The organism is Pseudomonas sp. B1(2018) (assembly GCF_003097365.1).
GTDB lineage: Bacteria > Pseudomonadota > Gammaproteobacteria > Pseudomonadales > Pseudomonadaceae > Aquipseudomonas > Aquipseudomonas laurylsulfatiphila.
Genome location: NZ_PYUK01000020.1, coordinates 56,627 through 111,969 on the forward strand (window position 1 = coordinate 56,627; position 55,343 = coordinate 111,969).

61 protein-coding genes (2 of these 61 running past the window's edge) are annotated in these 55,343 nt (G+C 60.7%); 22 read left to right on the plus strand and 39 right to left on the minus strand.

Annotation, left to right across the window (positions count from 1 at the left end; translation table 11 throughout):
• Positions 1-950 carry the 3' portion of an ABC transporter ATP-binding protein gene (locus C9422_RS25725; RefSeq protein ID WP_104448743.1) on the plus strand. 205 nt of this gene lie to the left of the window's left edge, so only the last 950 of its 1,155 coding nucleotides appear in the window; its start codon lies off the left edge, out of view; it ends in the stop codon at positions 948-950.
• 264 nt (positions 951-1,214) lie between these two features.
• Positions 1,215-2,930 (plus strand): amidase, encoded by a 1,716-nt coding sequence (locus C9422_RS25730; protein ID WP_116582603.1) that lies wholly within the window; start codon positions 1,215-1,217, stop codon positions 2,928-2,930.
• Between the two features lie 379 nt (positions 2,931-3,309).
• Here C9422_RS25730 and C9422_RS25735 read toward each other — a convergent pair whose 3' ends face one another.
• Positions 3,310-4,308 (minus strand): bile acid:sodium symporter family protein, encoded by a 999-nt coding sequence (locus C9422_RS25735; RefSeq protein WP_116582604.1) that lies wholly within the window; start codon positions 4,306-4,308, stop codon positions 3,310-3,312.
• Between the two features lie 84 nt (positions 4,309-4,392).
• Here C9422_RS25735 and C9422_RS25740 point away from each other — a divergent pair, with 84 nt between their 5' ends.
• A complete protein-coding gene (locus C9422_RS25740; RefSeq protein WP_116582605.1) occupies positions 4,393-5,181 on the plus strand; it encodes a helix-turn-helix domain-containing protein in 789 nt (262 codons plus the stop codon).
• A 205-nt stretch (positions 5,182-5,386) separates the two neighbouring features.
• Here C9422_RS25740 and C9422_RS25750 read toward each other — a convergent pair whose 3' ends face one another.
• The gene (locus C9422_RS25750) at positions 5,387-6,487 is read right to left on the minus strand and encodes a polyamine ABC transporter substrate-binding protein (protein WP_116582606.1); all 1,101 of its coding nucleotides are present in this window, start codon (positions 6,485-6,487) and stop codon (positions 5,387-5,389) included.
• 15 nt (positions 6,488-6,502) lie between these two features.
• Between C9422_RS25750 and C9422_RS25755 the strand changes: the two genes are divergently transcribed.
• Positions 6,503-6,709 carry a hypothetical protein gene (locus C9422_RS25755; RefSeq protein WP_116582607.1) on the plus strand — a complete coding sequence of 69 codons (207 nt, stop codon included), beginning with the start codon at positions 6,503-6,505 and terminating at the stop codon, positions 6,707-6,709.
• A 129-nt stretch (positions 6,710-6,838) separates the two neighbouring features.
• Here the strand turns inward: C9422_RS25755 and C9422_RS25760 are convergent, their stop codons facing one another.
• Both C9422_RS25760 and C9422_RS25765 read right to left on the minus strand, forming a co-directional pair.
• Positions 6,839-8,164 (minus strand): OprD family porin, encoded by a 1,326-nt coding sequence (locus C9422_RS25760; RefSeq protein WP_116582608.1) that lies wholly within the window; start codon positions 8,162-8,164, stop codon positions 6,839-6,841.
• A 369-nt stretch (positions 8,165-8,533) separates the two neighbouring features.
• Entirely contained in the window at positions 8,534-11,029 is a 2,496-nt protein-coding gene (locus C9422_RS25765) for a bifunctional diguanylate cyclase/phosphodiesterase (RefSeq protein WP_116582609.1), read from the minus strand.
• Between the two features lie 563 nt (positions 11,030-11,592).
• Between C9422_RS25765 and C9422_RS25770 the strand changes: the two genes are divergently transcribed.
• Positions 11,593-12,213, plus strand: coding sequence for a glutathione S-transferase family protein (locus C9422_RS25770; protein ID WP_116582653.1), 621 nt, complete (start codon positions 11,593-11,595; stop codon positions 12,211-12,213).
• 205 nt (positions 12,214-12,418) lie between these two features.
• On the opposite strand, the gene C9422_RS25775 is transcribed toward C9422_RS25770, so the two are convergent.
• Positions 12,419-13,825 (minus strand): cytosine permease, encoded by a 1,407-nt coding sequence (locus C9422_RS25775; RefSeq protein WP_116582610.1) that lies wholly within the window; start codon positions 13,823-13,825, stop codon positions 12,419-12,421.
• Positions 13,826-14,148: 323 nt separating this feature from the next.
• Here C9422_RS25775 and C9422_RS25780 point away from each other — a divergent pair, with 323 nt between their 5' ends.
• The 5 genes from C9422_RS25780 (at position 14,149) to C9422_RS25800 (ending at position 18,335) form a co-directional block, all read left to right on the plus strand.
• Positions 14,149-14,634, plus strand: coding sequence for a flavin reductase family protein (locus C9422_RS25780; protein ID WP_007976207.1), 486 nt, complete (start codon positions 14,149-14,151; stop codon positions 14,632-14,634).
• Between the two features lie 167 nt (positions 14,635-14,801).
• Positions 14,802-15,845, plus strand: a complete 1,044-nt coding sequence (locus C9422_RS25785; RefSeq protein ID WP_116582611.1) for an LLM class flavin-dependent oxidoreductase — start codon at positions 14,802-14,804, stop codon at positions 15,843-15,845.
• A 211-nt stretch (positions 15,846-16,056) separates the two neighbouring features.
• Entirely contained in the window at positions 16,057-16,209 is a 153-nt protein-coding gene (locus tag C9422_RS32305) for a hypothetical protein (protein ID WP_165824815.1), read from the plus strand.
• Between the two features lie 90 nt (positions 16,210-16,299).
• The gene (locus C9422_RS25795) at positions 16,300-16,977 is read left to right on the plus strand and encodes an isochorismatase family cysteine hydrolase (RefSeq protein ID WP_116582612.1); all 678 of its coding nucleotides are present in this window, start codon (positions 16,300-16,302) and stop codon (positions 16,975-16,977) included.
• Between the two features lie 5 nt (positions 16,978-16,982).
• Complete coding sequence (locus C9422_RS25800) at positions 16,983-18,335, plus strand: cytosine permease (protein ID WP_116582613.1); 1,353 nt, start codon at positions 16,983-16,985, stop codon at positions 18,333-18,335.
• A 300-nt stretch (positions 18,336-18,635) separates the two neighbouring features.
• Here the strand turns inward: C9422_RS25800 and C9422_RS25805 are convergent, their stop codons facing one another.
• From C9422_RS25805 to C9422_RS25820, 4 genes are all read right to left on the minus strand, one after another.
• A complete protein-coding gene (locus tag C9422_RS25805) occupies positions 18,636-19,982 on the minus strand; it encodes a glutamine synthetase family protein (RefSeq protein WP_007976195.1) in 1,347 nt (448 codons plus the stop codon).
• Positions 19,983-20,002: 20 nt separating this feature from the next.
• Positions 20,003-20,557 (minus strand): helix-turn-helix domain-containing protein, encoded by a 555-nt coding sequence (locus C9422_RS25810; protein WP_007976194.1) that lies wholly within the window; start codon positions 20,555-20,557, stop codon positions 20,003-20,005.
• Positions 20,558-20,582: 25 nt separating this feature from the next.
• Positions 20,583-21,872, minus strand: a complete 1,290-nt coding sequence (locus tag C9422_RS25815) for an FAD-binding oxidoreductase (protein WP_116582614.1) — start codon at positions 21,870-21,872, stop codon at positions 20,583-20,585.
• Positions 21,873-22,010: 138 nt separating this feature from the next.
• The gene (locus tag C9422_RS25820) at positions 22,011-23,213 is read right to left on the minus strand and encodes an NAD(P)/FAD-dependent oxidoreductase (RefSeq protein WP_116582615.1); all 1,203 of its coding nucleotides are present in this window, start codon (positions 23,211-23,213) and stop codon (positions 22,011-22,013) included.
• A 309-nt stretch (positions 23,214-23,522) separates the two neighbouring features.
• Between C9422_RS25820 and C9422_RS25825 the strand changes: the two genes are divergently transcribed.
• Complete coding sequence (locus C9422_RS25825) at positions 23,523-24,083, plus strand: Rrf2 family transcriptional regulator (protein ID WP_116582616.1); 561 nt, start codon at positions 23,523-23,525, stop codon at positions 24,081-24,083.
• Positions 24,084-24,217: 134 nt separating this feature from the next.
• Here the strand turns inward: C9422_RS25825 and C9422_RS25830 are convergent, their stop codons facing one another.
• Positions 24,218-24,553, minus strand: coding sequence for a hypothetical protein (locus tag C9422_RS25830; protein WP_116582617.1), 336 nt, complete (start codon positions 24,551-24,553; stop codon positions 24,218-24,220).
• Between the two features lie 279 nt (positions 24,554-24,832).
• On the opposite strand from C9422_RS25830, the gene C9422_RS25835 reads away from it, so the two are divergent.
• Together C9422_RS25835 and osmE are read left to right on the plus strand one after the other, a co-directional pair.
• A complete protein-coding gene (locus C9422_RS25835) occupies positions 24,833-25,072 on the plus strand; it encodes a hypothetical protein (RefSeq protein WP_116582618.1) in 240 nt (79 codons plus the stop codon).
• A gap of 13 nt (positions 25,073-25,085) precedes the next feature.
• Positions 25,086-25,436 carry an osmotically-inducible lipoprotein OsmE gene (osmE, locus tag C9422_RS25840; protein ID WP_116582619.1) on the plus strand — a complete coding sequence of 117 codons (351 nt, stop codon included), beginning with the start codon at positions 25,086-25,088 and terminating at the stop codon, positions 25,434-25,436.
• A gap of 48 nt (positions 25,437-25,484) precedes the next feature.
• On the opposite strand, the gene C9422_RS25845 is transcribed toward osmE, so the two are convergent.
• Positions 25,485-25,685 (minus strand): SPOR domain-containing protein, encoded by a 201-nt coding sequence (locus C9422_RS25845; protein ID WP_116582620.1) that lies wholly within the window; start codon positions 25,683-25,685, stop codon positions 25,485-25,487.
• Between the two features lie 218 nt (positions 25,686-25,903).
• Between C9422_RS25845 and C9422_RS25850 the strand changes: the two genes are divergently transcribed.
• A complete protein-coding gene (locus C9422_RS25850; RefSeq protein WP_116582621.1) occupies positions 25,904-26,266 on the plus strand; it encodes an NUDIX hydrolase in 363 nt (120 codons plus the stop codon).
• A gap of 3 nt (positions 26,267-26,269) precedes the next feature.
• Here C9422_RS25850 and C9422_RS25855 read toward each other — a convergent pair whose 3' ends face one another.
• From C9422_RS25855 to C9422_RS25895, 9 genes are all read right to left on the minus strand, one after another.
• Complete coding sequence (locus C9422_RS25855) at positions 26,270-26,968, minus strand: alpha/beta hydrolase (RefSeq protein ID WP_116582622.1); 699 nt, start codon at positions 26,966-26,968, stop codon at positions 26,270-26,272.
• A 42-nt stretch (positions 26,969-27,010) separates the two neighbouring features.
• Positions 27,011-27,784, minus strand: coding sequence for a 1,6-dihydroxycyclohexa-2,4-diene-1-carboxylate dehydrogenase (locus C9422_RS25860; protein ID WP_116582654.1), 774 nt, complete (start codon positions 27,782-27,784; stop codon positions 27,011-27,013).
• A gap of 138 nt (positions 27,785-27,922) precedes the next feature.
• Positions 27,923-28,936 carry a benzoate 1,2-dioxygenase electron transfer component BenC gene (gene benC, locus C9422_RS25865; RefSeq protein WP_007976173.1) on the minus strand — a complete coding sequence of 338 codons (1,014 nt, stop codon included), beginning with the start codon at positions 28,934-28,936 and terminating at the stop codon, positions 27,923-27,925.
• A gap of 10 nt (positions 28,937-28,946) precedes the next feature.
• Positions 28,947-29,435, minus strand: coding sequence for a benzoate 1,2-dioxygenase small subunit (gene benB / locus C9422_RS25870; protein WP_095967691.1), 489 nt, complete (start codon positions 29,433-29,435; stop codon positions 28,947-28,949).
• Positions 29,432-30,796 (minus strand): benzoate 1,2-dioxygenase large subunit, encoded by a 1,365-nt coding sequence (benA, locus tag C9422_RS25875; protein ID WP_007976169.1) that lies wholly within the window; start codon positions 30,794-30,796, stop codon positions 29,432-29,434. The genes benB and benA overlap by 4 nt, the downstream gene beginning before the upstream one ends.
• A 198-nt stretch (positions 30,797-30,994) precedes the next feature.
• Positions 30,995-31,954 carry an AraC family transcriptional regulator gene (locus tag C9422_RS25880; protein ID WP_116582623.1) on the minus strand — a complete coding sequence of 320 codons (960 nt, stop codon included), beginning with the start codon at positions 31,952-31,954 and terminating at the stop codon, positions 30,995-30,997.
• Between the two features lie 195 nt (positions 31,955-32,149).
• Complete coding sequence (catA, locus tag C9422_RS25885) at positions 32,150-33,079, minus strand: catechol 1,2-dioxygenase (protein ID WP_116582624.1); 930 nt, start codon at positions 33,077-33,079, stop codon at positions 32,150-32,152.
• A 53-nt stretch (positions 33,080-33,132) separates the two neighbouring features.
• Entirely contained in the window at positions 33,133-33,423 is a 291-nt protein-coding gene (gene catC / locus C9422_RS25890; RefSeq protein ID WP_007978984.1) for a muconolactone Delta-isomerase, read from the minus strand.
• A gap of 10 nt (positions 33,424-33,433) precedes the next feature.
• Positions 33,434-34,573: a muconate cycloisomerase family protein gene (locus C9422_RS25895; protein WP_165824816.1), complete on the minus strand. Its 1,140-nt coding sequence runs from the start codon at positions 34,571-34,573 to the stop codon at positions 33,434-33,436.
• A gap of 124 nt (positions 34,574-34,697) precedes the next feature.
• On the opposite strand from C9422_RS25895, the gene C9422_RS25900 reads away from it, so the two are divergent.
• On the plus strand, positions 34,698-35,585 hold the full coding sequence (locus tag C9422_RS25900; protein WP_116582625.1) for a LysR family transcriptional regulator: 888 nt from the start codon (positions 34,698-34,700) through the stop codon (positions 35,583-35,585).
• Between the two features lie 163 nt (positions 35,586-35,748).
• Here the strand turns inward: C9422_RS25900 and C9422_RS25905 are convergent, their stop codons facing one another.
• Entirely contained in the window at positions 35,749-35,988 is a 240-nt protein-coding gene (locus C9422_RS25905; protein ID WP_007978990.1) for a DUF1652 domain-containing protein, read from the minus strand.
• 119 nt (positions 35,989-36,107) lie between these two features.
• The gene (locus C9422_RS25910) at positions 36,108-37,007 is read right to left on the minus strand and encodes a polysaccharide deacetylase family protein (protein ID WP_116582626.1); all 900 of its coding nucleotides are present in this window, start codon (positions 37,005-37,007) and stop codon (positions 36,108-36,110) included.
• Between the two features lie 172 nt (positions 37,008-37,179).
• On the opposite strand from C9422_RS25910, the gene C9422_RS25915 reads away from it, so the two are divergent.
• A complete protein-coding gene (locus C9422_RS25915; RefSeq protein WP_116582627.1) occupies positions 37,180-37,860 on the plus strand; it encodes an SOS response-associated peptidase family protein in 681 nt (226 codons plus the stop codon).
• Between the two features lie 260 nt (positions 37,861-38,120).
• The gene (locus C9422_RS25920; protein WP_116582655.1) at positions 38,121-38,396 is read left to right on the plus strand and encodes a hypothetical protein; all 276 of its coding nucleotides are present in this window, start codon (positions 38,121-38,123) and stop codon (positions 38,394-38,396) included.
• A 49-nt stretch (positions 38,397-38,445) separates the two neighbouring features.
• On the opposite strand, the gene C9422_RS32310 is transcribed toward C9422_RS25920, so the two are convergent.
• The 3 genes from C9422_RS32310 to C9422_RS25930 form a co-directional block, all read right to left on the minus strand.
• On the minus strand, positions 38,446-38,592 hold the full coding sequence (locus C9422_RS32310) for a hypothetical protein (protein WP_007978995.1): 147 nt from the start codon (positions 38,590-38,592) through the stop codon (positions 38,446-38,448).
• 62 nt (positions 38,593-38,654) lie between these two features.
• Positions 38,655-38,966 (minus strand): AzlD domain-containing protein, encoded by a 312-nt coding sequence (locus C9422_RS25925; protein WP_165824817.1) that lies wholly within the window; start codon positions 38,964-38,966, stop codon positions 38,655-38,657.
• Complete coding sequence (locus C9422_RS25930; protein ID WP_007978998.1) at positions 38,966-39,664, minus strand: AzlC family ABC transporter permease; 699 nt, start codon at positions 39,662-39,664, stop codon at positions 38,966-38,968. Before C9422_RS25930 ends, C9422_RS25925 begins: the two co-directional genes overlap by 1 nt.
• Before the next feature lie 169 nt (positions 39,665-39,833).
• On the opposite strand from C9422_RS25930, the gene C9422_RS25935 reads away from it, so the two are divergent.
• The 3 genes from C9422_RS25935 (at position 39,834) to C9422_RS25945 (ending at position 42,366) form a co-directional block, all read left to right on the plus strand.
• Complete coding sequence (locus C9422_RS25935) at positions 39,834-40,769, plus strand: sensor domain-containing diguanylate cyclase (RefSeq protein ID WP_007979000.1); 936 nt, start codon at positions 39,834-39,836, stop codon at positions 40,767-40,769.
• Between the two features lie 286 nt (positions 40,770-41,055).
• Complete coding sequence (dapA, locus tag C9422_RS25940) at positions 41,056-41,931, plus strand: 4-hydroxy-tetrahydrodipicolinate synthase (protein ID WP_116582628.1); 876 nt, start codon at positions 41,056-41,058, stop codon at positions 41,929-41,931.
• A gap of 60 nt (positions 41,932-41,991) precedes the next feature.
• Complete coding sequence (locus tag C9422_RS25945) at positions 41,992-42,366, plus strand: DUF2784 domain-containing protein (RefSeq protein WP_116582629.1); 375 nt, start codon at positions 41,992-41,994, stop codon at positions 42,364-42,366.
• A gap of 183 nt (positions 42,367-42,549) precedes the next feature.
• On the opposite strand, the gene C9422_RS25950 is transcribed toward C9422_RS25945, so the two are convergent.
• Positions 42,550-44,094, minus strand: a complete 1,545-nt coding sequence (locus tag C9422_RS25950) for a sensor domain-containing diguanylate cyclase (protein WP_116582630.1) — start codon at positions 44,092-44,094, stop codon at positions 42,550-42,552.
• Positions 44,095-44,177: 83 nt separating this feature from the next.
• Positions 44,178-44,705: a DUF3087 domain-containing protein gene (locus C9422_RS25955; RefSeq protein WP_178082437.1), complete on the minus strand. Its 528-nt coding sequence runs from the start codon at positions 44,703-44,705 to the stop codon at positions 44,178-44,180.
• A gap of 234 nt (positions 44,706-44,939) precedes the next feature.
• Between C9422_RS25955 and ppnN the strand changes: the two genes are divergently transcribed.
• Complete coding sequence (gene ppnN / locus C9422_RS25960; protein WP_116582632.1) at positions 44,940-46,313, plus strand: nucleotide 5'-monophosphate nucleosidase PpnN; 1,374 nt, start codon at positions 44,940-44,942, stop codon at positions 46,311-46,313.
• Positions 46,314-46,401: 88 nt separating this feature from the next.
• Entirely contained in the window at positions 46,402-46,842 is a 441-nt protein-coding gene (locus tag C9422_RS25965; RefSeq protein ID WP_116582633.1) for an NUDIX hydrolase, read from the plus strand.
• A gap of 185 nt (positions 46,843-47,027) precedes the next feature.
• Here the strand turns inward: C9422_RS25965 and C9422_RS25970 are convergent, their stop codons facing one another.
• The 12 genes from C9422_RS25970 to C9422_RS26035 all read right to left on the minus strand — a co-directional run.
• Complete coding sequence (locus C9422_RS25970; protein ID WP_116582634.1) at positions 47,028-47,351, minus strand: DUF6124 family protein; 324 nt, start codon at positions 47,349-47,351, stop codon at positions 47,028-47,030.
• 1,281 nt (positions 47,352-48,632) lie between these two features.
• Positions 48,633-49,484: a CsgG/HfaB family protein gene (locus C9422_RS25985; RefSeq protein WP_116582636.1), complete on the minus strand. Its 852-nt coding sequence runs from the start codon at positions 49,482-49,484 to the stop codon at positions 48,633-48,635.
• Positions 49,485-49,515: 31 nt separating this feature from the next.
• On the minus strand, positions 49,516-49,956 hold the full coding sequence (locus tag C9422_RS25990; RefSeq protein ID WP_116582637.1) for a curli assembly protein CsgF: 441 nt from the start codon (positions 49,954-49,956) through the stop codon (positions 49,516-49,518).
• On the minus strand, positions 49,953-50,342 hold the full coding sequence (gene csgE, locus C9422_RS25995; RefSeq protein WP_116582638.1) for a curli production assembly/transport protein CsgE: 390 nt from the start codon (positions 50,340-50,342) through the stop codon (positions 49,953-49,955). Before csgE ends, C9422_RS25990 begins: the two co-directional genes overlap by 4 nt.
• On the minus strand, positions 50,339-50,878 hold the full coding sequence (locus C9422_RS26000) for a type II secretion system protein (RefSeq protein ID WP_116582639.1): 540 nt from the start codon (positions 50,876-50,878) through the stop codon (positions 50,339-50,341). The genes csgE and C9422_RS26000 overlap by 4 nt, the downstream gene beginning before the upstream one ends.
• On the minus strand, positions 50,853-51,227 hold the full coding sequence (locus C9422_RS26005) for a type II secretion system protein (protein ID WP_007977246.1): 375 nt from the start codon (positions 51,225-51,227) through the stop codon (positions 50,853-50,855). Before C9422_RS26005 ends, C9422_RS26000 begins: the two co-directional genes overlap by 26 nt.
• Before the next feature lie 4 nt (positions 51,228-51,231).
• Entirely contained in the window at positions 51,232-51,705 is a 474-nt protein-coding gene (locus C9422_RS26010; protein WP_007977244.1) for a type II secretion system protein, read from the minus strand.
• A 2-nt stretch (positions 51,706-51,707) separates the two neighbouring features.
• Complete coding sequence (locus tag C9422_RS26015) at positions 51,708-53,534, minus strand: secretin N-terminal domain-containing protein (protein ID WP_116582640.1); 1,827 nt, start codon at positions 53,532-53,534, stop codon at positions 51,708-51,710.
• A complete protein-coding gene (locus C9422_RS26020) occupies positions 53,531-54,049 on the minus strand; it encodes a hypothetical protein (RefSeq protein WP_116582641.1) in 519 nt (172 codons plus the stop codon). The genes C9422_RS26015 and C9422_RS26020 overlap by 4 nt, the downstream gene beginning before the upstream one ends.
• Complete coding sequence (locus C9422_RS26025; RefSeq protein ID WP_116582642.1) at positions 54,049-54,597, minus strand: pilus assembly protein PilO; 549 nt, start codon at positions 54,595-54,597, stop codon at positions 54,049-54,051. Before C9422_RS26025 ends, C9422_RS26020 begins: the two co-directional genes overlap by 1 nt.
• Complete coding sequence (locus C9422_RS26030; RefSeq protein WP_116582643.1) at positions 54,584-55,129, minus strand: PilN domain-containing protein; 546 nt, start codon at positions 55,127-55,129, stop codon at positions 54,584-54,586. Before C9422_RS26030 ends, C9422_RS26025 begins: the two co-directional genes overlap by 14 nt.
• Before the next feature lies 1 nt (position 55,130).
• A protein-coding gene (locus tag C9422_RS26035; protein WP_116582644.1) for a hypothetical protein crosses the window boundary here: on the minus strand, positions 55,131-55,343 show its 3' portion. 591 nt of this gene lie beyond the right edge of the window; only the last 213 of its 804 coding nucleotides appear in the window; the start codon falls outside the window, past its right edge — the gene reads right to left on this strand; its stop codon occupies positions 55,131-55,133.

Sequence of the window (55,343 nt, forward strand, 5' to 3'; positions counted from 1 at the left end):
GCAGCGGCGAGATCCTGGTCAACGGCCAGTCGCTGGTCAACGTGCCGCCGCACAAGCGCGACATCGGCATGGTGTTCCAGCGCTACTCGCTGTTCCCGCACCTGTCGGTGCGCGACAACATCGCCTTCCCGCTGGCGATCCGCAAACTGGCCACGGCCGAACGCGAGCGCCGGGTCGATGCGATGCTCAAGCTGGTACAGCTTGAGCAATTCGCCCATCGCCGCCCTTCGCAACTGTCTGGTGGCCAGCAGCAACGGGTCGCCATCGCCCGCGCACTGGTTTACGAGCCACGCATCCTGTTGATGGACGAACCCCTCGGCGCGCTGGACAAGAAACTGCGCGAAGACTTGCAGGATGAACTGCGCCAGCTGCATCGGCGCCTGGGCATCACCATCGTCTACGTGACCCATGATCAGGAAGAAGCCATGCGCCTGTCCCAGCGCATCGCGATCTTCAGCCACGGCAAGATCGTTGGCCTGGGCAGCGGTTATGACCTTTACCAGAATCCGCCGAACGCCTTTGTCGCCTCGTTCCTCGGCAACTCCAACTTCCTCAAGCTCAAGGCCCAGGGCAATGCGGTGGCGACTTTCGAGGGGCAACCGCTGTCGATCCGACTCACCGCCAGCCTGCAAACCGACCAGGACGTGCTGCTGATGGTACGCCCGGAAAAAGCCCTGGCCCTGAGCAATGAACAAGCCCTCGCCGAACCGCTGGCCGCCGGCTGGAACGAAGTCTCGGCCAAGGTCGTGGAAGTGTTGTTCCTCGGCGAAAGCCAGACCTGCAGCGTGATCACTGCCGGCGGCACCTCGATGACGGTCAAGGCACTGTCCGCCGCCGGCATGCCGCTCAAGGCCGGCGACCCGGTGCGGGTGCGCTGGGCCACTGCGGATGCCTGCGTCTACACCGAATGGGCCGAAAGCGACCTGAACAAGGCTGCCGGCGCTCACTGATCCATTGGCCTGCGCGCGCGGGCCACTATAATGCGTCACCCTCGGGCCACCACAACGTCGGGTTGTGGTGGCCTTTTTTCTGTCGCCTGTAAGATAAATTGGACAACGGATTCCTAAAATCCCGGTTTAATGCTAAATAGTGCTCAGTATTTTTAACACCCGACCCTGTCGTGCCACACAGTGCAACGAGAATAACGATATGAAAGTCCATTTCGAGAAAAGTGAAGTGTTTGGGACCCTCCACCTGCAAGCGGCGGTGGCAGCATGATCGAAGTTACCGAAGTTTCCATTGCCGAGCTGCGCGCCGCGCTCGAATCCGGCCAGACCACCTCGGTTGAACTGGTCCAGGCCTATCTCGCGCGGATCGACGCCTATGACGGCCCCGAGACGCCCACGGCACTGAACGCGGTGGTGGTGCGCAACCCCGAGGCCCTCGCCGAAGCGCAGGCCGCCGACGCCCGTCGCGCCAAGGGCCAGGTGCTGGGTCCGCTGGACGGCATCCCTTACACCGCCAAGGACAGTTATCTGGTCAAGGGCCTCACCGCCGCTTCCGGCAGCCCGGCCTTCAAGGACCTGATCGCCTATCGCGATGCGTTCACCATCGAACGCCTGCGCGCCGCCGGGGCGATCTGCCTGGGCAAGACCAACATGCCGCCGATGGCCAACGGCGGCATGCAGCGCGGCGTCTACGGCCGTGCCGAGAGCCCGTACAACGCTGATTACCTCACCGCCCCTTTCGCCTCTGGTTCGTCGAACGGTGCCGGCACGGCGACTGCGGCCAGTTTCGCCGCTTTCGGTCTGGCGGAAGAAACCTGGTCGAGTGGTCGCGGCCCGGCCTCGAACAACGGTTTGTGCGCCTACACCCCTTCGCGCGGCGTGATCTCGGTACGCGGCAACTGGCCGCTGACCCCGACCATGGACGTGGTCGTGCCGTTTGCCCGGACCATGGCCGACCTGCTCGAAGTGCTCGACGTGGTGGTGGCCGATGACGCGGATACCCGCGGTGACCTGTGGCGCTTGCAACCTTGGGTGCCCATTCCGAAATCGTCCGAGGTACGCCCGCAATCCTATGCCGCGCTGGCGGCGAACAGCGAAGCGCTCAAGGGCAAGAAGTTCGGCATTCCGCGCATGTACATCAACGCCGACCCTGAAGCCGGCACCTCTGAAGCACCGGGCATCGGTGGCCCGACCGGCCAGCGCATCATTACCCGTCCGTCGGTGATCGGTCTGTGGGAACAGGCGCGCAAGGCCCTCGAAGACGCCGGTGCGCAAGTGATCGACGTGGACTTCCCGCTGGTCTCCAATTGCGAAGGCGATCGTCCTGGCGCGCCGACCGTGTTCAATCGCGGCATCGTTTCCAAGGAATTCCTGCACCATGAGCTGTGGGACCTGACCGCCTGGGCGTTCGATGACTTCCTGCAGGCCAATGGCGATCCGAAATTGAATCGCCTGGCCGATGTCGACGGCCCGCTGATCTTCCCTCACGACCCGGGCACCCTGCCCAACCGCGAGGGCGACCTGGTCGCCGGCATGGACGAATACGTGCGCATGGCCGAGCGCGGTATCACGCCGTGGGACCAGATCAGCACAGTGCCCGACGGCCTGCGCGGACTGGAGAAGACCCGCAAGATCGATCTGGAAGACTGGATGGATCGCCTGGGCCTCGACGCGGTGCTGTTCCCGACGGTCGCCGATGTAGCGCCGGCGAATGCCGATGTCGATCCGCAGTCGGCGGATATCGCCTGGAGCAACGGTATTTGGGTCGCCAACGGCAACCTCGCCATTCGTCACCTCGGCGTGCCAACGGTCACCGTGCCAATGGGCGTGATGCCGGACATCGGCATGCCGGTCGGCCTGACGTTTGCCGGGCGCGCCTATGACGACTCGTCGCTGCTGCACCTGGCATCGGCGTTCGAGTCGACCGGCAGCAAACGCATGATCCCGCCGCGCACCCCGCCATTGGCGGCTGACAAGCGCTAATGCAGGCGCTGGCTTAGCAAGCTCGCTCCTACAGACGCGGTCTCCTGTAGGAGCGAGCTTGCTCGCGATGGTCGTCAACGATAACGCGTGTGAACTGGAAAAACGCGGTCCTTTGTAGGAGCTGGCCTGCCAGCGATGGTCGTTAACGATTACGCGGGTGAACTGGATGAACGCGGTTCTTTGTAGGAGCTGGCCTGCCAGCGATGGTCGTTAACGATAACGCGGGTTAGCTGGATGTACGCGGCGCACTGGAGTCCATCGCCAGCAGGCTGGCTCCTACAGTCCATCGCCAGCAGGCTGGCTCCTACAGTCCATCGCCAGCAGGCTGGCTCCTACAGTCAATCGCCAGCAAGCTGGCTCCTACAGGTTCCCGGGATTTTCAGGGATCGACCTGGGCCATCAGTTCCGGAATCGATTCCGGCCGATTGGCAAAACGCTGCGCCAGCACCGCACAGACCATCAGTTGAATCTGGTGGAACAGCATCAACGGCAGGATCAACACGCCAATGGTGCTACCGGCAAACAACACCTGCGCCATCGGCACACCCGTCGCCAGGCTTTTCTTCGAGCCGCAGAAAAGAATGGTGATGCGGTCTTCCTGATTGAAGCCGAACGCCTTGCCCAGTACGGCCGAGGCCACCAACACCAGCGCCAGGACCACGCAGCACGCCACCACCAGCCCGACCAGGTCCAGCAACGGAATCTGGTGCCAGAGGCCTTCGATCACCGCCTCGCTGAACGCGCCGTAGACCACCAGCAAAATCGAACCCTGATCGACGAACTTCAGCCAACTCTTGTTGCGCCCCACCCAGTTGCCGATCCAGCGCCGCGCGATCTGCCCGGCAATGAACGGCAGCAGCAACTGCACGCTGATCTTGAGGATGGCGTCGAGGGTCGAGCTGCCTTCGCCATGCACATTCAGCAGCAGGGTCACCAGCAAGGGCGTGAGGAAAATCCCGAACAGGCTCGACGCCGCCGCGCTGCAGATCGCCGCCGGGATGTTGCCCCGCGCCAGCGAAGTGAAGGCAATCGCCGACTGCACGGTGGCGGGCAGCGCACACAGGTAGAGCATGCCCATGTACAGGTCGTTGCCGATCAGCGGTGACAGCAGCGGTTTGAGCGCCAGACCGAGCAGCGGGAACAGCACGAAGGTCAGGCTGAACACCAGCAAATGCAGGCGCCAGTGCCCGGCACCGGCAATGATCGACTCGCGGGACAGCTTGGCGCCATGCAGGAAAAACAGCAGCGCGATGGCGATGTTGGTCAGCCAGCCAAAACCGACCGCGACCTGGCCGCTGGCAGGCAGCAGGCTGGCGAGCGCGACCACGCCGATCAGGGTCAGGGTGAAGTTGTCGGGTAACAAACGGGGGCGCGTCATGGGTTGATCATCCGGGGGTTGCCAGTACGTGAAAGCGACTCTAACGTGACTGGATATTACCGACTAACGCCGATGAGCCCACCGATGCCGCCTAAAGGACATGACAAAAGTATCCGGCGCAGTATTCCCGGGCTGTCCAGCCTGCCCAGGCCGCTCTACGGCCGTACCGAATCGCTGCCCAATCGCGCCCTGACCCGGCGCCACAGCCACCCGTGGGTGCAGCTGTCCTATGCGATCCAGGGCGTGCTCGAAATCCAGACCGGCGTCGGGCGCTTCGTCGCCCCGCCGGAGCGTGCGGTGTGGATTCCGGCGGGCATGCCGCACCGGGTGTTCAGTTCGCCGCGCACGGAAATGCGCAGCCTGTACATCGATTGCAGCGTCTCGACCTGGGCGCCACCGGGCTGTCATGTGTTGGCGGTGAGTGATCTGTTGCGCGAGTTGATCCGTGCCTTCAGTCAGATTCCGGTGGAGTACGACCAGGATGGCGCGCACGGCCGGTTGGCCCAGGTGATTCTCGATCAGTTGGCTGAGGCCCCGCAGATCGACCTGATGCTGCCGCTGCCCCAGGACAGCCGGTTGCGGCAAATCGCGCAAAGCCTGGAGTCGCACCCCGAGCAACAAACCACCCTCAGTCACTGGAGCGACCGATTCGGTGTCACCGAGAAAACCCTCAGTCGCCTGTTCCTGCGCGACACCGGCCTGACCTTTCGCGCCTGGCGCCAGCGTTTGCGCCTGCTCGGCGCCCTGACACCCCTGGAACAGGGCGAGCGCGTGACCGACGTGGCGCTGGCTTGTGGCTATGACTCGACGTCGGCGTTTATTGCGGCGTTTCGTCAGCAGTTTGGTGAAACGCCGGGGGAGTTTTTTCGCTGAGCCTTGCGCCGTACATCTCTGTTGCCTGTCAGTCCGCCATCGCGAGCAAGCTCGCTCCCACAGGTTCATGGGTGCGCACAAAACCTGTGCTCGACACATAAAACCTGTGGGAGCGAGCTTGCTCGCGATGGCGGTGTGGCAGTCGACACATGCATTGACTGTCAGGTCGCTTTCGCGAGCAGGCTCGCTCCTACAGGGATTCGGGTTACTGATCGGACTTGATGCTGGTCCACACCCGCGTGCGCACCCGTTCGAGCTTTTGCGGCAATGGCTGCACGACGTACAGCGTATTCAATGCCTCGCGGGTCGGTGTCAGGTTCGGGTTGCCGGTGATGTCCTTGTCGATCAGCGCCAGCGAGTCCTTGTTGGCATTCGGGTAACCGAGGAAGTCGCTGATGGGTGCGATGACTTTCGGGTCCAGCAGGTTGTTGAGGAATTCGTGGGCCTCGGCGACGTTCTTCGCGCTTTTGGGGATGGCGAAGGTGTCGAACCAGATCGGCGCGCCCTCTTTGGGCAGGCGCCAGTCGACGACCACACCGTTACCCGCCTCTTTGGCGCGGTTGCCGAACTGATAGAAGCTGCCGGAGTAACCGATGGCCACGCAGATATCGCCGTTGGCGATGTCGGTCATGTACTTGGCGGAGTTGAAGTAGGTAACGTAAGGACGGACCTTGAGCATCAGCGCCTTGGCTTTTTCGTAGTCATCCGGGTTCTGGCTGTTCGGGTCCAGCCCCAGGTAATGCAGGGCCAGCGGCAGGATCTCCGACGGCGAGTCGAGCATCGCGACGCCACAGGCCTTGAGCTTCTCCATGTTCTCGGGCTTGAACACCAGGTCCCAGCTGTCCACCGGCGCATTCTCGCCCAGCGCCGCCTTGACCTTGGCCGGGTTGAAACCGATCAGCACGGTGCCGTACATGTAGGGCACGCCGTACTGGTTGCCCGGGTCGTTCTTGTCCAGCAGCTTGAGCAACGCCGGGTCCTGGTGCGACCAGTTCGGCAACTTGGACTTGTCGAGTTTCTGGAACACGCCCGCCTTGATCTGGGTTTCGATGAACTGGTTCGAGGGCACCACCAGGTCGTAGCCCGAGTTGCCGGTGAGCAGCTTGGCTTCCAGGGACTCGTTGGTGTCGAAGGTGTCCCAGGTCACCTTGATCCCGGTGTCCCTGGCAAAATCCTTGGGTACGGACGGCAGGATGTAGTCCGCCCAGTTGTACACCCGCAATTCGTGCTGTTCGGCGTGCACCGCGCTGGCCAGCAGCGACAGTCCGCAAACGGTGGCGCCCAGTATGCGTTTCATTGAGTCCATGGAGCATTTCCCCAAGTGTGGCGTGAGTTCGATGGTTTTTATGTTCTGTACACGGCAGCAGCCTTGAAAATTGCCAAGGGCAAGGAAGTGAAGTTTCTGGTTGTGATTCTTGCCGAGGGCGTGGCCGGTTCACAGCGTGAGTCAGGCCAAAAGGAGATCGAAACGGCCAAAATACCTGTCCGCATTGATCAGCGATGCGACAGTGCGGCGGCCAGTCCATGAATCGTTTTTTGTGGGAGCGGGCTTGCCCGCGATGAGGCCGGCACATTCAATAACAATGTCGCCTGACACACCGCCTTCGCGAGCAAGTCGGATCGCCGCACCGCCGCTCCCACAGGGGGATGTGCGTGATTACAGCAATGACAAGGTGTAGTTGATGATGAACCGGCTCTGGTCCACATTGCGACCGGCGTCGGTGTTCGATTTGGCATTACGCAGTGTGAACCCCACCCCTTTGAACGTGCCCGACTGCAACACGTAGTCCAGGGTCATGTCGCGCTCCCATTCGGACTGATCGCTGGCGTTTTGCGCCTTGATGTCCGTGCCCTTCAGGTACGCGATCGAGGCTTTCAGGCCTGGCACGCCCATGGGCGCGAAGTCGTAGGTGTATTGCCCGAAGTTCGTCTGCTCTCCGGCGCGGGCAAAGTTCTGGATCATCTTGTCTGTGGGCAGGTAGACACTGCCGCCACCCGCCCCTTTGTCCACCAGGCTGCCCTGGTTGGGCTGGACGAAGTTGCTGCCGTCGCCCACCCGTTGATGACCCACCGACACCGCATGCCCGCCATGGGTGTAGGTGACCATCGCCACCCAGGTGCTGTTATCGATTTCACCGTCGTTGTCGTCGGTGTAACCGGATACCCGATAACCTTGCGCACGGCCGGAGGCTGTGCTGTTGGCACCGCTGGACGTGGTGCGGAAGTAGCGCAGGTCGGTGGTCAGTGAGCTGGCGCTGTCGATGGACAGAATGTGCGTCAGGCCGAGAAAGCTCTGGTTGTAGAAGTCTTCCAGCTGCGCGAAGTAATACTGCGTCTTGAGGCTTTTGCTGAGGTTGTAGTCAGCGCCGGCGTAGTAGAACTTGTTGCTGTCCTGGGTACTGCCGGCGACCGACAGCCCTGTACGGTCGGTCGAGGCACGCCCGACCGCGTGCTCGAGCACACCGCTGGTCAGGGTCAGGCCATCGATGTCGTTCGAAGTGACCTGCGCACCGGTAAACGATTGCGGCAACACACGCGCATCGTTGGCCAACAGGATCGGCAACTTCGGCAGCAAGGTGCCGTAGCGAAATTCAGTCCTGGCCAGGCGCATCTTCGCCGTGGGGCCGAAGCTGCTCCAGGTGTCGGCCGCGCCGTCGCCGTCGGAAGGAATCATGCCGCTACCGACATGGCGCCCCGCTCCGCTGTCCAGCGTGATACCGAGCAACGCCTGGGCATCGAGCCCGAACCCTAGCGTGCCCTGGGTAAACCCGGACTCATAGCGCAACACGAAGCCCTGGGCCGACTCTTCGGTTTTCGAAGGATCCGCTGCGCCATCGCGATTGTCGCTGTTGAAGTACAGGGTGCGCATCGACAGGCTGGCCTTGCTGTCTTCAAGAAAACCATGGGTGGCGGAATCGGCCGCCTGTGCACACAGCGAACCGGTGGCCAACAGGACTGCGGTGGGAATCGCGCGTTTGAACATAGGGTGCTCCTGGGTGTTTCTTATCGTTTTTGAAGGTTTCACCGCCAGGCAGGACCCGATTGCCGCCCACGCAACAGCGCTCAACACGAACGCGACAACAGGCGCGCTCGATGAGTGATGCGAATTGTTCGAGGTGAGGGTTTACTGACTGGCTTGTGAAACTCTTAAAACATTTCGGCAGGCTATTATCAAACGCGGTGAAAGTAGTTTTCGTGGAGGGATAAGCCTTGTCGTGCAGGGGTATGGACGATCACTGTTTTTGCATATCGGTGCAGCGGATTTTCATCCTGCCGACCTCGCCGGCAGTGGGTTGAATCCACAGCCGAAAGCAGACGTTCCCAGGCACCTGCGAAGTTATGGCGACTTGGTCTACGTCCGTGGGAAATCAGTGCTCGCCATTGATCTTTCGTGAACGTATTTCTCAAATTGTTCGGCTGGCAGTGGCGCAGAAAACAGGAAGCCCTGATAGGTCTGGCAGCCATGCTTGACCAGAAAGGTGCGCTGAGCTTCTGTCTCCACACCTTCTGCAATCACCGAAAGCCCCAATATCTGGCTCAGGCTCACAATCGCGCAGGCGATGGCGGCGTCGTTGGAATCAACCAGCACATCCCTGATGAAGGACTGGTCGATCTTGAGTTGATCCAGCGGAAGGCTCTTGAGGTATGACAGTGACGAGTAGCCGGTTCCGAAATCATCCAGCGAAAGGCCTATGCCGATCTCTTTCAACTCGATCATTTTGGCGACAGTACCTTCAATATCCTCTATCAGCAGGCCTTCGGTCAGTTCCAGTTTCAATTTCTTCGGATCGGCCCCCGTGCATCTCAGTACTTGCAGTACCTCCTCGACGAAGTCCGGATGGTGAAACTGGCGGGCGCTGACATTCACAGCCATACCCAATCGGGCGGTTTCCGAATGCTTTGCCCAGGCAACCAGTTGAGCGCAGGCGGCCTGCAGCGCCCAACGGCCTAGCGGCAGAATCAACCCCGTTTCCTCTGCCAATGGAATGAACTCGCCTGGAAACACGACTCCGCGCTCAGGATTCTGCCATCTCATCAGTGCCTCTGCGCCAATGATACGGCCCTCACTATTGACCTGCGGCTGGTAATGAAGAAGGAACTCGTTGTTCTGCAAGCCTTGGCGCAAGTCTACTTCCAGCCTGGCGCGTGCCGTGGCAACCGCCTGCATTTCCGGATCGAAGAAGCGCATGGTATTGCGGCCCGCCGCCTTGGCTCGATACATCGCCAGGTCAGCGCGCTTCATAATATCGTCCACTGTGCTCAGCTGCCCCTGGAACAGCGCAATGCCGAGGCTGGGGGTGCTGTGGTGCTCATAGCCATCCAACTGGTAGGAAATGTTCAGAGCGTCGAGAATCTTTTCGCCAACAGCCTTGGCCTGGATAGCTGCTTCTCGAGGGTTCTCATTAAGGCCATCCATCAGGACGACGAATTCGTCTCCGCCCAGGCGAGCCACGGTGTCGCTCTCGCGTATGCAGCCGCAAAGGCGCAGAGCAACTTGCTGCAGCAACATGTCGCCTCTGTCATGCCCCAACGTATCGTTCAGTGCCTTGAAGTTATCCAGGTCAATGAGAATTATCCCGCTCGTATGCAGGCTACGGGAGCTGCCTGCCAGCAGATGCTGTAACCGGTCCAACATGAGCCGCCTGTTGGCCAGCCCGGTCAACTGATCGTAGAAAGCCAAGCGCTGGACCTCTTGCTCAGCTGTCTTACGGTGGGTGATGTCAGTATTGATCGACAGAACGGATTGCGGCTGGCCATCATCGTCTCGCACCAGGGTTCGATGACTTTCGAGCGTGATGGTGCGGCCATCCTGGCGTCGAAGTGTAACTTCGTCCGCCCAGTCACCCGTTTCTATCAGGCTGTTAGTGGCCGCATTGAAAGCGGCGCTACCCTGGTAGATCAACTCCTGTGCCGATTTGCCGAGTGCCTCTTCCTTTGACAGACCGTAGAGACGCTCGGCACTTTTGTTCCAGTACAGGATGCGGTTATCCATCCCGTGAACGACAATCGCGTCCTGGGCCTTGTCCAGCAGCGATGCTTGCTGGCGGGCCTGCATCTCGCTTTCGCGCAGCACTGCCAGATAACCTTCCCTTTCCGCGGCTTGCGATTCCATTTCGCGCCTGATCTTGCCCCCATAGATAACGGCCGCACTGACCATCAACAGTACGAACACCATGATCGCGTATTCGACCCGGCGCAGTTCCTCGACCGACTCAAGCTCCTCCTCCAGGAGCCTGCTTTGAATCAGGCCAACGCGATCGCGCACGGTGCTGAGTGAGGCGAGCAACTGGGCATACTTCCTGTCCATCGTTGCCATGCGCTTGCCGGCATTATCCGACTGCCCCTCCCTGAAGTAGGAAAAGATCAGCAAGGCCTCGTTCACCATTTCGACCATCGCGGCATCTACTGCACCCACCTCATCCTTCAATGCAAGGGAAAAGGCTTGTATATCTGCACTGTGTTCAGCCTCATGGGCGATCCGTTCTTCCAACTGTTTTTTGGCCATTGCCAAATGCTCGTTGAAGGCGCGCAAGGCTTCATTCATGTTCCGCGATTCGGCTTCAACATGATGTGTATCGAACACATTATTGCCCGGCGCATTGACTGAGGAAGCCAGGCTGCCCAGCGTTGAATAGCTCGACAGCTGTTGCACCCACGACTGGTTTGCCTTGATGGAGCGGTGATAGGTATCGACGATCAGGTGATTCAATAGCACGCTCAGCACAACAACCAGCACGTCGAATCCCGCAAGAAAAAAGTACATGCGGTGCCATTTGGTCGAGCGCGGCTTGTTTGAACGGCTGGGAATGGCGTGCTGTGCGGCGCTTTTACTCCCGAAAAAATCCATTTCACAATCTCCAAACATAATCCTTCTAAATTGACCAATAGAAGCGGTATTCGGAAACCAGAAGCTATACGTCTCAAGTGCTACGCCAACCAAGTATTCGACACTAAGCAATGCATTTGACGATGCTGAATTTCATGGTGAATTTTTTTACTCTCCGAAGCGCCCAGCCGCACCGTAGCGAAAGTCGATTCGATCCTGAGTGATCCCGACGGGTCATTTCCAAGCAGCCTGCCGGACTGCCTGATCAGTTTCGACAGCAATTCAAGCATAGCCACTAATTTGCAATTATTCCGTTCGCCGACTGCTCCAGGTCGGTAGCAGCCCTTGACGCAGCGCATTTGCAACGACTCTCCCCAGCAAGGCAGATAATGTCGGCAGTTGACCGTCATAGACTAATCTCCACCTTTGACGAACGCTCAAATGAAGGGTTGCCATGGGACGAGGCAGATTGGCAGTCACTCACTCGTTGCACGCGTAAAAAACACGTGAAAAAATTAGATCAGATAAGTGACTGATTTATGGAAGATAAAACAGATATAACGGTTAACAAGGCGGCGCAACTTCTGAACGATCAAATCGAGCTGTACGGCGCCAGCACTGGCAACAGTCTGCGGGCCGCGATTGCCCTGGAAGAAGCCGGCATCGCCTACACGGCACGCAAGCTCGACCTGTATGCACAGGAGCACCGCGGGCCGGACTTCCTGGCGCTCAACCCGGCCGGGAAAGTGCCGACCCTGATCGATCACGGGACGACGCCGACGCTGGTCATCAACCAGTCCAACGCCATCATCCAGTACGCCGACTCCATTGCCCCCGGAAAACTGGCACCGGCGCAGCCGGGACCTGTGCGCACCCGGGTGATCGACCGCTATTTCTTTTTCGTGACCGATGTCATCGCCCCCAGCCATGCCGCGTTTTTCCTGCACCAGGCAGGCCAGGACAAAGCGGCGGCGATCATCGATCTGCGGGTGATCGAACAACTGACCTACTCGGAAAGTTTTTTGACCGGCGAATTCATGGCCGGCGAACAGTTTTCCATGGCCGACATTTCGGCGTTCACCATTGCCATGGCATTCCGTGACCGGCTGGACTGGAAGCTGCTGCCACAACTATCGCGCTGGTTCGACACGGTCGAAGCCAGGCCGGCGGTACAACGCGGCCTGAATGTGTTCAAGCATTCCTGAGCGATCAGCGAACACAAAAATGCCCGACACGCCGCCGTCACTGTAGGAGCGAGCTTGCTCCGGGCGGCGTTCCGACGATGGTCGTTAACGATGCCGCGTGTTTACTGACTAAACGCAGCGCTCTTGAGTCCATCGCGAGCAAGCTCGCTCCTACAGTGACGGCGACGCGCCGGGCATTTTCAATCGAACACCCAACGATTTTGCCTCAGTCGGTGTAGCCGAACTTCATCGCACGGCTTTCCTGCGCCTGGCTTCGCGTAGCGAGGCAGTAATACAACGGGCACGTCACCACCAGCCCCACCAGCCACGACAGGTCCGCGCCGTCCACCAGATTGGCGTACGGCCCGACATACAGTGAAGTGTTGGCGAATGGCAGCTGCACGATGATGCCGATGAAGTAGGCGATGATCGCGTGCAGGTTGAAGCGCCCGTAGATGCCGCCGTCCGCGCGGAAGATCGAGGCGATGTCGTAGCGGCGACGCTTGATCAGGTAGAAGTCGATCAGGTTGATCGACGCCCAGGGCACCAGCACCAGCAACAGCGCCAGAATCAGGCCGATGAACTGCGAAATGAAGTTCGCCGAGGCACCCAGCGCCACCACGCAGCAACCCGCCAGGACGATGCCCGACAACACCACGCGCACCTTGATGCTCGGCGTCCACTGGCTGGCGAAGGTCTGGATCGAGGTGATGATCGACAGCACCGCGCCATACAGATTCAGGGCGTTGTGGCTGATGATGTTGAGCAGGAACAGCACCATCAGGATCGGCCCCAGCCAACCGGTGGACTGCTTGACCGCCGCCATTGCCTCAGTGCCTTCGGGCGTCGCCAGTACCGCCACGGCACCGAAGGTGAACGACAGGATCGTGCCCAGGGTCGCCCCCAGGTAAGTGGCGAAGAACGGCCGGGTGATGCCGATGTCCGCCGGCAGATAGCGCGAGTAGTCCGACACATACGGCGAGAAGCTGATCTGCCAGATGATGCCCAGCGAAACCGTGGCCAGCCAGCCCGACAGGTTGAACCCGCCGCGGGTGAAGAAATCCGCCGGCAGGTCGTGGGCGAAGATGTAGAGGAAACCGGCGAGCAACGCGCTGCCCATGACCCAGGTGCCGATGCGGTTCAGGGTGTGGATGAAGCGATAACCAATCACCCCGATGGCCGTTGCGCTGAGGGCGCCGATCAGAATGCTCGCCGGTACCGGAACCGACGGCGCAATGCCGACAATCGATTTGCCAGCCAGCACGATGTTGGAGATGAAGAAACCGATGTAGATCAAGGCGGCGAAGAACACGATCAGCAGCGCGCCGTAGCGGCCGAACTGACCACGACTCTGGACCATCTGCGGAATGCCCATGCACGGCCCCTGGGCCGACGCCAGCGCAATCACCACACCGCCGACCATGTGCCCGAGGGCAATCGCCAGCAGGCCCCAGAACAGATTGAGATGAAACACCTGGACCACCATGGCGCCGGTGACGATGGGCAGTGGCGCGATGTTGGTGCTGAACCACAGAGTGAAAAGATCGCGGGCCTTCCCATGGCGCTCTGCGAGTGGAACATAGTCGACCGTGTGGTTCTCGATCAACGGATCTTGCCGGGACATCTGGGACATGTGCATGGACTCGAGTTTGTCTGTTCTTATCTTTGTATGAAGCCAAACCGGGGGGACTCTCTGGCCGCCCCTCAGATGCGGACCATATTATGGTATTCCAAACTTTAAACAAGACTGATCCGGTCTTTGAACAAGCATCTGAGCCGGTATCCTGCCCGATTCACGCCCACATTTGCTAGCCAATAGCCCCGTAATCATTGGGTTTTCGACGAAAGCCGTACGTTTATCGGTTCACTCAAAAAGACCTTGCAATCGATGTATTACGGTATACCATCATACCTACAAACATATAAAAACGCGTCACACCACCCGAGGACCGTCCAATGATCGATGCCGCCATCTACAAACAAGTCATGGGCTCGTTCCCGTCCGGAGTGACCGTGATCACTACGCTCGATGAAGATGGGCAAATCGTCGGCCTGACCGCCAGCGCCTTCAGCTCGTTGTCGATGGACCCGGCCCTGGTGCTGTTCTGCCCCAACTACAGCTCCGACTCCTACCCGGTCCTGATCAGGAACAAACGTTTTGCGATCCACGTGCTGTCCGGCGGCCAGCAAAGCGAAGCCTATGCCTTCGCGCGCAAAGGCAAGGACAAGGCCCAGGGGATCGAGTGGACGCTCAGCGAGTTGGGCAACCCGATCCTGGCCAACGCCACGGCGGTCATCGAATGCGAGTTGTGGCGCGAATACGAAGGCGGCGACCACGCCATCATGGTCGGCGCGGTGAAGAACCTGATCGTGCCCCAGCAGAGCAGCGGGCCACTGGTGTATTGCCACGGCAAGATGGGTGCCCTGCCTGTTCTGGCCTGACCATTGGAAAGATCGCAGCCTGCGGCAGCTCCTACAGGGGCAAACGCATCTCGTTGTAGGAGCTGCCGCAGGCTGCGATCTTTACCACTCAATTCGTATTATGGTATACCAATATCCATCAGGCCCGCAGTCGACAGGCCAACAACAAAAGATCCGAGGTAAGTGTCATGAAGTTTTCCCTGTTCGTACACATGGAACGTTGGGACGAAAGCGTCAGCCACCGCCAGTTGTTCGAAGACCTGACCGAACTGACGCTGATGGCCGAAGCCGGTGGTTTCAGCACCGTGTGGATCGGCGAACACCACGCCATGGAGTACACCATCTCGCCAAGCCCGATGCCGTTGCTGGCTTATCTGGCGGGCAAGACCACCACCATTCACCTGGGTGCCGGCACCATCATCGCGCCGTTCTGGCATCCGCTGCGGGTGGCCGGTGAATGCGCGTTGCTCGACGTGATCAGCAACGGTCGCATGGAAGTCGGCCTGGCCCGTGGCGCCTACCAGATCGAGTTCGACCGCATGGCCGGCGGCATGCCAGCCTCCTCCGGCGGCCAGGCGTTGCGGGAAATGGTTCCGGTGGTGCGAGCCTTGTGGAACGGCGACTACGCCCACGACGGCGACATCTGGAAATTCCCCACCTCCACCAGCGTGCCCAAACCGATCCAGCAACCGAACCCGCCGATGTGGATCGCCGCCCGCGACCCGGACTCGCACAACTTCGCGGTGGCCAACGGCTGCAACGTCATGGTTACGCCGCTGATGAAAGGCGACGAAGAAGTCCTCGACCTGAAGAACAAATTCCAGGCCGCCCTGGACAACAACCCTGGCGTGCCGCGCCCGCAATTGATGGTGTTGCGTCACACCCACGTGCACACCGCCGACGATCCAGAAGGCTGGAAAGTCGGGGCCAAGGCGATCTCGAAGTTCTATCGCACCTTCGATGCCTGGTTCGGCAACAAGACCACCCCGGTCAACGGCTTCCTTGCGCCGAGCCCGGAAGAGAAATTCGCCGGTCGCCCCGAGTTCGAACTCGAGAGCCTGCACAAGACCGCCATGATCGGCACCCCGGAAGAAATCATTCCGCGCATCAAGTACTACCAGGAACTGGGCGTGGACGAATTCAGCTTCTGGTGCGATAACAGCCTGCCCCACGCGGAGAAGAAAAAATCCCTGGAGCTGTTTATCAAGCATGTGGTGCCAGCGTTTCGCTGATTCCTGAGCCAGGATGCGAGACTGGGGACCAGCACATCTCAACTGTGGGAGCGGGCTTGCTCGCGAAAGCGGTGCCCCTGACGACATTAATGTTGGATGTGCCGGCCTCTTCGCGGGCAAGTCGGATCGCCGCACCGCCGCTCCCACAGGGATTGGTGTACCGGACACACCGCGTTCGCGAGCAGGCTCGCCCCCACAAGAGTCGATTCCAATGATCACTGGTCGTCTCCCATCACTCGCCCTTCCCTCCGGCGCCGCGCGGGCTTACCTGCGCGGTGAATGGACCGCCTCGCACCTGCATTTCAAGCGTCTGCGCGCCAGCGTTTCGGCCAAGCAGAACGGCTTCTGGCAAATAGTTCACTGAGCCCACCCGAACAGCCAATCACGCACCCCGCGTCTCGCCATGGCCTGGCGCGTGCGGTGTCTTGTATTCGCCTTTGATCAGGTTTGCCCAATGAACAATAACAACGCGCTGTTGATCATCGACATGCAGCAGGAGGACGGTTTCGTCCTGGAGAACTTCGACAGGGTGGTCGCCCATACCGCCGCCCTCCTCGACACCGCCCGCCATCAGCGGATGCCTGTCATCTATACCCGCCACATCAATCAGGCCGACGGCAGTGATCTGCCCCACGGTGAACCCCTGGCCGCCGACGGTGGCCCCGGCAGTTACCGCGCCGGCACCCGGCAAGTGGAAATCATCGAGTCGCTGACGCCGCAGTCCGGTGAATGGATCATCGACAAGGGCCGTTACAGTGCCTTTCACCGCACCGACCTCGATGCCCGACTCAGGGCCATGGAGGTCGACACGCTGATCATCTGCGGCGTACTCACGGACGTCTGCGTCCTGACCAGCGTGTTCGATGCCTTCGCCTTGGGCTATCGCGTGCGCCTGGTCAGCGATGCCTGCACCACGACCACTGAGGCCGGGCACTATTCGGCCCTGTTGATCATGGCCAACTGGGTCTACTCGCTGGAAATCCTCACCACGACCGAATGCCTGCGCGCCCTGGAACAGCGCGACTACCTGAGCCTGATCCCCGAGCGTCCGGACCTGTTTGCCCACCAGCCCCATGAGCTTCCCGGCACCATCGCCCGTCTGCAATCCCGCCTCGTCCGGACTCAGGAGTGATCGCCATGCAAGTCGAAAAAAGAAGCATCGATTTCATCCCCGAAACCGAACGCCACGGCAAACCGGGGTCGCTGTTCTATATCTGGTTCGGCGCCAACATGAACATCACCACCATCGCCTCCGGCGTGTTGCCGGTGGTGATGGGGCTCAACCTGTTCTGGAGTGCGCTGGCGATCATCGTCGGCTCGTTGCTGGGGGCGATTTTCATGGCCTCCCACTCGGCCCAGGGACCGAAGCTGGGGATTCCGCAGATGATCCAGAGCCGGGCGCAATTCGGCGTACTGGGGGCGGTGTTGCCGCTGCTGTTCGTGATGCTGATCTACCTGGGCTTCTTCGTCAGCAACACCTTGCTCGCGGCCCAGGCGCTGGAGTCCGTCAGCCCGCTGCCGATGTCCGGCAACATCTACCTGATCGGCGCGTTGTGCTTCGTCGTCGCCCTCTATGGCTATCGATTGATTCACCGTTTGCAGAAGCTGCTGTCGATTCTGTCGCTGGTGGTGTTCGTGGCCGCCACGGTGCTCGCCTTGCAGCTGCCGATCCCGGCCGAACAATGGCTGCCAACCGGCTTCTCGTTGTCGAAGTTCCTGGTGGCGGTGAGCATCGCCGTGACCTGGCAACTGTCCTACGCGCCTTACGTTGCCGACTACTCGCGCTACCTGCCGAGCAATACGCCGACCGCCCAGGTGTTCTGGTACAGCTATGCCGGCACGGTCAGCGGTGGCGCGTGGATGATGATTCTCGGGGCGATCCTGAGCGTCGGCATCGGCGACTTTTCCAGCAACGTCGGCGGGCATGTCGCCGGTCTGTTCGGCACTGGCGCGGTGCTGCTGTTCGCCTTCATCGTCTATGGCCAGGTGTCGATCAACGTGTTCAACCTGTACGGCGCGTTCATGTCGACCATCACCGTGATCGAGCCTTTCGCCCGACTCAAGGTGACGCCGCGGGTGCGCGGTGTGTTCATGCTGCTGATCAGCCTGGTGGCCACGGCCCTGTGCACCATCAGTCAGGACGACTTCATCAACTTCTTCCTGAACTTCATCTTCTTCATGAGCTACTTCCTGATCCCGTGGACGGCGATCAATCTGGTGGACTACTACTGCCTGCGCAAAGGGCAGTACCGGATTGACGACATCTTCGACCTGGACGGGATCTACGGGCGGGTCAACCGGATTGCCTGCGGCAGTTTCCTGCTGGCGATTGCCCTGGAAATTCCGTTCATGAACACCACGCTGTACGTCGGCCCGGTGGCCACGGCGCTGGACGGGGTGGATCTGGCGTGGGTGGTCGGGTTGCTGGTGCCGGCGTTGAGTTACTACTGGCTGATGAAAATGACCGCGCGCGTCAGCGTACCAGCGTAGCGATCACCCTTTGACGGCAAAAAGATCGCAGCCTGCGGCAGCTCCTACAAAGGTAAGGCGTACATCCTTGTAGGAGCTGCCGCAGGCTGCGATCTTTTGATTCTCACGACCGACCAAATTCCAGGCAAAAAAAATCCCGGGCAGCTGATGGACGCCCGGGACTTAAAAATGCATAAACCGTGGTGGTGAACGCGGCGCGGATATTACGGAATATTTCGGCCTGTAACAAGATATTTTTATTCACTATCCAGTTACTAAATGCTCTAAGCCCTTATATATCCACATATTTTCTAAGGGCGACTACAAGAACCAACGATACTCCCGCGCACTGATGTCATGCAGAAATGCCAAATGATCCTGACGTTTGTTTTCGCAATAGACGTCCACAAACTCCGCCCCCAAGCCTTCGCGCACGGCTGGATGATGTTGCATGGACTGCACCGCTTCGAGCATTTCCAACGGGAAATCGATGCCACTGCCGCGGTCTTCGTTGAGCGGTGCAATCGGCTCGCGCTCCCCTTCCAGGCCCTGCTCCAACCCCACCAGGATCGCCGCCAACGCCAGATACGGGTTGGCATCGGCGCCCGCCAGGCGATGTTCGATGCGCAGGTTCTTGACGTCCGACTCCGGAATGCGCAAGCACGCATCGCGATCCTCGAAGCCCCAACTGGCGCGGGACGCAACGTTCACCGTGCCACTCAAGCGGCGCATGGCATTGTGGTTCGGGGCAAAGATCGGCATGCAGTGCGGCAATACCTCCAGACAACCGGCCACGGCATGGCGCAGCGCCCGCTGCCCGTTCGCCGCCAGCAGGTTGTTGCCGGCCTGGTCATACAGGCTGACGTGCACGTGCATGCCACTGCCGGGGTGTTGCAGGTAAGGTTTGGCCATGAAACTGGCGCGCAGGTTGTGCTTGAGCGCCACGCCTCGGGTGCTGCGGCAGAACAGGGCCGCCCAGTCGGCGGCGCGCAGGCCGTCATCGCAATGGCCGAAGTTGATTTCGAACTGGCCCGGGCCGAGTTCAGCGGTAATCACCGTGGCATCGATGCCTTGGGCTCGCGCGGTCTCGACCATCTCATCGAGCACCGGGGCGAAACGCGACAAGCGTTCGATGTGCATGTTCGGCTGATCATCAGCGTCACCCGTCAGCTCATCACGGGGGAACTGCGGCAGGCCGTCCTTCAAGCGGCTGTCGAACAGGTAGAACTCCAGCTCGAAGGCCACCACCGGGAAAATCCCTTTTCGGTGCAGGCGGTTCAGCACCTGGGCCAGCACTTCACGGGGTTCGAATTCGATGGGTTTTTCCGTGCCGTCGGAGGTGATCAGCATCTGGCCCAGAGGCTGCTTTTCCCAGGTCACCAGCTTCAAGGTGCCAGGCACCAAACGCCGCAGCGCATCCGGGTCACCATCGTTGAAGCAGTAGTCACCAATCTTGAACAGCCCGCCCTGGGTGCCGAGCAGCACGCAGTTTTGCGGCAGCTTCAGTGCACTGCCGGCAGCGACTTTTTCCAGCATCTCGATCGGGTAGCGCTTGCCGTAGAAATGCCCCGGAATGTCCAGGGAGATCAGGTCGACATAACGCACTTCGGGGTTGCAGTGGCGGAAGTTGCGAACTTCGGCCAGCAGTTCAGAGCACACGGCATCCATCGTTTTGGTCCTTGTTGTTATCAGGTGTAAACCCAAAGCACGCGGGTCAGTTGGTCGGACAGGTTGCCGTAGCGGCAGTGCGCATGGCTGGCCAGTTGAAAGCTGTCGCCGGGATGCAAGGTCACCGGTTCGTTGTCGTCGAGCCACAGGGTCAGTTGCCCTTCGAGGACATAACCACCCTGCTCCGAGCTGTCCTTCATGTGCCGGTCGCCGCTGCTGGCGCCGGGTTCGAGCTGGCTTTCAAGCATCGAGAAGGACGCGCGCATTTTTGGCGAAACGAGGATGTCGGTGATGCCGTCGGCGTAGTACAGCGTGCGGCGCTCGTCCGGGCGGGTGACCCAGGACAAGGCCATGGGTTTGGGCAGGCTGTAGAAATAGGTGGTCGGCACGCCGAGGGTTTCGCTGATCGCGGTCAGGTCCGCCACCGTCGGGCGCGACAGGCCGCGCTCGACCTGGGACAGAAAACCGACGGAGCGGCCGATTTTGTCCGCCAGTTCCTTGAGGGTGTACTTCTTGTGCTTGCGCAGGTCCTGGATCAGGATCGCCAGCGCCGAGATTTCTTCTTGCATGTCCATCTTGAGGCTTCCAGAAAGTGTCGCTTCAAATGCTGTCGCGCAGTCGATACCAGGCCTTGCCGATGGCTTCCAGCGGCGCGGCCAGGTATTTACCACCGGGAAAACTGCCGTTGTTCAGGCCCTGGTACAGGGACAGTTCGTCGGGTTGACCGAGGATCGCGTCGGACACCGCCCGCGCCGCGGCCAGCGTCGGCAGCACGCCATGCCCGGAATAGCCCTGCATCCAGTACAGATCGCCTCGCCGTCCGATGTCCGGCGTGCGTTTGAGGGTCAGGTCGATGTGTCCGCCCCAGGCAAACTCAAGCTCGACGCCCGTGAGTTGCGGGAACACCCGCTCCAGGAACGGCCGGGTCGCCGCGGCGATGTCCTTGGGCATCCCGCCCAGGTAAGTGCAACCGCCGCCGAACAGCAGGCGGTTATCCGGGGTGCGGCGGAAATAATCGAGCACGAACTGGTTGTCGGTCACGCACACGTTGCTCGGCAGCAGCGCAGTGGCCTGGTCCCTGGTGAGCGGCGCGGTCGCGACCTGATAGGTGCCGACCGGCAACACGCAACTGGCCAGTTGCGGGTCGAGCCGATCGAGGTAGGCGTTGCACGCCAGCACCAGCACATCGGCGCGAATACGACCGCGTTCGGTCGTGACCACGAAGCCTTCGCCCTCCTCGCCATAACTCAGCGCCTTGCTTTGCTCGTAGATACGACCGCCTGCCCGCTCAACCGCCTCCGCAAGGCCCAGGGCCAGTTTCAGCGGGTTCAAATGCCCGCCCTCGGGGTCGAACAGGCCGGCCTGATAACGCTCGCTGGCGACCCATTGCGGCAGCTGTTGCCGGGGGATGAATTGCAGTTTGTCGTGACCCCACTTGTGGCTGGCCTCGTGCTGCCACTCGGTCAGCAGCCCCACTCGCCGCGGCATCACCGAGGTCCAGAGATGGCCGGCGCGGTAGTCGCAATCGAATTCATGGCGGCCGGGCAGATCACGCAATTCGCGCGCGGCCCAGCGCATGCCGTCCCACAATCGCCGCGCCCGCTCGTATCCCAGCGCCGCCTCCAGCGGTGGCATGTCGCACGACCAGCCGAGAATCGCCTGCCCGCCATTACGCCCGGACGCGGCCCAGGCCACCCGGCTGGCTTCGAGCAGGGTCACGCGCTTGCCGGCCAGCGCCAGGCGCAACGCCGTGTGCAGTCCACTGAAACCGGCCCCGATGATCAGCACTTCGGTGTCTTGCTCACCCTCCAGTGCGGTGCGATTAACCAGTCGATCGGCGCAGCTATGGGCGTAGTAACTGGCGACATGCCGGGTGGATTGCTGAAACATACGGCCTCGTGAAATTTTGTATTTTTAATTTCATGAAAAAATACACGGTTAATTTCATGCAGGCAATCGAGACGTAAAAAATCCCGCTTCGGCGAACCCGAGCGGGATTGTCTTGTTCAGACGCGATGTTCGAATCAATCAGGCCACAGGAATCATCGGATCCGCCGAAGCCAGTGCAGTGAATCGATCTGCCGCCGGCGGGTAGATCCACTGGGTGTTGATCTGGGTCTTCAATACCTTGGCCTCATGCTTGACCAACTTGACCTGGCGGTCCCAACCCTCGGTGTAGACCGCGCCCCAGGCGCCGAGGTCCAGGCAGGTCACGTACTTGGGCTGGCTGTACGGCGTCGGGGCGACACCAAGGATCTGCGCCGCCACGTTGTTGCCAGCGTGGCGGCCCAGCGAAATCGCGTGCTGGCAGGTCATCAGGGCGTAGTTGCCGATCTCGTCGCTGGCTGCGTAGGCGACGTCGCCGGTGGCGAAGATGTCGTCCTGGCCAATCACTTTCAGGTGGGCGTCGACATGCAGGCGACCCAGGCGATCGCGTTCGGCCGGGATCTGTTCGGTCAGCGAGCTGGCGCGAACGCCGGTGGTCCAGACCACGGTCCTGGCATCGATACGCGCACCGTCGGACAGGGTGACGCCATTGGCATCGACCGACACAACCGAAGCTTTCAGGTGCCATTTCACGCCGGTCGCCACACTGGCCTCGACGATCGATTCGGCGATTTCCTCGCCCATCGAGCCGCCGATTTTATCGCCACGGTCAACGATGATCACATTGATGTCGGCACGGTCGCCGAGGATGGCCCGCAGGCGGGTCGGCATTTCAGTCGCCGTTTCGATCCCGGTGAAACCGCCACCGGCCACCACCACCGTGTTGCGCGCGTTGCTTTCAGGCAGATTGGCCAGCGCCTTGAGGTGGTTTTCCAGGCGCACGGCCTGTTCGATCTGGTCGACGTCGAATGCATGTTCGGCCACGCCCGGGGTGTTTGGCGAAGCCAGGCCGCTGCCGGTGGCCAGAACGAGTTTGTCGTAGCTGCAGACTTGTCGGGCACCGGCAGCATCGACATAGCCGACCTGTTTTTGCTCGACATCGATGGTCTGCGCCGCACCCTTGATGAACCTGACCCCTACAGCATCGAACAGATCGCCGATCGGCGCAGCCAGTTGATGGGCGTTCGGTTCGTAGAAGCGCGGACGCACACGCAGCTCGGCCTGGGGCGCCAGCACGGTCACTTCTACGTCGTTGTGGCCGTGAATGTCGAACAGGCGCGTGGCACTCAAAGCGGTCCACATGCCACCGAAACCTGCGCCGATCACCAGAATGTGCTGTTTCATCTTTAACTCCAGGGGATAAACAAGGGTTGTGAGTCACGCTCATCGGGAGCCGGCATGAGGTCGGTGTTTTTCGAGAACCGTCGACCTGTGCCGCTCGAACAACTACGACTGTATTGATCCTAGTTAAATCCTGCAACTCGTTTTTTTTGATGGCCGCCATCGAACCTGTCGATGCTTCGGCAGAAAAGCCTCAAGGACGCGGATGACAGGGATTTTTCGAGCTGACTAAAAAATTTCAGGGCGCGACGATTCGTTGCCTGGCTTAGGCTCGGCTGTTAGAATTGGCGACTAATCAAGTCGGAGATTTGTATGTCTCTTTACAGCGCGGGTGTCGAGTACGGCATCCACTGCCTGCTTTTTCTCGTCGGCAACGGTGGCGACTCCCGTGAAGCGAGTGTGCGCGACCTGGCCGAACTGCAAGGTGTTCCCCTGGACTATCTGGCGAAGATCTTCACCAAGCTGGCCAAAGGCAAGCTGGTGGTTGCCACCGAAGGCATGCGCGGAGGCTTCAAGCTGGCCCGGCCCGCCGACGAAATCACCCTGCTGGATATCGTCAACGCCATCGACGGCCACAAGTCGATCTTCGATTGCCGGGAAATCCGTGGCCGTTGCGCAGTGTTCGACGGCACCCCGCCGGCCTGGGCACTGGACGGTCCGTGTGCGGTCCATGGGGCGATGATGGTTGCGCAAAAACGCATGGAAGAGGCCCTCGCCCAGCAAACCATCCTCGACATCGCCAGGAAATTCGGGCGCAAGGCCCCGGCCGAATTCGGCGTCAAGGTGGAGAGCTGGATGAACGAGCGTCGGGAAAGGAAAAGCAGCGCCCAGGCCAGTGAGCAGATCATTCCTGCGACCAACCTTTCAGACTGACGGCACAGATTACGAAATATACATTTTCCCGGAATTACGTGATGAACCATAAAAAAACCGGATGCACGCCACGCATCCGGTTTTTCTCGGTTCAGGCGAAAAGCGGTCGTTGACCGATTTTCACCTTCTCGCGCTTAAAGGCAGTCGCGCACGATTTTGCGCAGGTCGCCGGATTTGGCCCAAGGTGGCCCCTGATACAGCGAAATCTGGCTGCCATCCTTGTATTTCACGATATCCAGCACTTCATCGGCCGTTATCACGCTCGGTGCGGTGATCCGGTAGCCATTGGAAATCGAAACCTGGGTCGTATTCGATACTTCCTTCTGCCAGGCCGGCAAAACGCACGCCGCATATTCTTTTGGCGTCTTTTCGCTGTGCTTGCTGACATTCGGCTCGCCCGGTACCAGCGACGCCGGCAACGAACATCCGCCCAGCAATGCCAGCGCGACTCCCCCCATCAACATCCGCATGCTGCTTCCTTAAATTCGAAAAGAGAAAATGTAGCTTGCCGCCGACCGTACATCCATCCCGACGATTCGGCGAGTCATTGATATCACTTTGCCCATTTAGTTCCTTGCAGGCCGTCATTTGACGTCGTCCTGGCTTGAGAACACTGGCACTAGAGCGGGACAGCGCATTGTCCTGTTCGCTTTTCCCGACCAAAGGAAACCCCGCTGACTCAGACGAACACAACATCCCGTTCGGTAAACGGGTCTAAAATTGCGGAGTGCAGCATTCAGGAGGTCATCATGTGGCTTAACGATTCGGAACAGCAACTTCGGCGTGACCTGCAAGGGCTTGCGTCAGACCTGCGCTGGTCGGCGGTGGAGCTTTTGCGCATTGAGCAGCGGTTGCGCGAGCTTGGCAGCGAAGGCGACGCGCAAGCCGTGCAAAGACTGTGTGCTTTGTTTCAGGGTGATGAACAAAAACTGTCCGGCTATGCCGAGGAAGTGAAAGCCAAGGTCATTAGCCGCAACAAGGCTCAATAGCGGGAGCGCTGCCATGAACAGGCCTCTATTCACGCTGGTCGCCGTACTGACCGCGTTGCCAGGCTGCAGCACCAACTCGATCTATCAGGACCAGCCGCTGGTGGCGAAAGTCGACACCGGCATGACCCGCGAGCAAGTCCGGCAAATCGGCGGCCAGCCCCTGGCGGTCTCTGACCGTACCGTTGAAGCCGGTACCTGCTTTGACTACAAACTGACTCACGAAGGCCATCAGCAGGCGTACAACGTCAGTTTCGATGGCCATGGCATGGTCGACCACAAGAGCTTCATGACCTGCGCGGAATGGAGCCACGCGCAGCAAAAGGCCCGGGAGCCCTCCCGGCCCAGTGGAGGCGGTGGGTACTAGCGCGCTATTTGTAGGAGCGAGCTTGCTCGCTCCTACAGGAGATTGACGTCATTTTGTTTGATGGCTGCCTGCTGGCTTGCCGGCACGCGCCCTGTAGCCAGGCAGTGACGCGGCAAACGCCAATGCCTCCTCTCGACTGTTGAACGAGCCAAGCCGGTCACCCTGGGTGCATACCCGCCAGGGGCCGTTGTTCACGCTGAATACGTCATAGCCATTCATGTGCATTTTGTTCAGCATCGATACGCTCATGGTCACCTCCTCCTGGGCAGTGCTATCAGGTTGACTTGCTTACCTTACACCCACCCTTCTCCAAAATACCGACCAGACGTCGCCGTGGAAATTCCCTGTTTCGCTGGCACTTTTCGTCACATTGGCAGCTCAAACTACTCCGATGGCAGCGCAATCGCGGCGAAGGCCCGAACGCTGCAGTTCCATGCCTGTTTCATGACAACGGCACCGGGTAACCCATGAAAGTACGCGCAACCATCATCTGCGAGCAGGACAGGCATGTACTGCTGGTACGCAAGCAAGGCGGTCGCTGGACGCTGCCCGGCGGCAAGCTCGAACGGGGCGAAAGCGCAGCCGATGCTGCCGTGCGCGAGCTGTGGGAGGAAACCGGCCTGCGGGTCGACCAGTTGATGTACGTGCTGGAGCTGGAAACGGACGGCACCCGACACCACGTCTTCGAGGTATCGGTGCTGAACCTTGAGCAATTGCGACCGCTGAACGAAATCACCGATTGCATCTGGCACCCGCTGGATGCGCTACACAACCTGAACATCAGCGACGCCATGCGCAGTATCGTCAGCGCCTATGTGCGGCGCTTGTAGGCCCTAGCCGTTGGCAAACGCCGTAGCGGCCCTGTCGATCAAGGCCGCCACTTCGGCGGGCATCGACGCCAATGACGCATGACTGGCGTTCAGGGTCAGAATCTCCCGGGCGTTGAGCCGCTCGGCCATCCATTGCTGGTTCTGTGGCGCGATCATCCGGTCGGCGGTCGAGATCTGATACCACGATGGCTTGTTCTTCCAGGCCACCGTGCCAACGGTGTCGCCGAAGGTGCTCGCCAGCGGCGCTTTCTGGGTGAGGCCCATGACCAACCCTTCGGTCGCCGGCAGGTCCTGACAGAAGCTCTCGTGGTAGAGCTCGGGCTTGACCCACAGGTAACCGTCGCTATCGGGCATCAGGTTGGCCGCTGCCGCAGGCGGGTGCCGTTGCGTGATGCCGCCGGGACTTTCACCGGCGTCCGGGGCGAACGCGGCGATGTACACCAGCCCGACCACATTCGGCAAATCCCCCGCTTCAGTGATGACTGCGCCGCCATAGGAATGCCCCACCAGCAGCACCGGACCGGGCACCTGGACGACCATCTTGCGCGTACGCTCGGCATCATCAGCCAACGAAGTCAGCGGCAATTCGACGGCACGAATGTGCGTGTCGCCCCGGCTGAGCAATTTGGCGATGACCTTGTTCCAGTGGGCGGCACCGCCCCAGAAACCATGGACCAGCACGATCGTGGGTTTGTCACTCATCACCATGACTCCGTTTGCCGATGGGGTTGTTCGTCACTCGCTTCAGCCCTGATCGCCACCGCCCACGGGCATGACCATGCCGGTGATATAGGACGCTTCGTCGCTGGCCAGAAACAGAATAGCCCCCGCCTGCTCATCCAGGGTGCCGTAGCGTTTCATCAGGCTGCTGTCGAGGGTCTGGTCGACGATCTGCTGGTACCAGAGTTTTTCCTGCTCACTTTGCTCGGCACCATTGCGGGGTATGCGTCGCGGCGGTGCTTCGGTGCCGCCAGGCGCCGTGGCGTTGACCCGCACGCCGCGACCGGCGGTTTCGAACGCCAGACAAGCGGTCAAGGCATTCACCCCACCCTTTGCCGCACCGTAGGGCACGCGGTTGAGGCTGCGGGTGGCGATGGAAGAGACGTTGACGATCGCCCCGCTGCCCTGCTCCAGCATGAACGGCAGCGCGGCATGGCAACACCACAGGGTCGGGAACAGCGAACGGCGGACCTCGGACTCGATCTGCGACGCCTCGTAGTGCTCGAACGGTTTGGCCCAGATGGTGCCACCGACGTTGTTGACCAGCACATCGAGGCGGCCGAAACGCTCGACGGCGGTTTGCATCACCCGGCTGCATTCGTCGTATTGCTCAAGGTCGGCGGTCAGGGCCAACACCTGAGTGGTCGCGGCCAGTTGCTGCTGCACTTCGAACACCAGCTCGGAACGATCCACCAGGATCAGCTTCGCCCCTTCGGCGGCCATGCGCTCGGCCACCCGCTGCCCGATGCCTTGGGCAGCGCCGGTGATCAGCGCGACTTTTTCGTGAAATCTGTTCATGGTCATCCTCATGCTCCCGCCAACGCCGCCCCTTGTAGGAGCTGCCGAAGGCTGCGATCTTTTGATCCTGGTTTGTAAAAAACACAATCAAAAGATCGCAGCCTTCGGCAGCTCCTACAGGGATTGGCGTACGGAAGGTTAGGCCGCGCTGGCGGCGAATTTTTCGTAGTAGAAGTTCGCTGGCGCGATGCCTTGCTCGCGAATGAACTGGCTGACGGCCTCGACCATCGGCGGCGGGCCGCACAGGTAGACGTCGACGTCGCCCTCGTTCAAATGCTTTGGCTCGATGTGCTGGGTCACGTAGCCCTTGAGCGGATGCTGGCTCTCGGGGCTGGCGACGCAGGCGCTGAAGGTGAAGTTGGGGATGCGCGCGGCAAAGGCTTCGAGGCGGTCGATTTCCACCAGGTCGAAATCGTGGGTCACGCCGTAGATCAGATGCAACGGGTGATCGCTGCCCTGCTCGGCGATCTTCTCCAGCATCGCGGTGAACGGCGCCAGCCCGGTACCACCAGCCAGCAGCAACAGCGGCCGACGGATGTCGCGCAGATAAAAACTGCCCAGGGGACCTGCCAGGCTCATGCAATCGCCGGCCTTGGCCATGCCGGTGAGGAAACTGCTCATCAAGCCGCCGGGCACGTTGCGGATCAGGAAGCTGACTTCGCCATCGCGCTGCAACGAGCTGAACGAATAGGCGCGGGTCTGTTCGCTGCCGGGAATTCCCAGGTTCACATACTGCCCCGGCAGAAACGCCAGTTTGCTCAAGGCTTCGCCCTTGATCGACAGGGCGATGGTACTGTCGGACAGCTGGCGCACGGCGCTGATGGTCGCGTCGTAGCTGGCCTGACGGGTGCGGCAGACCTCGGAGGACGTCGGCACCCGCACCACGCAATCGCTCTGGGCGCGCATCTGGCAGGTCAGGACAAAACCCTGCGCGGCCTCTTCAGGGCTGAGGGCGTCTTCGATGTACTCCTCGCCCAAATCGTACTGGCCGGCTTCGGCAAAACACTTGCAAGTGCCGCAGGCGCCGTCGCGGCAGTCCAGCGGGATGTTGATGCCCTGGCGGTACGCGGCATCGGCCACGGTCTCGCCCACGTTGGCGTCGATGAAACGGGTGACGCCGTCTTCGAAATTGAACGCAATGGAATGGGTCATGACGCCAGCCTCACAAGTGGTAAACATCGATGACCTGACGAACGTAGTCGTTCTTCAGGATCACTTTCTTGGCCTTGATCAACGGGTTTTCACCGCGTACGTCGAGGGTGTAGAAACTGCTGCCGAAATAGCTGTCGACGGTCTTGTAGCGAAAGCTCAGGGTGTGCCAGTTGAAGCGCACCTTGCACAGTCCGTCGGCTTGCTCGAGCAGCTCGATGTTGCTGATGTTGTGGGAGGTGCGGGTGTCCGGCACGCTGGCGCTGGAGCGCTCGGTCTTGATGCGGAAGACGCGGTCTTCCAGGCCGGTGCGGTTGCCGTACCAGATCAGCGAGATTTCCCGCTGCGGGTCTTCGGTCAACTCGTCGTTGTCGTCCCAGGACGGCATCCAGAACGTCGCGTCCGGGGCGTACAGCTCCAGCCACTCGTCCCACTGGCGGTCGTCGAGGTAACGCGCTTCGCGGTAGAGAAAGTCGCGCACGGTGTCATGGGAAATCGTCATTGCACGTCCTCCACGGCGATCAGTTTCGATTGCTCGGCGGCGAGGGCCTTGAGCATGGTCTGCTGCCAGTACTTGTGTTGCAGCACGAACAGGCCTTCGTCCTCGGTGCGCACGCCACTGAGCAGCGGGTGCAGGTCGATCTCTTTGGCGGCTTCGTCTGCACCTTCGATCCAGTGCTCGGCGCCACGTGACATGTCGTTCCAGGTGGTGACGCTGCCCTGGTAGCTGGTCTGGCAGGAACGGAACTCCTCCAGATCGTCCGGCGTGGCCATGCCGCTGACGTTGAAGAAATCCTCGTACTGGCGAATCCGGCTGGAACGGGCGTGGTCGCTCTCGCCTTTCGGGGCGATGCAGTAGATGGTGATCTCCGTGCGGTTGACCGAGATCGGCCGGGCGATGCGGATCTGCGAGCTGAACTGGTCCATCAGGTACAGGTTCGGGTACAGGCACAGGTTGCGCGAGTTCTCGATCATCCAGTCGGCGCGAGCCTTGCCGAAATCCTGCGCCAGCTCATCGCGACGCTCGTACAGCGGACGGTCCTCGGGGTTGGCCCAGCGGGTCCAGAGCAGCATGTGGCCTTTGTCGAAGGAATAGAAACCACCGCCCTGCTTGGCCCAGCTTCCGGCGCTCATGGTCGGGTTGGCATCACCGGCTTCACGCTGCTTGCGCTGGTTCTGGGTGGCCGCGTAGTTCCAGTGCACGGAGCTGACGTGGTAGCCGTCGGCGCCGTTTTCGGCGGTGAGTTTCCAGTTGCCTTCGTAGATGTAGCTGGAGGAGCCGCGCAGCACTTCCAGGCCATCGGCGGACTGGTCGACGATCATGTCGATGATCTTCGCCGACTCGCCCAGGTGCTCGACTAGCGGCAGCACATCGGCCTTCAGGCTGCCGAACAGGAAGCCGCGATAGGACTCGAATCGCGCGACGCGGGTCAGGTCATGGGAGCCTTCGCAGTTGAAGCTCGCGGGATAACCGGCGTTGGCCGGATCCTTGACCTTGAGCAGCTTGCCGGAGTTGTTGAAGGTCCAGCCGTGGAACGGACAGGTGTAGGAGCTCTTGTTGCCGGACTTGTGCCGGCACAGGGTCGCGCCACGGTGGCTGCAGGCGTTGATGAAGGCGTTGAGCACACCGTCCTTGTTGCGCGCGATGAAGATCGACTGGCGCCCCATGTTCGTGGTGTAGAAATCGTTGATGTTGGGGATCTGGCTTTCGTGGGCCAGGTACAGCCAGTTGCCTTCGAAGATGTGTTCCATCTCCAGATCGAACAGACGCGGGTCGGTGAACATCTCGCGCTTGCAGCGATAGAGGCCCTGCTCGGGATCGTCTTCAAGCAGGGAATGCAAATATTCGGGTCGCAGGGTCATGGCCACCGCCTCCATTGTTATTGTTCAGGCAGGGGTCATGCTAGGACGGTGGATCAGGCGGGAGTATCCGCGGGGTGCAGACCTTTATCCGTTTTGTGCAATGTAGGAGCTGCCGAAGGCTGCGATCTTTTGATTTTGTTTTTAGGACAAGATCAAAAGATCGCAGCCTTCGGCAGCTCCTACAGGGTGTGCGTGATTTCAGTTGCGGCGTTTGAGGGTATCGGACGGCAATTCGCCGAACTGCTTGCGGTAGCTGTCGGAGAACCGTCCCAGGTGCAGGAAGCCGTAGTCCATGGCCACTTCGGTGATGTTGCGCACGTTGCAGGTCGGGTCGCTGAGGCAGGCTTTGATGGACTCGAGGCGCTTGCGGCGGATGTAGTTCTTCGGCGTGTCACCGGCATTGCGTTCGAACAATCCGTACAACGACCGCAAGCTCATGTGGGCCTGGCGCGCCAGTGCTTCGCTGTCGATGTCCTGCTTGAGGTGATTGGCGATGTAGTCGGCAATCGCTTCGAACGTGGCCGTCTGCGAGCCCAGTTCGAGGCGGCTGACGTTGGTCTTCATCAGGCTGAGCATCTTGCTGACGATGATCTGCGTGTAATGCTCCTGCACCCTGGGGATCTGCTCGGTGGATTCGGCCTCCTGGCAGATCATCGCCAACAGGTTGACGAAACCTTCCAGTTCATTGAGCTGATAACGGTTTTCCAGAAACCGCACGCCCTGCTCCGGATAGCGCCAGCGCTGCTCATCGCAGACTGATTCAAACAAGCGGGTCGGGACCTTGAGGATGAATTTCTCGCAATCGGCAGAGTACGTCAGGTCCACCGGATCGTCGGGGTTGATCAGCAGCAATTCGCCGGGAGCGAAGTAATGCTCCTGGCCGTGTCCACGCCACAGGCAGTTGCCGCGCAGCAGCACTTGCAGGTGATAAATGCTGTCCAGCGCACCGGACGTCACGCGCACACTGGCACCGTAGCTGATGCGGCACAGGTCGAGGCTGGCGAACTTGCGATGATCAAGGCTGGCCAGCGGGCTGCCGGCACGGGGCATGAGAATGCAGTGATTACCGACGTGCTGATTGACGTAGCCCGACACGGCGTAAGGGTCGGCATGGTCGAACACCCGGCTGCGCTGACTCAACAGTTGCGCTTGCATCATCAGGTCACTCTCGTTGTTGTTATGAGTTGCGTCGGGGCATTCTAAGGCACTGCGTACGGCGATGTGTCAATGGACTGACCTGTGGAAGCCCCTTGTAGGAGCTGCCGCAGGCTGCGATCTTTTGACTTTGATTTTTTACAAAACAAGATCAAAAGATCGCAGCCTGCGGCAGCTCCTACAGAGGGGCGCGGGTTATCAGTCTTCCAGGGCGCGGACCCGCTCGTGGCGCTGCTGTTCTTCAGGCTGGGCCGAGGACTGCAGGGTGAAATCGAATTCGATTTCGGCAAAGCGACCGCTCACGCCATGGGCCGCCGCGCGCTGCTGATCGTCGCTGAAGGTGATTTTGGCGATCAGTTCGTCGCGGGTGGCGTAGGCGAAATCGTCGTGCAGGTATTGATCACCGTCGAGGTTGATCTGGGTGGTCAGGTGGCGATGATCCGGCGCGGAAATGAAGAAGTGCACGTGCGCCGGGCGCTGGCCATGACGGCCCAGTTGATCGAGCAGTTGCTGGGTCGGACCGTCCGGTGGGCAGCCATAGCCCGACGGCACGATGCTACGGAAGCGGTAACGGCCTTCGGCGTCAGTCACGATGCGGCGACGCAGGTTGAATTCCGACTGCGAGGCATCGAAGTACGAGTAGGTTCCGCCGGTGTTGGCGTGCCAGACGTCCACCACGGCACCGGCCAGGGGTTCGCCGGCGGTATTGAACACGCGGCCTTGCATGAACAGGGTCACGCCCGGATCGACGCCGTCATCCAGACGCGCCTCGCCCTCGGACAACGGCGCACCGGCCACGTACAGTGGGCCTTCGATGGTGCGCGGGGTGCCGCCGGTCTTGCCGGCCTGCTCGTCTTCGGCGTCCATCAACAGGTCGAGGTAGTGCTCCAGGCCAATACCGGCCACCAGCAACCCGGCTTCCTGGCGCGCGCCCAGCACGTTGAGGTAGTTGACGGCCTTCCAGAACTCTTCCGGGGTCACGGCCAGGTCTTCGATGATGTTCACCGAATCACGCAGGATGCGGTAGACCAGCGCTTTGGTGCGTGGATTGCCGGCGTCGTTGAGCAGGCCGCTGGCTTCTTCGAGAAATTTCTGGACTTCGGCAGTGTGGGAAATCTTGACGTTCATTTTTTTGGGTTCCTCATCTTGTAATTATTAGCGTAGCGCTGAGCAGGCTGGGCTCAGCGGTCATCGTCACGGATGGAAGAAGGATGCCGGCACATCGCGTCGATTTCGATGGCCATGTAGGGAAACAATGGCAATTGCATCAGCAGGTCATGCAGCTCCTGAACGCTGTCGACATCGAACACGCTGTAGTTGGCGTAGTGCCCGGCGATGCGCCACAGGTGACGCCACTTGCCCTGCTCTTGCAGGCGCTGGGCCAGGGCTTTTTCGTCAGCCTTGAGCCTGGCCGCCGCCTCCGGATTCATGTCGACCGGCAGGTTCACGGTCATTTTTACGTGAAACAGCATAATGCTCTCCTCAGGCTTGATGAGTGGTCTTGTCGCGACGGAAGAACGCCAGGCGCTCTTCATCCAGGCTCAGGCCCAGGCCCGGTGTTTTCGGCACGTGCAGTTCAAAATCGCGATACACCAGCGGCTCGCTGAGAATGTCTTCGGTCAGCAACAGCGGGCCGAACAGTTCGGTGTCCCACGCCAGTTTGTTCAACGTGACGAAGGCATGGGCCGACGCCATCGTGCCCAGGCCGCCTTCGAGCATGGTGCCGCCGTACAGGGCGATACCGGCCGCTTCGGCGATGCAGGCGGTGCGCAACACGGCGCGCGGGCCGCCGTTCTTGGCGATCTTCAGGGCGAACACCGAGGCCGCGCCTTCGCGGGCCAGGTTGAACGCATCTTCCACGCATTCGATGGATTCGTCGGCCATGATCGGCGCCGGGCTCATGGCATTCAGGCGGGCCATGCCGGCGCGGTTGTTGCGCGAGATCGGCTGTTCGATCAGGTCGATGCCGTTGCTGCCGAGGATTCGGCAGGCACGTAGCGCGACGGCTTCGTCCCACGCCTGGTTGACGTCGACCCGCACGCTGGCGCGGTCACCCAGGGCTTTCTTGATGGCGATGACGTGGGCCAGGTCGCGGTTGACCTCGCCGGCACCGATCTTCAGCTTGAAGATGCGGTGGCGGCGCAGGTCGAGCATTTTTTCCGCTTCGGCGATGTCTTTTTCCGTGTCACCGCTGGCCAGGGTCCAGGCGACGGGGAGCGCATCACGCACGCGGCCACCGAGCAATTCACTGACCGGCAGGCCAAGGCGTTTGCCCTGGGCGTCGAGCAGCGCGGTTTCGATACCGGATTTGGCGAAGGTGTTGCCACGGATGCTGCGCTCCAGGCGCAACATGGCGGCGTTGACGTTGCCGCTGTCCTGGCCGATCAACAAGGGTGCGAAGTGCGTGTCGATGTTGGTCTTGATGCTGTCCGGGCTTTCATTGCCGTAGGCCAGGCCACCGATGGTGGTGGATTCCCCGATGCCTTCGATGCCGTCGGCGCAACGCACGCGGATGATCACCAGGGTCTGGTTCTGCATGGTGTGCATGGCCAGCTTGTGCGGGCGGATAGTCGGCAGATCGACGATGATCGTCTCGATCGACTCAATGGCGGTTGCAAGCATTTCGATACCCGTCAGGTTCTTGAAGTTCTGAGTCGGATTCTCATACGGCTTTTTCCGGGCGGCCAATATAGAATTGGTCTGGCTTGATACCTTAAAGGTATTCAATTGAAAATCCGGAGGTCCCATGGAACTGCGTCACCTGCGTTACTTTCAGGTGCTGGCTCAAACCCTCAACTTCACCCGCGCCGCCGAGCGCCTGCACATCGCCCAACCGCCGTTGAGCCGGCAGATCCAGCAACTGGAGGACGAACTGGGGGTGATGTTGCTGGAGCGCGGCCGCCCGCTGAAGCTGACCGACGCCGGGCGGTTTTTCCATGAGCACTCCACCGCCCTGCTCGAACAACTGAACAAGGTCTGCGACAACACGCGGCGTATCGGCCTGGGCGAAAAGACCTGGCTGGGTATCGGCTTTGCGCCCTCGACACTGTATGGCGTGCTGCCGGAACTGATCCGCCGGTTACGCAGTGGCGAACCGCTGGAGCTGGAATTGGGCCTGTCGGAAATGACCACCCTGCAACAGGTGCAGGCATTGAAGGCCGGGCGCATCGACATCGGTTTTGGCCGGATCCGCATCGACGACCCGGCCATCGTCCAGACCGTGCTCACCGAAGACCGCCTGGTCGCCGCCCTGCCCGCCGGCCATCCGTTGCTCGCCGGCCCCATCAGCCTGCGGGAACTGGCCAGGGAACCCTTTGTGCTGTACCCCGGCAATCCACGGCCGAGTTACGCCGACCATGTGATCGCGCTGTTTGAGTCCTACGGTGTAAGCATCTACGTCGCGCAGTGGACCAACGAACTGCAAACGGCGATCGGTCTGGTGGGGGCGGGAATCGGGGTCACGCTGGTGCCGGCCTCAGTGCAACTGCTGCACCGCGACGACATCGGTTTCACACCCTTGCTGGAAGACAACGCGACCTCGCCGATCATCCTCAGCCGACGGGTGGGCGATGTTTCGCCGGGGTTGAGCCATTGTTTGCGGATGATTGATGAGCTGTTGCCGCGGGCGACTTGAGGTATTGAATACCTGTGGCGAGGGAGCTTGCTCCCGCTGGGCTGCGTAGCGGCCCCCAAAAGGTCATTACGTTCATCTCAAAGAAACAGGGAACAGCTTTTAGGGCCGCTTCGCGCCCCAGCGGGAGCAAGCTCCCTCGCCACAGGACAGTGGTTACATTCGATCAGCCCGCAAACGCCCGGCGCCCGGCCTTCATCTCGGTACGCAACTCGCCGATAAAATCAGAGATGGCGCGCACGCTGGTCAGTTCGGCTGTCGAGACACCGCTGATCAGCAGCTCCACCCGCCCGGTGACAGGGTCGAAGACTTCGATGCGCAGCAACCCGAGACTCTCGGTGCACTCGCACGACAGTGGTTCGAAACCGGACTCTACGATGTTGCAAAGCACGGAAATCGGAAGCATGGCCGGTCCCTCAGGCGACAATCGATTCTATTGGATCCGTTTCAGCTTAGTTACACTTTGCGAATCTGCACAAGAAATCATTCGCAATTACTGTTAACCAGCGCTCATTCCTGCTCGTTTTAACGGGCGTTCCCGCCCCAGATCCAGTTCCAGAACCCCGGCAACTCGACCGGCTGCGAGCCATCGCGCACGGTTCGCGCCATGGCCGCCCGCTGTAGCACAGCCTGGTCGTCGTAGAACGGCTTGTCCGCGGTTTTCACCCCGGTCTCCCGGGCGCTGTCGAGCAGAATCTGCAGGTATTCACGGGTATGCCGGGCGGTATAGCGGTTGAGGTCGTGAAACGTCACCACGACTGGAATCACACCATCGACCACCGGCAATTCGCCACGAGCGATGCGTTCGCGCACTTCAGACATCGAGCGCAGCATGTGCGACCGGCGCCGGGGGCTGGCGTTGAACCCCCAGATCTTGCCGTCATTGGCGCTCAAGTCCGTGAGCAGCACGTGCAAGCCATGCTGTTGATAAGCGGCGAAGGTGCGCTTGTCGTAGTTCCAGAATGGCGGGCGCAGCAGGGTTGGAGGGGCGCCGGTGATCGCCGCGATGTCGGCGCTGCCATCGGTCAGGGCCTGCTCCAGTTCTTGCGGCTCCAGCGAGCGATGATTGGTGTGCCAGGGCGTTGCCGTGTGGAAGCCCAGAATGTGACCTTCGGCGTGTTCGCGCCGCATGATGTCCCGGCCCAATTCGCTGCCACCGGCGCGCGGCGCGCGGGTTTGCACGAAGAACACGGCCTTGATCCCCGGCTGCAGCGGGTTTTGCGCCAGACTCTCAAGCACCGTGACGGTCGGATTCCACCAGCTCGATGCACTGGGACCGTCATCGAAGGTCAGCAGAAAACGGATGGGCGGTTGCGCCTGCAAACGCTGTTCGGTCTGCGGCGTCATTGCAATGGGTGCGGCGATACAGCCCAGCAAACCAACCGCCAGGGCGCACACCGTTAAACACTTGAACCACTGTTTCATCTTTTGCCTTGGGCCAGACCATCACGATTGAAATGCAAGTTGGCGGGAATCCTTCGCCCGGGACGCCGGGCCGAGGTTGGATAAGGTACACAGGCTTTGGTTCCAACGCTTGCCAAGCCTGTTTCGTCGCCAGCTACTAAACTGAAAAAACGCTCAACCAGAGTGTCAGGCCATGTGCGGACGACTGTCGCAATACCGCGGGATTCACGACTTCGTGGCGGTGCTGAGCATCCCCGACGCGCTGGTCAACCATGTCGGCAACGACCCCCTGGCGCACTATAACGCGGCGCCCACCACGCAACTTGCCCTGCTGCACCTGGAGAACGAGCGGCTGCACGCCGACGCCGTGCGCTGGGGTTGGCGGCCGCACTGGGCAACGGATCGCACGGAGCCGATCAATGCCCGGGTCGAGAAAGTCGCCCACGGCCCGTACTTCCGGGCCATCTGGCCGCATCGCGCGATCTGCCCGATCGATAACTGGTTTGAATGGGTCGACGCCGGTGACGGCAACAAACAGCCCTGGCTGATCCGGCGACGGGACCGGGCGCCGGCTTTCTGCGCGGCCATCGGCCAGTACCCCATCGGCGGAGCCCCGCACAGGGAGCACGACGGTTTCGTGATCCTCACGGCGGACAGCGCAGGCGGCCTGCTTGACGTGCATGACCGGCGGCCGGTGGTGTTCTCACCCGAGCTGGCGCGGGAATGGCTGGACCCGGCCACGCCCAAGGAACGCGCCGAGGAAATGGCGTTATCCCAGGGCGAGGTCAGTAACGTATTCGAGTGGTACAAGGTGGACAAGGCCGTCGGCAATGTCAGGAACCAGGGCGCGGCGTTAATTGAACAAGTGCCATGAACTTATCAATAACGACAGTAAGGCGGTCATTAATAAAAACCTCCCGTACAAACATGAGCGCTAAAAATTACACAGGCTGTTTCATTCAATTGACAACAGCAACTGGAACGTTGGTACCGCCTGTCAGACTCCATCGTCGAGATAGATACAATCCCGAGCACTACGGCTAGCATTCGCGCCGAATTTCCAGCAACGCCATTAGTTGACCAAAGAGTCAATGATCAGGGAAATCTCAACAACAAGCCTTGCAGAGATCTAAATTGCGCGACGACTATAAAAACGATCAAGTCGTGGGTCTGGCGTGCGTTCATCTTACAAAGACGGAGCACTACCCACTCGCCTGCTTCATCAAGCAATACCTACAAACCCGCAACCTTCGATCTGTTCCCGACATCCATGAAATCCTGAGTTCAACCCTTGAAAACTATCCGGGCAAACCGCCGGTCATGGTCAACGAGCTGAACGCATGGATCGACAGGACATTGGGATATCGTGCAGTCCACCCCGACTTTCCAGAGATCCTGGAACAGGGGTGATCAAAACAAAGCCCCGCTCGAAAAAGCGGGGCTTTGTCGTATGCGCTGATCAGAACTTGCGGTCAGGCTCTGACAGTTCCGTACCGTCGTCAGGATGCTTCCAGTCCGGTACCGAACGCTTCTGCTGCTCAATCTCTTCTTCCGTGGGTTCGTCCACGTCTTCTTCCGGGTCCGGACGCTTGGGTTCATTGGCCATGTTCACCTCTCTTCCTGAAGGGATCGGTCATCCACTTTAAGCTTAGATCAGTTACCCTCCGCTCAGAGCCACCAGCGCAGCAAAAAGAAGAAGCCCATGCTCAACAGCATGCTGAGCAACGTATTGCGCGTATAAAGCACCAGCCCCACCGCCACCAGCGAGCTGATCAGATAGGGGTTGTCCCAGTGCAGGTTCAGCTGTTTTTCCGGCATGAACACAATCGGCCCACAGATAGCGGTCAACATGCCTGGTACGGCAAACCCGAGGAATTGCCGGGCATTGCTGCTCAGGCGCACCGGCAGGCGCGGCTCGAGAAAAACGTAGCGGTTGAGGAACACCAACACGCCCATTCCGATAATCACAGCCCAGACCATCATGTGCGTCCACCGTAGAATTTATTGCAGACAAACCCGGCGGTCATCCCCGCCAGCCCCGACAGCACCAGCGCTGAACCCCATTGCCAGTAGCTGAACAGCACCGAGCAGAACAGCGACACCGCCACGCACACCACGGTCGGCACGTTGCGGACCACCGGGGTGATCAGGGCAATGAAGGTGGCCGCGATGGAGAAATCCAGGCCCAGGTGTTCAAGGCCCGGGATGCTGCTGCCGAGCACAATGCCCGCCAGGGTGAAGAGGTTCCAGGCGATGTAGAACGTCAGGCCCACGCCCAGGGCGTACCAGCGGTTGAATTGCTGTTTGTCGTGCTGGCTGGTCAGGGCGAACAGCTCATCGGTGAGCAAAAAACCCAGCCCCGCACGCCAGCGCCCCGGCAATGGCGATATCACCGAACGCATGCTCATTCCGTAAAGCAAATGCTGGGAGGTCAGCAACAGCGTGGTGAGCAGGATCGAAAAGATCCCGGCACCGCCCTTGAGCATGCCGATGGCCACCAGTTGCGCCGCACCGGCAAACACAATGCTCGACAGGCCCTGGCCTTGCAGGGGCGTGAGGTTGGCTTCGATGGCCATGGAACCGGCCAGCAAGCCCCAGGGCGCGGTGGCCAGGGACAGCGGCATGATCGCCGCAGCACCGCGCAAAAAGGCACTGCGCGGCATGATTGAGTTGGACATGACAGTCTACAGACAGGGAAAGACCTGAGACTTTGCCAGCTGTGGCGGCCAATGGCTTGAACAATCTTGCTCACTGAGACGCCAGCATGCCATTCATCGGCTGCCCGCTTGATTCGCCAAAGTGCTAGCAACATGATGGCCCTGCATTTTTCATCGAGGCAGGCCCTTCATGAGTTCAGTCGAAACCGACAGCGACGTTTACAAAACCCTGCTTGAGTCGACCAAAGCCATTCCCTGGCGCATCGACTGGAAAACCATGACCTTCAGCTACATCGGGCCACAGATCGAAGAACTGCTGGGCTGGAAGCAGCACAGCTGGGCCTCGGTCAATGACTGGGTCGAGCGCATGCACCCGGATGATCGCGACTACGTGATGGACTTCTGTGTCTCGCAATCGCGGGCCGGCATCGATCACGAGGCCGACTATCGCGCACTGACCGAAAGCGGCGAGTACGTGTGGATCCGCGATGTGGTGCACGTGGTGCGCAAGGACGGCGAAGTCGAGGCGCTGGTGGGGTTCATGTTCGATATCAGCGAGCGCAAGAAAACCGAAGAACACTTGATCCGCCTGCAAAAACAACTGGAGGAGTATTCCTTCCAGGACGGCCTGACCGGCATCGCCAACCGCCGCATGTTCGACACCGTGCTGGAACGCGAGTGGAACACGGCCCAGCGTACCGGCTTGCCGTTGTCGGTGATGGTGCTGGATATCGACTACTTCAAGCAGTACAACGACCACTACGGCCACATCAAGGGTGACGAATGCCTGCGCCGCGTCGCGCAAACCTTGTCCCTGGCGGCGAACCGGCCACGGGATTTCATCGCCCGGATCGGCGGTGAAGAGTTCGTCTGGCTGCTGCCGGAAACCGATGCCGAATCCGCCAGACTGGTGGCGCACAAGTGCCTGCACCTGATTCGCCAGCAGCAGATCCCCCATGAATTCTCGAACGTGTCGAAACTGCTGAGTATCAGCCTCGGCGTCGGCACCACCCTGGCATCGATGCACGCGACGGCCCTGGAGTTCGTCGAGCAGGTCGATCATCAGCTCTACAAAGCCAAGCACAATGGCCGGATGCGCGCCGAGTTCGCTGATTTTCGTGATTGACAAAAGGCGCGCCGGCTTTTAAAACTGGGCGCCTCACTCAGGGTGTAAGCAAGTATGTCCGCAACCTTCAACCTCAACTCTTCCGTCATTGGCTTGATTGCCAAGGCGCAAGGTTGCGTTGCGCACGCCCTCAAATCGAAGAAACAGTCGCTCATGTGACCGGGGCGCGCTGTCCCGTCAGATGAGCTGACAGGACATTGAGCGCGCCGGACCACACTCCCCTTGCTTACTCTCCTTCCATGCCCCTGACGGTGACGAAATCGGTCAACCATCAGGAGAAAAAAGCATGTCAGCGTTTCAGGGTATCTGGGTTCCACTGGTCACCCCCTTCCACAACGGCGCCATCGATTTCGTCGGCTTGCGCCGGCTGGTCAGCCATCTGCTGGAAAAAGGTGTCGACGGCCTCATCGTTTGCGGCACCACCGGCGAGCCGGCGGCGATGGGCAAACATGAGCAACTGGCAGTGCTCGATGCGGTGCTGGAGTTGGTGCCGGCGCAACGGGTGGTCATGGGCCTGGCCGGCAACAACCTGACCGAGTTGCTGCAGTTCCAGAGCGAGATCCTCAAGCGCCCGGTGGCGGGCCTGCTGGTGCCGGCGCCGTATTACATCCGCCCGTCCCAGGCTGGCCTGGAAGTGTTTTTCCGCACGGTCGCCGATGCCTCCAGCGTGCCACTGATTCTCTACGACATCCCCTACCGTACCGGCGTGGTTTTCGAACAGGCGACCCTGCTCAACATCGTCGCCCACGAGCGGATCGTTGCGATCAAGGATTGCGGCGGTAACTTTTCCAACACCCTCGCCCTGCTCGATAGCGGCCATGTCGACGTGCTGTGCGGCGAAGACAACCAGATCTTCAATGCCCTGTGCCTGGGCGCCAAAGGTGCAATTGCCGCGTCGGCGCATGTCCATCCGGACCTGTTCGTGCAGTTGCACCGGCAGATCCGCGACAACCAATTGGCTGAAGGTCGCGCCACGTTTTTCCGATTGCTGCCGCTGATCAACAGTCTGTTCCTGGAGCCCAACCCGGCCCCGGTGAAAACCGCGCTGGCCCTGCAAGGCTTGATCGGAGACGAACTGCGCGCACCGATGCAACGCAGCAGCGAATCGATGACCGAACGTTTGAAAGGCGTGCTCAGGACATTGGATCGCGGCAATCGATAGAGCGCCCGCCACCGGCCCGAGTACCATGGAGCGATTCGATCAGCCTTCAGGGGCACCGACATGCTGTACCGAATCGCCGCCGACGGGCTGATGCTGTTTCACCTGTCGTTCATTGTGTTTGTCGTGTTCGGCGGGCTGCTGGTGCTCAAATGGCGCCACCTGATCTGGTGGCACCCGCCCGCGGCGCTGTGGGGGATGGCGGTGGAATTCTTCCACCTGCCCTGCCCGCTGACCGACTGGGAAAACCGCATGCGCCAGGGGGCCGGGCAAACCGGCTATGGCGGTGGGTTCATCGAGCATTACATTTGGCCGGTGATTTACCCGGCGGGCCTGACGCCCGGCATTCAGCTGGGTTTGGGCAGCGCGGTGTTGGTGATCAATGTGTTGGTCTATCTTCGATTGATCAGGCAGTGGCGATTGCGGCGGGCAACCTGAAGTCAGGATCAAAAGATCGCAGCCTGCGGCAGCTCCTACATACGACCATGAGCTTCCCGTAGGAGCTGCCGCAGGCTGCGATCTTTTGACCCCTCCCCCCTCCAAGGATGTGACACATGTTGTCGATCTCGCGCCTGACCCGACGGGTCCAGGGAACGGACCGGTTTGCCTGACGCCTGAGCCTCAGTTGGCAATCACACTCATATTGCGCCCACTGGCCTTGGCCACGTACAGCGCCTTGTCCGCCGCACCGATCAGGTCTTCGGAGCGAACCTGGGACGCACCATTGGTCGCACACACGCCAACGCTGACGGTGACGGCGCCTTCCGGGCTGACACTGTGGGCAATTTCAGCCTGCAGCACCGCGCGGCGGATTTTCTCCGCCACCAGGAATGCCCCCACGTAGTCGGTGCCGGGCAGCACCACTGCAAACTCCTCGCCACCATAACGGGCGGCCAGATCACCGGGGCGCTTGATGTTGCTGGTGATGATCGCACCGACCTTGCGCAAACACTCATCACCGGCCGGGTGACCGTAGCGGTCATTGAACGGTTTGAAATGATCGACATCGATCATCAGCAGCGCCAGCTCGCTCTGGCTGCGTCGGGCACGGCCCATTTCGGCATCGATGAACGCGTCGAGCTGACGCCGGTTGGCCAGCCCCGTCAGCGCATCCTTGAGGGCCAGGCCTTCGAGGTTGCGATTGACCTCCAGGAGCTTGTCCTGGGTGTCCAGCAACTCGACCTGCACCAGGTTCTGCTGCTTCATCAGCTTGATCAGCCGGAGCCCCAGTACCCCGAGAACACTGAGCAACAGCGTGACGATGCCGGCGCTGAGCAGCGTTTCCTTGCGCCAACTGGCCAGCACTTCATCCTTGTTCAGCGCGGCAAACACGATCAGCGGATAACCCTCGACCCGGCGGTACCCCGTCACCCGCTCGACACCGTCGATGACCGACGTGATCGTGGCCGTGCCCGCATCGCCCTTGGGCAACAGCTGGGTGAACAACGGGCTCTTGGCGAGACTGCTGCCGATATCCGCCTCCTTGAAAGGCCGGCGGATGACAATGCTGGCGTTGTCGGCGATCAGGGTGATCACGCCATTGCTGCCCATGTCGATGCTGTCGTAGAGCTGCAGGAAATGAGTGAGGTAAATCGTCGCCAGCGCCACGCCGGCAAAACTGCCGTCGGGATGATTGAGCCGACGCGAAACCGTCAGGATCCACTCGCCGCTCGAACGGCTCTTGATCGACGGCCCGATGTGCGGCCCTCGGCTGGGGTTGTCGCGATGGAAGATGAAGTATTCACGGTCGGAATTGTTGACGCCGGTTTGGCCGGCGCCATTGGAATTGGCGAGCCATTGGCCATTTTCGTCGAATATGAACAAGCCATGGAGCTGGCTCAGTTCACTGCGCTGGGCATTGAGCAATGACGGCAGCCGGGATTGATCCACGCCGTCGTGTTCCAGGCGATCGACCAACGTGAACAGCAGCGTATCGGCCTGTTTGATCGTTGCCTGCGCTTGCGAAGCCAGGGTCTGCGCCAGGTTGGACATCACCACTTCCTTGTCATGCAGGTGGTACTGGCGTGAGCTCCAGGCTTCCCAGATCACGATAGCCACCATCGACAGGCACACCGCCACCAGCAAGGTCACCGCTGAGCGGACCTTGAGCCTTGGCACGGCTGGCCGACGCATTTCAATTTGATCGTTGATCAATGGATGTCCCATGGTGCTCCCTGTGTGTCGATGACGGACGAGCCTTCCTGACCGCCGTTTTTGCTCACTATGCCCGAGCCGGGCTCGCCATGATGTTAGCGCGACGCCTGCCTTAGTGCCTCCAGCCACGCCGGATCGAGCCGTGTCTGTTCGATTTCGATGCCCTGCGCTTGCATCCGTTCCCTGTGCTGGTCCATTTCGCGGATCAACTGGCCGTGGTCACTGGAGTTGCTATCGAGTTGATGCATCTGGTTCAAGCCCAAATGGTAGAAACGCAACAGCTTCATCGCAACCGGATCACCCCGTTCCACGGCCGCCGTTACATGATGCATGACATTGGTGATGCTCATCAGGCTGCGCTTGAGCTGCCAACTGTAGACCGCCGGCGCCATCCACGCCTGGCGCCAGAACACCTTGCGCATCAGCGCCACCATCACCAGCACGGCAACGAACACGCCACCGACGTTGAAGCGCAGATTGTCGCCCCCGGGCGTGCCGAACAGCGCCACTGCCGCCGAGGACAGCAGCATCGCCAGCGCCAGGAAGATCAGGGCAATGATGACCGTGCTGCGCCGCGTCTGTTGCCGGTAGGTGTCAGCGTTCATCGGCTGGATTTCGAACATTGCGTCGGGTTTCCTGAGCTGAAAGGGTAAAAAGGGGTCTGAGGCAAAAAGACAGCGGGCCATTATCCCCTCTGCGAGGGATTTAGCTATGCTGGGGCTCCTTTTCATCTTTTCATCGTCAAGCGGGGGACATGGCGAGACCGCGCAGTTCGTGCCATCTTCTTTCATGAATACACATTATTCGGATGCCATTCGTAGTTGCTGTGTGAATGACATCGTTTTAAGGATCATTGAATGACCCAACGCCAAGTTATCAACGCCTCCGTCAGTCCAAAAGGCAGCCTGGAAACGCTCTCGCAACGGGAAGTCCAGCAATTGAGCGAGGCCGGTTCCGGCAGCACCTACACCCTCTTCCGCCAGTGCGCCCTGGCCATCCTCAACACCGGCGCCCATGTCGACAACGCCAAGACCATTCTGGAAGCCTACAAGGATTTCGAGATCCGCATTCACCAGCAGGACCGCGGCGTACGCCTGGAACTGCTGAACGCCCCGGCCGACGCCTTCGTCGACGGCGAAATGATCGCCAGCACCCGGGAAATGCTGTTCAGCGCCCTGCGTGACATCGTCTACACCGAAAACGAACTCGACAGCCAGCGCATCGACCTGAGCAACTCCCAGGGCATCAGCGACTACGTCTTCCACCTGCTGCGCAACGCCCGCACCCTGCGCCCCGGCGTCGAGCCGAAGATCGTGGTGTGCTGGGGCGGGCACTCGATCAACACCGAAGAATACAAATACACCAAGAAAGTCGGCCACGAACTGGGTCTGCGCAGCCTGGACATCTGCACCGGCTGCGGCCCCGGCGTGATGAAAGGGCCGATGAAAGGCGCGACCATCGCCCACGCCAAGCAACGCATCCACGGCGGCCGCTACCTGGGCCTGACGGAACCCGGCATCATCGCCGCCGAAGCGCCGAACCCGATCGTCAACGAACTGGTGATCCTGCCGGACATCGAAAAACGCCTGGAAGCCTTCGTCCGCGTCGGCCACGGCATCATCATTTTCCCGGGCGGCGCCGGTACGGCCGAAGAGTTCCTGTATCTGCTGGGCATCCTGATGCACCCGGACAACGCAGGCCTGCCCTTCCCGGTCATCCTCACCGGGCCCAAACACGCCGCACCGTACCTCGAGCAACTGGACGCGTTCGTCGGCGCCACCCTGGGCGACGCCGCCAAGCAGCACTACCAGATCATCATCGATGACCCGGCCGAAGTGGCGCGCCAGATGACCCAGGGCCTCAAGGCGGTCAAGCAGTTCCGCCGCGAGCGCAACGATGCGTTCCACTTCAACTGGCTGCTGAAAATCGACGAAGGCTTCCAGCGCCCTTTCGACCCGACCCACGAAAACATGGCCAACCTGAAACTGAGCCTCGACCTGCCCTCCCACGAACTGGCGGCCAACCTGCGCCGCGCGTTCTCCGGCATCGTCGCCGGCAACGTCAAGGACAAGGGCATCCGCCTGATCGAAGAGCACGGGCCTTACCAGATCCATGGTGACGCCGCGATCATGCAACCGCTGGACCTGCTGCTCAAAGCCTTCGTCGCCCAGCACCGCATGAAACTGCCGGGCGGCGCGGCGTATGTGCCGTGTTACCGGGTGGTGGCTTGACCCTTTCGGTGTAACAACGCCGACATGAGCTTTACCGTCGCGGGCCGCAGTGAAAGCTGCGGTTCGCGGCACTCTATGGAAAGAAAAAATGCGCCAACGCAATTCCGCCAGACTGCTGGTGATCAATCCCTTGCAACAGGTTCTGCTGTTTCACTTCCAGCACAAAGGCGATGCCCTCGACGGCCAAAGCCACTGGGCGACACCCGGTGGCGGGCTTGAGCCTGGTGAGTCCTTTGAGGCTGCGGCGGTTCGTGAGCTGTTTGAAGAAACCGGGCTGAATGTCGCAGCCGTGGGAGCCAGCGTTGCAGAACGCAGTTTTGCGATGATGCTGCCAAGCGGCGAAACGGTATTGTCGGTTGAACGGTACTTTGTGGTTCATACCGACAGTGAACGCCTGTCCCGTGAGGGGTGGACGGCTCACGAAGTCCGGGTGATGGCGGACCATAAGTGGTGGTCCGTAGCCGAACTGCGTGAGACCCGAGAAACAGTGTGGCCTGAGCGGTTGATCAATATGCTGGAAAGCGCCTGAAGCGTTCCGGCGTACACAAACCCTGTGGCGAGGGGGCTCGCCCCCGCTGGGCTGCGCAGCGGCCCTAAAAGCCGTTACCCGGTTTCCCGGAGATGAACGTAAGGACCATTTTTTGGGGGGCGCTTCGCACCCCAACGGGGCGGTGCGGCGATCCGACAAGCCCCCTCGCCACAAAGGCTCGGCGTTTAGTCCAATGGGGCAACGTTATCCAGTGCGCGGTTGACCGCCAGGTCCGCCAGCATGATCACCTGCTGGATCCCCAACAACATGCTGCGTTGCGGGCCATCCAGGAATGTTGCGAAATCACTGGCCATGACGCTCGCCGACGCCAGCGATTCACAGGCATGGGTCAACAGGCTTTCGGTGTCGATGTTCGGCGCGATGGTGAACATCGTGCTGGGGTTGTGGGGGGCGTTGTTTTTGAGGATGGCGGGTTTGAGGTCGAGGCCGGATGCACGTTGGGTGGTATCGGCTTCTGATTTGGGGGGATTGGGTGTGGGTTTGACCATGGTGAAGCTCCTTGATTGATGGAGCCGCCACAATTCGCTGCGAAACGAAGAAGGTGGCGGCCATACGCAGGTTCGCAGACCGGGAGTCAAGGAACCCGGCAGACCCGAAAGTCTCCCGCGCACAGCCGCCATAACGCAAAACAGTGGGCGAACAAAAGCGCCAACTGCAAGGCAATGGTGGCGCTGAGCACCTTGATTAACCTGGGCTGCGAAACCCGATCGCTGAATTTGCAACGATCGGGTAACGATAGAGTCGGGGGTCAAGGCCCACAAGCCGGCGGATTCTGGCGTAGTTGTAGGCAACGACGCAAGGCGGTGTAGCCTCACTCCTGGTCCTACAGCCTTCTCTGACATTCACAATTTCTGGCCATTTTGATGGTGTGAGGCAGAGGATTTTCGTTGGCTGTCAGGCCGCCTTCGCGAGCAAGCCCGCTCCCACAAGTGCCGAGTACAGCGCCAAGAAATTGGTCGGCTGTCAGGCCGCCATCGCGGGCAAGCCCGCTCCCACAGGTGCCGAGTACAGCCCCAATAAGTTGGTCGGCTGTCAGGCCGTCTTCGCGGGCAAGCCCGCTCCCACAGGGGCCGAGTACAGCCCCAAGAAATTGGTTGGCTGTCAGGTCGCCTTCGCGGGCAAGCCCGCTCCCACGGGTGCCGAGTTCAGCCCCAATAAATTAGTTGGCTGTCAGGCCGTCTTCGCGGGCAAGCTCCCACAGGTGCCTACCGGGCGACCTGGTACTGATGGGAGAGTGTTTTCCTGTAGGAGCTGCCGAAGGCTGCGATCTTTTGATTTTGACCATGTCGAAGGGGCGGAAGATCAAGATCAAAAGATCGCAGCCTTCGGCAGCTCCTACAGTTGGCCCGCGTACAACCCCACCACTCAACAGGCCGAGCGTTAGCTCGCCTGCCGCTCTTGATCTTGATCCACCCGCCCCCTCGGCAGGCTGAGCGGAGGTGTTCATCCGGGGATGGGCGCGCAGCGCCGTTCGACGCAGTCGAACTCATTGCATGTAGGTCGAAGCGAAGCCGACCGGAGGGCAATGCCCCCGGATGAACACCGCAGCGAAGGAACCCCGAGCCTCAGCGAGGGGCCGTACGTAAGGGGCGAGACTTTTTGGTTACTTTTGGCTGGGCCGGCACTCCGGGCGTTTGCCAAAAGTGACCCGCTGTAAGAGCGGAACCGTAAGTGGCCGTTACCGAAGAAACGGATATGTACTCAATCACCCAAGAACCTGGTCGGCTCAAAGGCCGCCAAGGTCAAAAGATCGAAACCTTAGGCAGCTCCTAATCATCCACCTTGTTCTGCGTCAGATACCGCTCCAACGTCTCATTCTGCGCAGGCTGGGAATTGTCCCCCGCCACCTGCCACAACCGCCGCTCGATCCCCTGGGCCAGCAAATGCCCCACCGCCGACTCGATCGCCGACAACACACACAACTGCGCCGGCTCGTTGGTGGTATAGCCGACCTCGGCCTCAAGCAGCTTCTTGAACTCGATGAACTTGAACACCCCGGCACTGCGACCGACCGAATAGATGGTCTTGCTGGTCATCACGTTGGCCAGCACCTGCCCGCTGCGCACGTCCACCGCCCGCAGGTTCACCGTGACCTGATCCACGCGGTACTCACGGGAAATGTCGATGCCCAGGTAGCGTGCCCCTTCCCCGCCACTGCGCACGTTGGTGTCGTAGGCGATGATCCCGCCTTCGAGCATCATGTTTGCCGCCTGCAGCGGCGGCAGCTCACCGAGGATGTTCACCGGTGTATTGGGTTTCTTTTGCGAGGCGCGGATGATCTTGCGCTCGGTCAACAGGTTTTGCAGCCCTTCACGCTCCAGTACCACGAACCAGCCACTGGCCTGCAAGGCGTCCATCAGCATGCTCGCCGCGCCCTGGGTCACGCTGGTGGAAAACGAGCTGGCCGGGGTTGGCTTGTATTGCCCGGTCTGGTCGCGGAAACCGTACACCACCGCCATCAACTTGCCCTTGGGGCGTGGCATGTTCAACAAGTCGTAATAGGTCGACGCCCTGGGGGTCAAGGTCGGCGTTTCAGTGTCCTGTTCAGCGGACATCGGTTCACGCAGACCACAGCCGCAAAGCACCGCCAACAGCATCCCTAGCAGCATTATTCTTTTCATATCCATAACTCCCCATCGGCCCATATCCCCATCAAGGGGTGGTGGTGATGCCGTTTACCTGGATTTCCGACACTTCACCGGTTGCCCGGTCGGTCACGTTGATCGTCAAAGCGCCCGAGTCGTCGATGACGTTGACGATAAAGGCGTCAGTCGACAGGCTCCCGGTGTTGCCCGTGGAGATGTTGTCCAGCAGTTGCCCCAGCAACCGCGATTGCAACTGACTGGTAAACCGTTCCAGTGCCGAAGTGCCGGCTACGGCGGTACGGTTGTTCAGATCGGGATCGTCGTAGTCGTTCTGCGCCTGGGCGTTGTTGAGCAGCCAGGTGCCGTTCAACGGGTTGCCGCCGAACGCCGGGTTGATGGGTGTGTAGACCAGCTCTGTGGCATGGACCAGGCCACCACTTCCCGCCCCGGCAAACCAGAGGCCGAGCAACCACAGTCCCGTACGCTTCCCGACAGTTGTTTCCTTCATAGTTCGTCCCTCTCAAGGTCGGTGGTGTCCTGCAACAAGGCTTCCAGCTTGCGCCGCACGATCTCCATGCGGACCTGGTCGGCAGCCTCATAGGCCTCGTCTTTCAACTCCACTGTATTCGGCGGCAGGAAGCGCCGATAAACCAGCCGTTGCTGAAACTCCACGGTCACCAGGCTGCCCCAGCGCGCCGAAGGTCTTTCGCGTACCACCAAGTTGAAATCCATCGGGCTGGTGGCACGCAGGCGTTCACTGAACGAGTAATAAAAGTCATGGCCGATGTGCGAAATCGTGTCGTCGATGATGAACCCCAGCATCTCGTCGTCTTGCGCCGAGGCGAAGCTCGCCACCAGCGTCAGGACCAGTGCCGCGAGCCAGTGCCGGATCAAGGTTGCAATGCCTGAGGTGCGCTGGACTGTGCTTTCGGCTGCCCGCTGGTGTCATCGAGGAAGGCTTTTTCGGCCACGAACTGCCAGTCCTTGTAGCTGGCCATGCCATTGAAGTCCGACCACTGGCTGGGAAAGTTCACCTGCTTGAGCGGCTTCTCCGTGGAGGAGCAGTACACACCGCTGATCCGTCCGTCGACACCGCGTATCACCTCCCATTCGCCCCCCGTCATCGGTTCCGGGTACAACTTGCGGATATGGTGCCTGGCCGACGGGAAGCGCTCATCCTGCAACAGGTCCGCGAGTTCTTTCGGGTACATGGCGACGCCGGGGGAGCTGCGGTAATAGCTGCGCAGCGCCTGGGCATACTGCGTTCCGACCCAGAGCAACTGGTTTTCGCGATCCCGGCGTGAAGCGGTGGCCCACAACTCACCGGCACTGGCCAGGCCCATGCCCATCACGACAATCAGAAACAGCACACCCAGGTAGGTGAAGCCGTCCTGGCCCGAAGGCTTACCACTCGGAGTAAAGGCTGCCATCACGAGCCCTCCCGGAGGCGCCACTCTTGATATCGGCCACCCCGCCCGCCACGCCTTCCGGTGGCGCGACCATGACCCAGGTGTCCTTGCGCTCGGCAATCGGGTCCAGCGGCTGGTTGCGCAGGTAGCGCAGTTCGACCAGTTGTTCGATGGAGTCGGGATACCGCCCGGTGTCCCCGTAGTAATGATCCAGCGCCTCGCGCATGGCCGACAGGCTCTGGCGCAGGGTGGTCTCTTTAGAGGCTTCCAGGCTGGTGAAGTAGCGTGGCATGGCGATCGTCATCAGGGTCGCGATGATTGCCATGACCACCATCAGTTCCAACAGGGTAAAACCCTTTTGCCGACGCATATGCTCACCACTCCCGATAGGCGATGCCATTGAGCCCCTTGCCGCGAGCCTTGGAGTAAACGTCAAAGACGTCCTGGCCCTCGCGCGGGTTCTCAGCCGAACTGTCATAGGCACGCAGGCCCCATCCGCCCTCGTCGTCACGCTTGACGGTGGCCAGCGGATCACGGGGGATGCGCCGCAGGAAATAGAACTTGGCCCCCTTGGCGCTGCGCACGTCACGTACACCATCGACCAGCACTTTCAGGTTCGGCGGGTAGCCGTTGCTGTCGAGCGTCTTCTCGATGTAACCGGCGTCGAAGGCGCGTTTATAGGCGTCGATGCCATCGCGGATCTGGTACAGCGCGTTCCGCAGTTCCTGCTCTTTGCCCCGACGCACCACCGTCTCGGTCAGCGGTGCGGCCATGCCGGCCAACAGGCCGATCAGGGCAAGCGTCACCACGACTTCGATCAGGGTAAAACCGCGTTGCGAGGCGTTCATGATCATGGCTTCCCGACGGTAACGGTGGTGGCGATCGGTGCGCTCATGGGGCCGGTCTGGACCGTCGTGTTCATCGAACGGTCAGGGGCCTGGATGTGCATGCTGGTTTCGGTGCCGGTCGGGAATTCCATGTCCGACGGGCTCTGGTACGGCAGGTTGCGCACGATCCGCGGAGTGATCGACAGCACCAGTTCGGACTTGCTGACATCGTCCTTGTTGCTGCCGAACAGGCGGCCCAGGCCAGGAATGTCGCCAAGGCCAGGGATCTTGTTACCGCTGCTGCCATGGTCGTTGCGCACCAGACCGGCGAGGATCTGGGTTTCGCCATCATGCAGACGCAAGGTGGTCTGGGCGTTGCGGGTATCGACCTGGACTGGAATGGTGCCCTGAGCGGTCGGCGTCAGCGGCGTGGCGTTACTGACTTCCAGCGCGATCTTGATCGCCACTTCGTTGTTCAGGTGCACGATGGGCTGCACTTCAAGCTTCAGACCGACGTCGAGGTAAGTCACGCTTTCGGTGATCACCGGGCCCTGGGTCGAAGGCACCGAGGTGGCGCTGATGATCGGCACGCGCTGACCGATGTGAATGCGCGCCTGTTCGCGGTTGCTCACCCGGATCACCGGGCTGGCCAGGGTGTTGATGTCCTTGTCCTGGGCGTTGATCTTGGCCTGGGGCGCCGGGCTGATGGAAATCCGGCTCGAGTCGATGCCTTTGAGCTGGTCAAGGATGGACACTGGCGAGCCGTCGCTGTTGATCACACCGAAGGTGTTGGGCCATTGCAGGCCGAGGTCGAGAATGCGTTGGCGGGCGACTTCCATCACTTCCACTTCCAGCACCACTTCGGGGTTGGACTGGTCCTGCGATTGCAGGAGCTTTTCCGCCATGCGGATGGCGTCGCCGGTGTCGCGCATGGTCAGGGTATTGAGGCGTTCATCGACGAACACGTCGCGGGTCTTGAGCATGGTCTTGATCATGTTCAACGCGGTGTTGGCATCGATGCTGGTCAGGTAGAAGGTGCGCATCACCAGCTCCTGGTAATCCTTGAGCTTCTGCGGCGAGTCCGGGTAGATCAGCAAGGTGTTTTCATTCACCACTTTCTGGTGCAACTGGTTCTGTTGCAGCAGCAATTCCACGGCGTCTTCGATACGCACGTCACGTACGAAGATCGTGGCTTTCATGTCCGGGCGCAGGTCCTTGTCGAAGATGAAGTTCAGGCCGGCGACCTGGGACAGCACTTCGAAAATGGTCTTCAGGTTGGCGTCGCGAAACTCCAGGGTCACCGGCCGGTCCAGGCGTGTGCGCAGTTGTGGGTACTGCACCACGTTGCGGCTCTGCACCAGGCGGATGTTGTCTTGCAGCTCCCGGGCACCCTCGTTGTTCGGGTCCAGTTCGAGGATCTGCTTGACCTGGCGATCGGCACCGTAGATGTCACCGCGACGCAGGTCGCCACGGGCCAGTTCGAGTTTCTCGTCCATGCTGCGCAAGTAGTCGAGCTGGCGCAGGGAGTCCTGGGCACGACGGTTGTTCGGCTCGATGCCCAGGACCCGGCTGTAGCCCATGCGGGCCCCGGCGAAATTACGCTGGGCGCGGTCCATGTCGGCCTGGGTCAGCAGTGCTGTCACGGCGCGGGCCCGACCGCTATTGAGGGCGATGTGCAGATCGGTATCGCGAGGGTTCTCGCGCAACCCCTGTTCGATGCGAGCCAGGCCGGCTTCGTACTGGCCAGATTCCATCAGGGCGGAAGCTTCTTCCTTGGCGACCTGCGCCGAACTGCATGCAGCCAGCCCTGCGCAGAGACAAAGGCTCATCAGCAAACGGGATTTGTTCATTCCGTACTCCCCACAGACAAAGTCTGAGCTAAATGCAGAGGCAGGTAGACCAGGCTCAGCTCCTCTTTGGAAATGCGCTCGATCCGCCAGGTTTCGTCGATGACATCCCCTTTGCGCACGACGTAAATTTTTTCGCCGCTCTGCAAGAACACCTGCAGATCGGAACGGTCATCCAGCCTGCCGACAAACTGGAAGGGCATCGGCGGTGCAGTGGGGACCTGCACCTCTGGCGTCACGACCACCGGCTGCTCAATGACGGTGCCGAGGACCGCCTGCGCTTTCCAGCTGCGGGCGGCGAACAGGTCGCCTGCCGGGCTCAGGTCCTTGATCGGCACGACCGCCGCGGCGCTCGATGCAGCCGCCGCTGCGCCCGGGGCCTTGCCTTTGGCTGGCGTGGCCACGGCGGCCAGCGCAGGGTCGCTGTCGTCAGCCGGCTTGAAGTATTCGGGGAACCAGGCCAGCGCTGCCGCTACACCGAAGAACGCCACCCAACCCACCATTCGCTTGGTATTCATCATGACCTCGACAGGTAAAGGGTCATGCGGATCCGCCCGGTCAGGTCGGTATCGGCGATTTTCTTGCGTTGAAACTCCACATCCTCCAGCACCACCGCCGGCAACTGGCCGAGCAAGGCGTGCAGGAAACGCCGCAGTTGCGGATAGCTGCCACGCACCGGCAGCAGAATCTGATAACGGGCCAGGTGTGTCTTGGGGTCCACGCCCAGGGAATATTCGCCCCGGGACAAGGTGATGCGCTCCTGGGCAGCCAGAGCGTAGATCTTGTCGATGGCCACGGTGGCCTGTGGCTGGGACGGCAACTTGCTGCGGAAATCGTCGAGCTGGCGCTGCGGCACCACCGGTGCAGCCACGGTGCCGTCTTCAACCTTGGCCAGGTACTCGGTCGCTTCGCGGGTCTGCTGGTTGAGGCTTTGCAGCGACTGCCAGTCCGGCAGCAATCCGACCAGGCCATAACTCAGCGCCAGCACCAGCATGGCCATCCCTGCCAGCCCCGGAACCCCCAGGCCTTGCAGGTATTCGTGGACGATCAATTTATGGATTTGCATCGCCGATCTCCCAGGTAGCCGACAGGTTGAACTGCACCGGGTGTTCCGGCACGTTGGCGACAATTTCGTGACTCAGCAGCGACACGTCGGACAGCTCGTCGCTGGCTTCGAGGCGACGGTGGAAATCGAGCATGGCGTCCAGGTCCAATGCCTCGGCGCTGATCCGTACCTGGCCTTTGCGGGCGTCCGGGGTCAGGGTCAGCAGGGCAATGTTGTCCCGCGGCATGGCTTCCAGCGTGGCGAACAAACGCTCCCAAGGGCGGCGCAACTGCTGGGAGACCTTGCGCATTTCGGCCAGGTTCTGCGCCTGCTCGCGAGTTTCCGCCGGGGTCAGGCCGGGCTTGCTGCCGGTGTCGCCAGTGAGCACCCGCTGGGTGGTTTGCAGGTGGCCCTGCTGTTGTTCGGCCTCGTTGTTCAGGTGCTGCTGCACCACAAGGCAAGTCAGTGTCAGCACCACGCCACCGGCCAGCAGGCTCCAGCCCAGGGGACCTGCACGGCGGCGCGGCTGAAAGTCGAGCATCAGGGGGCGCATGTCAGGCCACCGCCCGAGACATGACGTACAGGCAATCGCGTACGGCTGTCCGGTCTTCTTCGAGGGTGCGCAGATGCACACCGGGCACATCAGGGTGCGAGTCGATGCGCGCCGGCGCATGCAGGTAGACCGTCAACGGCCGTTCGCTGGTGGAGGCCTGCAACTGGTTCTCACGGCCGATCAGCGCCGTCAGGGCCGCATCACTGTCGCTGCT

Coding starts and splice junctions, on each gene's coding strand:
- C9422_RS25730 (WP_116582603.1), top strand. CDS start 1,215: ATGATCGAAGTTACCGAAGTTTCCATTGCCGAGCTGCGCGCCGCGCTC.
- C9422_RS25735 (WP_116582604.1), bottom strand. CDS start 4,308: ATGACGCGCCCCCGTTTGTTACCCGACAACTTCACCCTGACCCTGATC.
- C9422_RS25740 (WP_116582605.1), top strand. CDS start 4,393: ATGCCGCCTAAAGGACATGACAAAAGTATCCGGCGCAGTATTCCCGGG.
- C9422_RS25750 (WP_116582606.1), bottom strand. CDS start 6,487: ATGGACTCAATGAAACGCATACTGGGCGCCACCGTTTGCGGACTGTCG.
- C9422_RS25760 (WP_116582608.1), bottom strand. CDS start 8,164: ATGTTCAAACGCGCGATTCCCACCGCAGTCCTGTTGGCCACCGGTTCG.
- C9422_RS25765 (WP_116582609.1), bottom strand. CDS start 11,029: ATGGATTTTTTCGGGAGTAAAAGCGCCGCACAGCACGCCATTCCCAGC.
- C9422_RS25775 (WP_116582610.1), bottom strand. CDS start 13,825: ATGTCCCAGATGTCCCGGCAAGATCCGTTGATCGAGAACCACACGGTC.
- C9422_RS25780 (WP_007976207.1), top strand. CDS start 14,149: ATGATCGATGCCGCCATCTACAAACAAGTCATGGGCTCGTTCCCGTCC.
- C9422_RS25785 (WP_116582611.1), top strand. CDS start 14,802: ATGAAGTTTTCCCTGTTCGTACACATGGAACGTTGGGACGAAAGCGTC.
- C9422_RS32305 (WP_165824815.1), top strand. CDS start 16,057: ATGATCACTGGTCGTCTCCCATCACTCGCCCTTCCCTCCGGCGCCGCG.
- C9422_RS25795 (WP_116582612.1), top strand. CDS start 16,300: ATGAACAATAACAACGCGCTGTTGATCATCGACATGCAGCAGGAGGAC.
- C9422_RS25800 (WP_116582613.1), top strand. CDS start 16,983: ATGCAAGTCGAAAAAAGAAGCATCGATTTCATCCCCGAAACCGAACGC.
- C9422_RS25805 (WP_007976195.1), bottom strand. CDS start 19,982: ATGGATGCCGTGTGCTCTGAACTGCTGGCCGAAGTTCGCAACTTCCGC.
- C9422_RS25810 (WP_007976194.1), bottom strand. CDS start 20,557: ATGGACATGCAAGAAGAAATCTCGGCGCTGGCGATCCTGATCCAGGAC.
- C9422_RS25815 (WP_116582614.1), bottom strand. CDS start 21,872: ATGTTTCAGCAATCCACCCGGCATGTCGCCAGTTACTACGCCCATAGC.
- C9422_RS25820 (WP_116582615.1), bottom strand. CDS start 23,213: ATGAAACAGCACATTCTGGTGATCGGCGCAGGTTTCGGTGGCATGTGG.
- C9422_RS25825 (WP_116582616.1), top strand. CDS start 23,523: ATGTCTCTTTACAGCGCGGGTGTCGAGTACGGCATCCACTGCCTGCTT.
- C9422_RS25830 (WP_116582617.1), bottom strand. CDS start 24,553: ATGCGGATGTTGATGGGGGGAGTCGCGCTGGCATTGCTGGGCGGATGT.
- C9422_RS25835 (WP_116582618.1), top strand. CDS start 24,833: ATGTGGCTTAACGATTCGGAACAGCAACTTCGGCGTGACCTGCAAGGG.
- osmE (WP_116582619.1), top strand. CDS start 25,086: ATGAACAGGCCTCTATTCACGCTGGTCGCCGTACTGACCGCGTTGCCA.
- C9422_RS25845 (WP_116582620.1), bottom strand. CDS start 25,685: ATGAGCGTATCGATGCTGAACAAAATGCACATGAATGGCTATGACGTA.
- C9422_RS25850 (WP_116582621.1), top strand. CDS start 25,904: ATGAAAGTACGCGCAACCATCATCTGCGAGCAGGACAGGCATGTACTG.
- C9422_RS25855 (WP_116582622.1), bottom strand. CDS start 26,968: ATGAGTGACAAACCCACGATCGTGCTGGTCCATGGTTTCTGGGGCGGT.
- C9422_RS25860 (WP_116582654.1), bottom strand. CDS start 27,784: ATGAACAGATTTCACGAAAAAGTCGCGCTGATCACCGGCGCTGCCCAA.
- benC (WP_007976173.1), bottom strand. CDS start 28,936: ATGACCCATTCCATTGCGTTCAATTTCGAAGACGGCGTCACCCGTTTC.
- benB (WP_095967691.1), bottom strand. CDS start 29,435: ATGACGATTTCCCATGACACCGTGCGCGACTTTCTCTACCGCGAAGCG.
- benA (WP_007976169.1), bottom strand. CDS start 30,796: ATGACCCTGCGACCCGAATATTTGCATTCCCTGCTTGAAGACGATCCC.
- C9422_RS25880 (WP_116582623.1), bottom strand. CDS start 31,954: ATGATGCAAGCGCAACTGTTGAGTCAGCGCAGCCGGGTGTTCGACCAT.
- catA (WP_116582624.1), bottom strand. CDS start 33,079: ATGAACGTCAAGATTTCCCACACTGCCGAAGTCCAGAAATTTCTCGAA.
- catC (WP_007978984.1), bottom strand. CDS start 33,423: ATGCTGTTTCACGTAAAAATGACCGTGAACCTGCCGGTCGACATGAAT.
- C9422_RS25895 (WP_165824816.1), bottom strand. CDS start 34,573: ATGCTTGCAACCGCCATTGAGTCGATCGAGACGATCATCGTCGATCTG.
- C9422_RS25900 (WP_116582625.1), top strand. CDS start 34,698: ATGGAACTGCGTCACCTGCGTTACTTTCAGGTGCTGGCTCAAACCCTC.
- C9422_RS25905 (WP_007978990.1), bottom strand. CDS start 35,988: ATGCTTCCGATTTCCGTGCTTTGCAACATCGTAGAGTCCGGTTTCGAA.
- C9422_RS25910 (WP_116582626.1), bottom strand. CDS start 37,007: ATGAAACAGTGGTTCAAGTGTTTAACGGTGTGCGCCCTGGCGGTTGGT.
- C9422_RS25915 (WP_116582627.1), top strand. CDS start 37,180: ATGTGCGGACGACTGTCGCAATACCGCGGGATTCACGACTTCGTGGCG.
- C9422_RS32310 (WP_007978995.1), bottom strand. CDS start 38,592: ATGGCCAATGAACCCAAGCGTCCGGACCCGGAAGAAGACGTGGACGAA.
- C9422_RS25925 (WP_165824817.1), bottom strand. CDS start 38,966: ATGGTCTGGGCTGTGATTATCGGAATGGGCGTGTTGGTGTTCCTCAAC.
- C9422_RS25930 (WP_007978998.1), bottom strand. CDS start 39,664: ATGTCCAACTCAATCATGCCGCGCAGTGCCTTTTTGCGCGGTGCTGCG.
- C9422_RS25935 (WP_007979000.1), top strand. CDS start 39,834: ATGAGTTCAGTCGAAACCGACAGCGACGTTTACAAAACCCTGCTTGAG.
- dapA (WP_116582628.1), top strand. CDS start 41,056: ATGTCAGCGTTTCAGGGTATCTGGGTTCCACTGGTCACCCCCTTCCAC.
- C9422_RS25945 (WP_116582629.1), top strand. CDS start 41,992: ATGCTGTACCGAATCGCCGCCGACGGGCTGATGCTGTTTCACCTGTCG.
- C9422_RS25950 (WP_116582630.1), bottom strand. CDS start 44,094: ATGGGACATCCATTGATCAACGATCAAATTGAAATGCGTCGGCCAGCC.
- C9422_RS25955 (WP_178082437.1), bottom strand. CDS start 44,705: ATGTTCGAAATCCAGCCGATGAACGCTGACACCTACCGGCAACAGACG.
- ppnN (WP_116582632.1), top strand. CDS start 44,940: ATGACCCAACGCCAAGTTATCAACGCCTCCGTCAGTCCAAAAGGCAGC.
- C9422_RS25965 (WP_116582633.1), top strand. CDS start 46,402: ATGCGCCAACGCAATTCCGCCAGACTGCTGGTGATCAATCCCTTGCAA.
- C9422_RS25970 (WP_116582634.1), bottom strand. CDS start 47,351: ATGGTCAAACCCACACCCAATCCCCCCAAATCAGAAGCCGATACCACC.
- C9422_RS25985 (WP_116582636.1), bottom strand. CDS start 49,484: ATGAAAAGAATAATGCTGCTAGGGATGCTGTTGGCGGTGCTTTGCGGC.
- C9422_RS25990 (WP_116582637.1), bottom strand. CDS start 49,956: ATGAAGGAAACAACTGTCGGGAAGCGTACGGGACTGTGGTTGCTCGGC.
- C9422_RS26000 (WP_116582639.1), bottom strand. CDS start 50,878: ATGGCAGCCTTTACTCCGAGTGGTAAGCCTTCGGGCCAGGACGGCTTC.
- C9422_RS26005 (WP_007977246.1), bottom strand. CDS start 51,227: ATGCGTCGGCAAAAGGGTTTTACCCTGTTGGAACTGATGGTGGTCATG.
- C9422_RS26010 (WP_007977244.1), bottom strand. CDS start 51,705: ATGAACGCCTCGCAACGCGGTTTTACCCTGATCGAAGTCGTGGTGACG.
- C9422_RS26015 (WP_116582640.1), bottom strand. CDS start 53,534: ATGAACAAATCCCGTTTGCTGATGAGCCTTTGTCTCTGCGCAGGGCTG.
- C9422_RS26020 (WP_116582641.1), bottom strand. CDS start 54,049: ATGAATACCAAGCGAATGGTGGGTTGGGTGGCGTTCTTCGGTGTAGCG.
- C9422_RS26025 (WP_116582642.1), bottom strand. CDS start 54,597: ATGCAAATCCATAAATTGATCGTCCACGAATACCTGCAAGGCCTGGGG.
- C9422_RS26030 (WP_116582643.1), bottom strand. CDS start 55,129: ATGCGCCCCCTGATGCTCGACTTTCAGCCGCGCCGCCGTGCAGGTCCC.